Annotated in this window: 52 protein-coding genes and 4 pseudogenes; 27 read left to right on the forward strand and 29 right to left on the reverse strand. The window is 58.5% G+C overall.

Going from position 1 to position 55,966, the window contains the following annotated elements:
• Positions 1–631 precede the first annotated feature (631 nt).
• The 5 genes and pseudogenes from ACSQ2Z_RS26275 to ACSQ2Z_RS26295 form a co-directional block, all read left to right on the forward strand.
• On the forward strand, positions 632–1,381 hold the full coding sequence (locus ACSQ2Z_RS26275; RefSeq protein WP_436084170.1) for an electron transfer flavoprotein subunit beta/FixA family protein: 750 nt from the start codon (positions 632–634) through the stop codon (positions 1,379–1,381).
• Positions 1,382–1,406: 25 nt separating this feature from the next.
• The gene (locus ACSQ2Z_RS26280) at positions 1,407–2,357 is read left to right on the forward strand and encodes an electron transfer flavoprotein subunit alpha/FixB family protein (RefSeq protein ID WP_436084171.1); all 951 of its coding nucleotides are present in this window, start codon (positions 1,407–1,409) and stop codon (positions 2,355–2,357) included.
• Between the two features lie 192 nt (positions 2,358–2,549).
• Positions 2,550–3,071 (forward strand): dimethylsulfonioproprionate lyase family protein, encoded by a 522-nt coding sequence (locus ACSQ2Z_RS26285; RefSeq protein WP_436084172.1) that lies wholly within the window; start codon positions 2,550–2,552, stop codon positions 3,069–3,071.
• Positions 3,072–3,091: 20 nt separating this feature from the next.
• Entirely contained in the window at positions 3,092–4,756 is a 1,665-nt protein-coding gene (locus tag ACSQ2Z_RS26290; protein ID WP_436084173.1) for an electron transfer flavoprotein-ubiquinone oxidoreductase, read from the forward strand.
• A 506-nt stretch (positions 4,757–5,262) separates the two neighbouring features.
• Positions 5,263–5,355: pseudogene (locus ACSQ2Z_RS26295) on the forward strand (helix-turn-helix domain-containing protein); the annotation flags it as partial.
• 32 nt (positions 5,356–5,387) lie between these two features.
• On the opposite strand, the gene ACSQ2Z_RS26300 reads toward ACSQ2Z_RS26295, so the two are convergent.
• From ACSQ2Z_RS26300 to ACSQ2Z_RS26345, 10 genes are all read right to left on the reverse strand, one after another.
• The gene (locus ACSQ2Z_RS26300; protein ID WP_436084174.1) at positions 5,388–7,022 is read right to left on the reverse strand and encodes an NTP transferase domain-containing protein; all 1,635 of its coding nucleotides are present in this window, start codon (positions 7,020–7,022) and stop codon (positions 5,388–5,390) included.
• A 6-nt stretch (positions 7,023–7,028) separates the two neighbouring features.
• The gene (locus ACSQ2Z_RS26305; RefSeq protein ID WP_436084175.1) at positions 7,029–7,712 is read right to left on the reverse strand and encodes an XdhC family protein; all 684 of its coding nucleotides are present in this window, start codon (positions 7,710–7,712) and stop codon (positions 7,029–7,031) included.
• Positions 7,712–8,008 carry an XdhC family protein gene (locus ACSQ2Z_RS26310; protein ID WP_436084388.1) on the reverse strand — a complete coding sequence of 99 codons (297 nt, stop codon included), beginning with the start codon at positions 8,006–8,008 and terminating at the stop codon, positions 7,712–7,714. The genes ACSQ2Z_RS26305 and ACSQ2Z_RS26310 overlap by 1 nt, the downstream gene beginning before the upstream one ends.
• Positions 8,009–8,093: 85 nt before the next feature.
• Positions 8,094–8,717 carry an adenylate kinase gene (locus tag ACSQ2Z_RS26315; protein ID WP_436084176.1) on the reverse strand — a complete coding sequence of 208 codons (624 nt, stop codon included), beginning with the start codon at positions 8,715–8,717 and terminating at the stop codon, positions 8,094–8,096.
• A gap of 73 nt (positions 8,718–8,790) precedes the next feature.
• Entirely contained in the window at positions 8,791–9,234 is a 444-nt protein-coding gene (locus tag ACSQ2Z_RS26320; RefSeq protein WP_436084177.1) for an acyl-CoA thioesterase, read from the reverse strand.
• Positions 9,234–10,394, reverse strand: coding sequence for an iron-containing alcohol dehydrogenase (locus ACSQ2Z_RS26325; RefSeq protein ID WP_436084178.1), 1,161 nt, complete (start codon positions 10,392–10,394; stop codon positions 9,234–9,236). The genes ACSQ2Z_RS26320 and ACSQ2Z_RS26325 overlap by 1 nt, the downstream gene beginning before the upstream one ends.
• Positions 10,395–10,423: 29 nt before the next feature.
• Positions 10,424–11,962 carry a class I adenylate-forming enzyme family protein gene (locus ACSQ2Z_RS26330; protein WP_436084179.1) on the reverse strand — a complete coding sequence of 513 codons (1,539 nt, stop codon included), beginning with the start codon at positions 11,960–11,962 and terminating at the stop codon, positions 10,424–10,426.
• 25 nt (positions 11,963–11,987) lie between these two features.
• Positions 11,988–12,743, reverse strand: a complete 756-nt coding sequence (locus ACSQ2Z_RS26335; RefSeq protein WP_436084180.1) for an SDR family NAD(P)-dependent oxidoreductase — start codon at positions 12,741–12,743, stop codon at positions 11,988–11,990.
• Positions 12,744–12,816: 73 nt separating this feature from the next.
• Positions 12,817–13,584, reverse strand: a complete 768-nt coding sequence (locus tag ACSQ2Z_RS26340; RefSeq protein ID WP_436084181.1) for an enoyl-CoA hydratase-related protein — start codon at positions 13,582–13,584, stop codon at positions 12,817–12,819.
• Positions 13,585–13,646: 62 nt separating this feature from the next.
• On the reverse strand, positions 13,647–14,855 hold the full coding sequence (locus ACSQ2Z_RS26345; protein ID WP_436084182.1) for an ABC transporter substrate-binding protein: 1,209 nt from the start codon (positions 14,853–14,855) through the stop codon (positions 13,647–13,649).
• Positions 14,856–15,123: 268 nt separating this feature from the next.
• Here ACSQ2Z_RS26345 and ACSQ2Z_RS26350 point away from each other — a divergent pair, with 268 nt between their 5' ends.
• Genes ACSQ2Z_RS26350 through ACSQ2Z_RS26365 form a run of 4 tightly spaced genes read left to right on the forward strand, consistent with a single transcriptional unit; the run spans position 15,124 to position 18,478 of the window.
• Positions 15,124–15,882, forward strand: coding sequence for an ABC transporter ATP-binding protein (locus ACSQ2Z_RS26350; protein ID WP_436084183.1), 759 nt, complete (start codon positions 15,124–15,126; stop codon positions 15,880–15,882).
• Positions 15,875–16,582: an ABC transporter ATP-binding protein gene (locus ACSQ2Z_RS26355; RefSeq protein WP_436084184.1), complete on the forward strand. Its 708-nt coding sequence runs from the start codon at positions 15,875–15,877 to the stop codon at positions 16,580–16,582. The genes ACSQ2Z_RS26350 and ACSQ2Z_RS26355 overlap by 8 nt, the downstream gene beginning before the upstream one ends.
• Positions 16,583–16,616: 34 nt before the next feature.
• On the forward strand, positions 16,617–17,504 hold the full coding sequence (locus ACSQ2Z_RS26360) for a branched-chain amino acid ABC transporter permease (protein ID WP_436084185.1): 888 nt from the start codon (positions 16,617–16,619) through the stop codon (positions 17,502–17,504).
• Positions 17,505–17,506: 2 nt separating this feature from the next.
• On the forward strand, positions 17,507–18,478 hold the full coding sequence (locus tag ACSQ2Z_RS26365) for a branched-chain amino acid ABC transporter permease (protein ID WP_436084186.1): 972 nt from the start codon (positions 17,507–17,509) through the stop codon (positions 18,476–18,478).
• Positions 18,479–18,558: 80 nt separating this feature from the next.
• Here ACSQ2Z_RS26365 and ACSQ2Z_RS26370 read toward each other — a convergent pair whose 3' ends face one another.
• On the reverse strand, positions 18,559–19,365 hold the full coding sequence (locus ACSQ2Z_RS26370; protein WP_436084187.1) for a CoxG family protein: 807 nt from the start codon (positions 19,363–19,365) through the stop codon (positions 18,559–18,561).
• 252 nt (positions 19,366–19,617) lie between these two features.
• On the opposite strand from ACSQ2Z_RS26370, the gene ACSQ2Z_RS26375 reads away from it, so the two are divergent.
• The 4 genes from ACSQ2Z_RS26375 to ACSQ2Z_RS26390 are packed head-to-tail and all read left to right on the forward strand — an operon-like array spanning position 19,618 to position 24,188.
• Complete coding sequence (locus ACSQ2Z_RS26375; protein ID WP_436084188.1) at positions 19,618–20,505, forward strand: FAD binding domain-containing protein; 888 nt, start codon at positions 19,618–19,620, stop codon at positions 20,503–20,505.
• Positions 20,498–20,977, forward strand: coding sequence for a (2Fe-2S)-binding protein (locus ACSQ2Z_RS26380; RefSeq protein WP_436084189.1), 480 nt, complete (start codon positions 20,498–20,500; stop codon positions 20,975–20,977). Before ACSQ2Z_RS26375 ends, ACSQ2Z_RS26380 begins: the two co-directional genes overlap by 8 nt.
• Positions 20,974–21,735 (forward strand): N-acyl homoserine lactonase family protein, encoded by a 762-nt coding sequence (locus tag ACSQ2Z_RS26385; protein ID WP_436084190.1) that lies wholly within the window; start codon positions 20,974–20,976, stop codon positions 21,733–21,735. Before ACSQ2Z_RS26380 ends, ACSQ2Z_RS26385 begins: the two co-directional genes overlap by 4 nt.
• Positions 21,732–24,188 (forward strand): xanthine dehydrogenase family protein molybdopterin-binding subunit, encoded by a 2,457-nt coding sequence (locus ACSQ2Z_RS26390; protein ID WP_436084191.1) that lies wholly within the window; start codon positions 21,732–21,734, stop codon positions 24,186–24,188. Before ACSQ2Z_RS26385 ends, ACSQ2Z_RS26390 begins: the two co-directional genes overlap by 4 nt.
• 171 nt (positions 24,189–24,359) lie before the next feature.
• Here the strand turns inward: ACSQ2Z_RS26390 and ACSQ2Z_RS26395 are convergent, their stop codons facing one another.
• Positions 24,360–25,352, reverse strand: coding sequence for a winged helix-turn-helix transcriptional regulator (locus ACSQ2Z_RS26395; protein ID WP_436084192.1), 993 nt, complete (start codon positions 25,350–25,352; stop codon positions 24,360–24,362).
• A 122-nt stretch (positions 25,353–25,474) separates the two neighbouring features.
• On the opposite strand from ACSQ2Z_RS26395, the gene ACSQ2Z_RS26400 reads away from it, so the two are divergent.
• Positions 25,475–25,627 (forward strand): hypothetical protein, encoded by a 153-nt coding sequence (locus ACSQ2Z_RS26400; RefSeq protein WP_436084193.1) that lies wholly within the window; start codon positions 25,475–25,477, stop codon positions 25,625–25,627.
• A gap of 237 nt (positions 25,628–25,864) precedes the next feature.
• Here ACSQ2Z_RS26400 and ACSQ2Z_RS26405 read toward each other — a convergent pair whose 3' ends face one another.
• The 11 genes from ACSQ2Z_RS26405 to ACSQ2Z_RS26455 form a co-directional block, all read right to left on the reverse strand.
• Positions 25,865–26,173 (reverse strand): HAD-IA family hydrolase, encoded by a 309-nt coding sequence (locus ACSQ2Z_RS26405; protein ID WP_436084389.1) that lies wholly within the window; start codon positions 26,171–26,173, stop codon positions 25,865–25,867.
• 172 nt (positions 26,174–26,345) lie between these two features.
• On the reverse strand, positions 26,346–28,079 hold the full coding sequence (locus tag ACSQ2Z_RS26410) for a phytoene desaturase family protein (RefSeq protein ID WP_436084194.1): 1,734 nt from the start codon (positions 28,077–28,079) through the stop codon (positions 26,346–26,348).
• A gap of 106 nt (positions 28,080–28,185) precedes the next feature.
• Complete coding sequence (locus ACSQ2Z_RS26415) at positions 28,186–28,620, reverse strand: hypothetical protein (RefSeq protein WP_436084195.1); 435 nt, start codon at positions 28,618–28,620, stop codon at positions 28,186–28,188.
• Positions 28,621–28,674: 54 nt separating this feature from the next.
• Positions 28,675–29,637 carry a carbohydrate ABC transporter permease gene (locus ACSQ2Z_RS26420; protein ID WP_436084196.1) on the reverse strand — a complete coding sequence of 321 codons (963 nt, stop codon included), beginning with the start codon at positions 29,635–29,637 and terminating at the stop codon, positions 28,675–28,677.
• Positions 29,634–30,494: a carbohydrate ABC transporter permease gene (locus ACSQ2Z_RS26425; protein WP_436084197.1), complete on the reverse strand. Its 861-nt coding sequence runs from the start codon at positions 30,492–30,494 to the stop codon at positions 29,634–29,636. The genes ACSQ2Z_RS26420 and ACSQ2Z_RS26425 overlap by 4 nt, the downstream gene beginning before the upstream one ends.
• A 58-nt stretch (positions 30,495–30,552) precedes the next feature.
• Complete coding sequence (locus tag ACSQ2Z_RS26430) at positions 30,553–31,905, reverse strand: ABC transporter substrate-binding protein (protein WP_436084198.1); 1,353 nt, start codon at positions 31,903–31,905, stop codon at positions 30,553–30,555.
• A gap of 166 nt (positions 31,906–32,071) precedes the next feature.
• Positions 32,072–33,109, reverse strand: a complete 1,038-nt coding sequence (locus ACSQ2Z_RS26435) for an ABC transporter ATP-binding protein (protein ID WP_436084199.1) — start codon at positions 33,107–33,109, stop codon at positions 32,072–32,074.
• A gap of 53 nt (positions 33,110–33,162) precedes the next feature.
• Entirely contained in the window at positions 33,163–34,512 is a 1,350-nt protein-coding gene (locus ACSQ2Z_RS26440) for an aspartate aminotransferase family protein (protein WP_436084200.1), read from the reverse strand.
• Positions 34,509–35,573, reverse strand: coding sequence for a phosphotransferase (locus tag ACSQ2Z_RS26445; protein WP_436084201.1), 1,065 nt, complete (start codon positions 35,571–35,573; stop codon positions 34,509–34,511). The genes ACSQ2Z_RS26440 and ACSQ2Z_RS26445 overlap by 4 nt, the downstream gene beginning before the upstream one ends.
• Positions 35,574–35,821: 248 nt before the next feature.
• Complete coding sequence (locus ACSQ2Z_RS26450; RefSeq protein WP_436084202.1) at positions 35,822–37,273, reverse strand: gamma-aminobutyraldehyde dehydrogenase; 1,452 nt, start codon at positions 37,271–37,273, stop codon at positions 35,822–35,824.
• Positions 37,274–37,419: 146 nt separating this feature from the next.
• Positions 37,420–38,322, reverse strand: coding sequence for a LysR family transcriptional regulator (locus tag ACSQ2Z_RS26455; protein WP_436084203.1), 903 nt, complete (start codon positions 38,320–38,322; stop codon positions 37,420–37,422).
• 543 nt (positions 38,323–38,865) lie between these two features.
• Between ACSQ2Z_RS26455 and ACSQ2Z_RS26460 the strand changes: the two genes are divergently transcribed.
• From ACSQ2Z_RS26460 to ACSQ2Z_RS26480, 5 genes and pseudogenes are all read left to right on the forward strand, one after another.
• The gene (locus tag ACSQ2Z_RS26460; protein ID WP_436084204.1) at positions 38,866–39,918 is read left to right on the forward strand and encodes a tartrate dehydrogenase; all 1,053 of its coding nucleotides are present in this window, start codon (positions 38,866–38,868) and stop codon (positions 39,916–39,918) included.
• 33 nt (positions 39,919–39,951) lie between these two features.
• Positions 39,952–41,400 (forward strand): NADP-dependent succinate-semialdehyde dehydrogenase, encoded by a 1,449-nt coding sequence (gabD, locus tag ACSQ2Z_RS26465; RefSeq protein ID WP_436084205.1) that lies wholly within the window; start codon positions 39,952–39,954, stop codon positions 41,398–41,400.
• Positions 41,401–41,695: 295 nt separating this feature from the next.
• Positions 41,696–42,094, forward strand: a pseudogene (locus ACSQ2Z_RS26470) (DUF433 domain-containing protein); the annotation flags it as partial.
• A 259-nt stretch (positions 42,095–42,353) separates the two neighbouring features.
• Positions 42,354–42,971 carry a type IV toxin-antitoxin system AbiEi family antitoxin domain-containing protein gene (locus ACSQ2Z_RS26475; RefSeq protein ID WP_436084390.1) on the forward strand — a complete coding sequence of 206 codons (618 nt, stop codon included), beginning with the start codon at positions 42,354–42,356 and terminating at the stop codon, positions 42,969–42,971.
• Entirely contained in the window at positions 42,964–43,833 is an 870-nt protein-coding gene (locus ACSQ2Z_RS26480; protein WP_436084206.1) for a nucleotidyl transferase AbiEii/AbiGii toxin family protein, read from the forward strand. The genes ACSQ2Z_RS26475 and ACSQ2Z_RS26480 overlap by 8 nt, the downstream gene beginning before the upstream one ends.
• 103 nt (positions 43,834–43,936) lie before the next feature.
• On the opposite strand, the gene ACSQ2Z_RS26485 is transcribed toward ACSQ2Z_RS26480, so the two are convergent.
• From ACSQ2Z_RS26485 to traA, 4 genes are read right to left on the reverse strand one after another with little or no spacing between them, the layout of a single operon-like run.
• Positions 43,937–44,554: a TraH family protein gene (locus ACSQ2Z_RS26485; RefSeq protein ID WP_436084207.1), complete on the reverse strand. Its 618-nt coding sequence runs from the start codon at positions 44,552–44,554 to the stop codon at positions 43,937–43,939.
• A 16-nt stretch (positions 44,555–44,570) separates the two neighbouring features.
• Positions 44,571–45,734: a conjugal transfer protein TraB gene (locus ACSQ2Z_RS26490; RefSeq protein ID WP_436084208.1), complete on the reverse strand. Its 1,164-nt coding sequence runs from the start codon at positions 45,732–45,734 to the stop codon at positions 44,571–44,573.
• On the reverse strand, positions 45,724–46,287 hold the full coding sequence (traF, locus tag ACSQ2Z_RS26495) for a conjugative transfer signal peptidase TraF (RefSeq protein WP_436084209.1): 564 nt from the start codon (positions 46,285–46,287) through the stop codon (positions 45,724–45,726). Before traF ends, ACSQ2Z_RS26490 begins: the two co-directional genes overlap by 11 nt.
• Positions 46,284–49,607: a Ti-type conjugative transfer relaxase TraA gene (gene traA, locus ACSQ2Z_RS26500; RefSeq protein ID WP_436084210.1), complete on the reverse strand. Its 3,324-nt coding sequence runs from the start codon at positions 49,605–49,607 to the stop codon at positions 46,284–46,286. The genes traF and traA overlap by 4 nt, the downstream gene beginning before the upstream one ends.
• A 252-nt stretch (positions 49,608–49,859) precedes the next feature.
• Between traA and traC the strand changes: the two genes are divergently transcribed.
• The 6 genes from traC to ACSQ2Z_RS26530 all read left to right on the forward strand — a co-directional run bounded on the left by traC (position 49,860) and on the right by ACSQ2Z_RS26530 (position 53,458).
• Complete coding sequence (gene traC, locus ACSQ2Z_RS26505; protein ID WP_436084211.1) at positions 49,860–50,120, forward strand: conjugal transfer protein TraC; 261 nt, start codon at positions 49,860–49,862, stop codon at positions 50,118–50,120.
• 4 nt (positions 50,121–50,124) lie between these two features.
• Complete coding sequence (gene traD, locus ACSQ2Z_RS26510; protein ID WP_436084212.1) at positions 50,125–50,340, forward strand: type IV conjugative transfer system coupling protein TraD; 216 nt, start codon at positions 50,125–50,127, stop codon at positions 50,338–50,340.
• A complete protein-coding gene (traG, locus tag ACSQ2Z_RS26515) occupies positions 50,327–52,288 on the forward strand; it encodes a Ti-type conjugative transfer system protein TraG (protein ID WP_436084213.1) in 1,962 nt (653 codons plus the stop codon). The genes traD and traG overlap by 14 nt, the downstream gene beginning before the upstream one ends.
• A gap of 6 nt (positions 52,289–52,294) precedes the next feature.
• Positions 52,295–52,741 (forward strand): thermonuclease family protein, encoded by a 447-nt coding sequence (locus tag ACSQ2Z_RS26520; RefSeq protein ID WP_436084214.1) that lies wholly within the window; start codon positions 52,295–52,297, stop codon positions 52,739–52,741.
• 88 nt (positions 52,742–52,829) lie between these two features.
• Positions 52,830–53,141, forward strand: a complete 312-nt coding sequence (locus ACSQ2Z_RS26525) for a WGR domain-containing protein (protein ID WP_436084215.1) — start codon at positions 52,830–52,832, stop codon at positions 53,139–53,141.
• Positions 53,142–53,179: 38 nt separating this feature from the next.
• Positions 53,180–53,458 (forward strand): HU family DNA-binding protein, encoded by a 279-nt coding sequence (locus ACSQ2Z_RS26530; RefSeq protein WP_436084216.1) that lies wholly within the window; start codon positions 53,180–53,182, stop codon positions 53,456–53,458.
• A gap of 45 nt (positions 53,459–53,503) precedes the next feature.
• Here the strand turns inward: ACSQ2Z_RS26530 and ACSQ2Z_RS26535 are convergent, their stop codons facing one another.
• Positions 53,504–53,812 (reverse strand): DUF736 domain-containing protein, encoded by a 309-nt coding sequence (locus ACSQ2Z_RS26535; protein ID WP_436084217.1) that lies wholly within the window; start codon positions 53,810–53,812, stop codon positions 53,504–53,506.
• 373 nt (positions 53,813–54,185) lie between these two features.
• Between ACSQ2Z_RS26535 and ACSQ2Z_RS26540 the strand changes: the two are divergent.
• Together ACSQ2Z_RS26540 and ACSQ2Z_RS26545 are read left to right on the forward strand one after the other, a co-directional pair.
• Positions 54,186–54,308 (forward strand): annotated as a pseudogene (locus tag ACSQ2Z_RS26540) (SDR family oxidoreductase); the annotation flags it as partial.
• A gap of 38 nt (positions 54,309–54,346) precedes the next feature.
• Positions 54,347–54,879 (forward strand): annotated as a pseudogene (locus ACSQ2Z_RS26545) (NADPH-dependent F420 reductase).
• Between the two features lie 57 nt (positions 54,880–54,936).
• Here ACSQ2Z_RS26545 and ACSQ2Z_RS26550 read toward each other — a convergent pair.
• A complete protein-coding gene (locus tag ACSQ2Z_RS26550) occupies positions 54,937–55,839 on the reverse strand; it encodes an ArdC family protein (protein ID WP_436084218.1) in 903 nt (300 codons plus the stop codon).
• Positions 55,840–55,966: the final 127 nt, after the last annotated feature.

The following is a 55,966-nucleotide window of genomic DNA, read 5'->3' on the forward strand; positions in this document are numbered from 1 at the left end:
CCACAGAATTCGCGACAACGAGCACTTCTTGGTGGACTCCGGCGAATATCTCCTCCCGGGCAGTACCAAGATCTCCCGCCACGAAAAAAAGTAGCTGAAACCCGTTGCTTCGGGGGGCTTGCGCCTTTGAGGCTAACCTTTGGAAGAAAGTGGTGGCTCTCCGCTCGGACCATGCAACGAGGCGCCCGTGTCGGATCATGGACTCGATTGGGACGCACCTTGGCGCATGACTGCACAGGCCAGATTAGGGATAGGCTTGACCAAAATTACAAAAAATACAAGCGGATCATATGATCCCCTTGACTTTATAAAGGATCATATGTTCAATCTTCACGTAAGAAAGCGGATCGAGTGCCTGGAAAGCTTGGACTTCGCGCCGCTCCCGAAACCATGTTCGTTTGCAAGTAAATAATGGCTGATTTGCATGGCCCGATGAGCCGGCGGCCGAAGCTTGAGTGATCAAGGACAAGAGACACTCAAACGGTGAAAATGGCAGTGATAGCTAACGAACCCCCCGGGGTGAGCACGAACCGAGTGCATCCGTCAAGCGGTCTGACCCGACCAACTGGCCTCGGGATTTCAAAGCTATCGAACGAGACGGTGGTTCTGGCGTGGTAGAGAGGAAGGGCGCATGAAAGTTCTGGTCACCGTCAAACGGGTCGTCGACTACAACGTGAAGATCCGGGTCAAGCCGGATGGATCCGGTGTCGAGCTTGCCAATGTGAAGATGTCGATGAACCCGTTCGACGAGATTTCGGTCGAGGAGGCTTTGCGGCTGAAGGAAGCCGGCAAGGCGTCGGAAGTGGTGGTCGTCTCCGTCGGCCCGGCCAAGGCCGAAGAGACGCTCAGGACGGCGCTTGCCATGGGCGCCGACCGGGCGATCCTGGTCGAGACCGACGATGCGGTTGAACCTTTGGCCGTCGCCAAGATCATCAAGGGCGTGGCGCAAGCCGAGCAACCCGGCCTGATCATCGTCGGCAAGCAGGCGATCGACGACGACAGTAACCAGACCGGCCAGATGCTGTCGGCGCTGCTCGGTTGGGCGCAGGGCACCTTTGCCTCCAAGGTCGAGATCGGCGACGGAAGCGCGCAGGTCACCCGCGAAGTCGACGGCGGCCTGCAGACCATCGAGATTAAGCTGCCGGCGGTGGTGACCACCGACCTGCGCCTCAACGAGCCGCGCTACGCCTCGCTGCCGAACATCATGAAGGCGAAGAAGAAGCCGCTCGACAAGAAGAGCCCGGCCGATTTCGGCGTCGACACGACCGCCCGCCTCAAGGTCCTGAAGACCGAAGAGCCATCGGGCCGCAAGGCCGGCATCAAGGTCAAGTCCGTCGCCGAGCTGGTCGACAAGCTGAAAAACGAAGCCGGCGTGCTTTAAGGTCCAGGAAAAGGAGACTAACATCATGGCCATTCTTCTTCTGGCAGATCACGACAATACAAGCCTGTCGGACCAGACAGCCAAGGCGCTGACGGCTGCCGCCGAGATTGCCAAGGAAACGGGGAGCGACATTCATGTGCTGGTCGCAGGCTCCGGCGCTAAGGCTGCAGCCGACCAGGCGGCAAAACTCTCCGGCGTCTCCAGGGTGCTGCTGGCCGACGACGCAAGCCTTGCCAACAACCTCGCCGAGCCGCTGGCGGCGCTGATCGTGTCGCTGGCCGGCAGCTACGACACCATCCTCTCGGCCGCGACCTCGGTCGGCAAGAATGTGCTACCGCGTGTCGCAGCCCTGCTTGACGTTGCCCAGATCTCGGAAATCACCGAGGTCGTCTCTGCCGATACCTTCAAGCGGCCAATCTATGCCGGCAACGCCATCCAGACGGTGCAGTCGAGCGATGCGAAAAAGGTGATCACTGTTCGCACAGCTTCCTTTTCCCAGGCCTCCCAAGGCCCACTTGCTGCCGTTGAAGAAATTTCAACGGCAGCTCTTTCTTCCGCGCTGTCCTCCTTCGTTGGCGACGCGCTGTCGACCTCCGATCGTCCGGAACTGACGTCGGCGAAGATCATTATCTCCGGCGGCCGTGCGCTCGGTTCCGCGGAGAAATTCCAGGAAGTAATCCTGCCGGTTGCCGACAAGCTCGGTGCTGCCGTCGGCGCTTCGCGCGCGGCCGTCGATGCCGGCTATGCCCCGAACGACTGGCAGGTCGGCCAGACCGGCAAGGTGGTGGCGCCGCAGCTCTACATCGCCGTCGGCATCTCCGGCGCCATCCAGCACCTCGCCGGCATGAAGGACAGCAAGGTCATCGTCGCCATCAACAAGGACGAGGAAGCGCCGATCTTCCAGGTCACCGACTACGGCCTCGTCGGCGACCTCTTCGATATCCTGCCGGCGCTCGAAAAGGCGCTGGGAGCGTAAGCGACGATATCAGGCATCCAAAGGAAACGGATCGTGATTGTACCTCACGCTCACACTGTGGGCCCTAGCGTTAGTTGTGACACCACTCCTGAAGGACGGATGCCAATATCCGTTTGGGGTCATCGTCCCTCTGCGCTCCAAAGTCTGATCACTGCCGCAGGCAACCTGCTTCTCGCGCACGATGTACCGACGATGGCAAAGTATACGGCCGGAAAAATCCATCATACTTTGTCAAAACCAAGCTCTCTGTACAGCGCGGGCGGCAACACGCTGCCTGCGTCCAGATATCTGTCAGAGGCTCTTAAGCAGGCCAGCCCGCTCGGTAGCCCGCTTTCGGCACTGGCAGAAGCAATCGAGGTTATCGCTCCTGACCTTCGCTGGTATCGGTCAAAAACCGGACCATTCGCAAGCGTGAACTTTGTCCTTGGACACGCCCATGCTCTAGTCGCAGGGCCGGGCGGGATTGAGGAACGCGACGACGTACACATGGGCGTCACCGTGATGGCACCCTATAGCCGCTTTCCCGATCACCGCAGAAAGCATCCGACCGTCTTCCTGGCGTTATCGCGCGTCGAGGTGTGGTCAGGCGAAAATGACTGGGTAGTCCTACCACCAGGCGGCATCTTCTTCAGCGATGCAGGAACCGAGATCGCAATTCGCTGCACAGGTAACCCGCTTCTCCTGCTTTGGTGCCACCGGGTGCCATTCGCCTAAATGCAAAGAGGACTAGCGGAATGACCGAGGCGATGGAACTGCCCGAGCGCGAAAGCATGGAATTCGACGTGGTGATCGTCGGCGCCGGTCCGGCCGGGCTGACCGCGGCCATTCGTCTGAAGCAGGTCAATCCGGAGCTGTCGGTCGTCGTCCTGGAAAAGGGCGCCGAAGTCGGCGCGCATATCCTGTCGGGCGCGGTCGTCGATCCAATCGGCATCGACCGGCTGTTGCCGGGCTGGCGCGAGGAGGAGGGTCATCCGTTCAAGACGGAGGTGAAAGACGACCAGTTTCTGCTGCTCGGCCCCGCCGGGTCGCTACGCCTGCCGAACTTCGCCATGCCGCCCTTGATGAACAATCACGGCAATTACATCGTCTCGCTTGGTCTCGTCTGTCGGTGGCTGGCCGAAAAGGCCGAGGCGCTGGGCGTCGAGATCTATCCGGGTTTTGCCGCGACGGAAGTGCTCTACAACGACGAGGGCGCCGTCATCGGTGTCGCCACCGGCGACATGGGCATCGAGAAGAACGGCGAGCCGGGGCCGAACTTCGCCCGCGGCATGGAACTCATCGGCAAATACGTGCTGATCGGCGAAGGCGTGCGCGGTTCGCTCGCCAAGGAGCTGATCGCCAGATTCGACCTGCAGAAAGGCCGCGAGCCGCAAAAGTTCGGCATCGGCATCAAGGAGCTCTGGCAAGTCAGGCCGGAGAACCACAAACAGGGCCTGGTGCAGCATTCCTTCGGTTGGCCGCTCGGCATGAAGACCGGCGGCGGTTCGTTCCTCTATCATCTCGAGGACAACCTGGTCGCCGTCGGCTTCGTGGTGCACCTGAACTACAAGAACCCCTACCTCCACCCGTTCGAGGAATTCCAGCGCTTCAAGACGCATCCGGCGATCCGCGGCACCTTCGAGGGCGGCAAGCGCCTGTCCTATGGCGCCCGCGCCATCACCGAGGGCGGTTACCAGTCGGTGCCGAAGCTTTCCTTCCCGGGCGGGGCGCTGATCGGCTGTTCGGCCGGTTTCGTCAACGTGCCGCGCATCAAGGGCAGCCACAACGCGGTATTGTCCGGCATTCTCGCCGCCGAGAAGCTCGCCGATGCGATTGCGGCAGGCCGGGCCAATGACGAGGTCATCGAGATCGAGAACGGCTGGCGCGACAGCGCCATCGGCCAAGACCTGAAGAAAGTGAGGAACGTCAAGCCCCTGTGGTCGAAACTCGGCACGGCGGCGGGCGTGGCGCTCGGCGGTCTCGACATGTGGACGAATACGCTGTTCGGCTTCTCCTTCTTCGGAACGCTGAAACACGGCAAGACCGATGCCCAGTCGCTGGAACCGGCGTCAATGCACAAGCCCATCGCTTATCCGAAGCCGGACGGCGTCCTGACCTTCGACCGTCTCTCCTCGGTGTTTTTGTCGAACACCAACCACGAGGAAGACCAGCCGGTGCACCTCAAGGTCAAGGACATGGAGCTGCAGAAGCGCTCCGAGCACGACGTCTATGCCGGCCCCTCGACCCGCTACTGTCCGGCCGGCGTCTACGAATGGGTGGAGAAGGATGGCCAGCCCACCTTCGTCATCAACGCCCAGAACTGCGTCCACTGCAAGACCTGCGACATCAAGGACCCCAACCAGAACATCAACTGGGTGCCGCCGCAGGGCGGCGAAGGCCCGGTCTATCCGAATATGTGACAAACGAGATCGTCGTCGCGAGACCTTGAGCATTGATGGAAATCCGCCGGTGTGGTCCCTGATCAAGCTGGCGTCGGAAAATTGGCTGCCGAAGCGCTCACCCGGTGAAAAGCCGCAAGCTCATCTGATCATGCCAATTACTATGAGAAAAGACTATCGGAAGGTCATGTCTGCCAAGAGGGTATGCGTGCCGGTGGATTGCGTCGGCGTCTAGCGTAGAAAGTTTGTATAACGGAGTGCCAAAGGCCAGAAGTTCCATAATAAGTCTTATCCCATCGGATATGTTATATCATCACACCGTCATGTCGAGACCTTTGCCTTCGCCGATCGTCGGCCGGACGTGCGCTGGAAGGGCATTCCCTGCCCTACAGGACGTTCCCAGCGTGTGATGCATGCGGCGAGCACCCAGAACAAGGTTACGATGTGCCGGCCTTATCAAAGAAGCGTCAGGATCAGCAACCAACGTCGAAGGTGACGAGCAACAGCGAGAAGATCGGCTACACGCAGAGGTGATTGCCGAGAAACTCGGACGGCATCGATCGACGATTTTGCGCGAGCTCAGACGCAATACGTTCGAGGATCAGCAGATACCGGACCTTACGGTGTGAAAGGCTCGGTCTTGTCAACTCTCCTATACAGTTAACTTCCCGCCTGCGGCAACGATTTGTTCGATCGTGTCCACGTCGAGATGTGCCGCGTCGCCGATGTCGACATCGACAACTGGTAGCCCTCCCATCTCGATGATATGCCGCGCGCCGACATCGCCTTCGAGACCCAGCACGGTATGATAAAGCGATCGCGGCAGAATGACCGGATTTCCACGCTTTCCCCCGGAAACCGCTCGGATGATCGCCCGGCCGGCCGCCTCCTTGAATGCGTCGATCAAAGCGTTCAGGTTGGCCGTCGAAACGCCCGGCATATCCGCGAGCATAACAAGAATACCATCAGCGCCGCACGCAAGGGCGTGCACGAATCCGGCTGCCAGAGAGCTTGCCATACCGGACGCGTAGTCGGCGTTGAAGATCGGCGTCACGCTCAAGCCTTCAAGCGCGGCTTCAATTTCGCCACGGCGATGACCCGTCACGACTCTGACTGAAGCAGCCCTGCTGGCAACAGCAATGGATGTCGAGCGGCGAACCAGCGGCATCCCGTCGAATTCCGCCAGCAGCTTGTGCTGGCCGCCCTCGCCCATGCGGCGCGCCCTCCCGGCGGCAAGCAGGACGATTGCAACGGAAGCATCCGCGCGTTTTCTGGCAGGTAGGTCACGCGACTGCGGCCGCGATTGTATCTCCATCAGCAGACCTCCGACGCCCATTCCGGTCACGTCGTGCACGCCCGGCTCCTCGCCAGCCAGAATGCGGTCGAGAATCCAATCGAAGCCGTTCTGCTTCGGGCTGCGGGCGCAGCCCGGAGCCCCAACGACATAAGTTTCCCCGATGCGGCCGAGGACCATCAGATTCCCTGGATCGACCGGCATGCCGACGCTCAAGACATGCCCGCCCGCCTCGCGGATCGCCTGTGGAATGACATCCGCCGCGTCGATGACCGCCGAGGCGCCGAAGATGATGACAAGCTTCGGTGTTTCCTGCGGAATCGCGATGACATTCTGGATCGAAGCCGCAAGCGCCTTGATCTCATGCGGCACGCGCTGTTCCCGGGAGAGCCGGTTATCGGATGCGGCCAGCCGCCGCTCCAGGATGCGCGCAGTTTTGTCCATTACCGGCACTTTCAGCGAACTCAGTTCCGTGGCGATCAAGGAAATGGCATGTTTGGCAAACAGCTTCACTTGAAATGGGGCAGTCGCGCGGAGTTCCGCACAAGCGGCCTCGATCTTCGCGATTGGAACCGCCAGCGGAATGATCTTGAAGGTCGCCACCATATCGCCGGAGCTGACATGCGTATGGTCTGCAAGACAGGCAAGCGTGATCGCCGGATCAATGCGGTTCAGCCGATCAACAGCCTCCTGGTTAGCCACGAAAAGCCCGTCAGCCCCGGCATAGATGTCAACGCGGCCTGTGGCGGCCTCCGAGAAGCGGAGGTGATCGGGCGCTATCGCCTCCCCGAGTTGCGCCGCGGCTTCGTTTTCGCCGAGATCACCGTCCTCGAGGCGTGCCGCGACAATCCTCTCGATGCCTGCGCTTTTCAGCCGGTCAATGTCCCTGACATCAACCACATGCCCTTTCTGCAGCGCCCCGCCCGGAATCTTGATCGAATGGGCGAGCAGAAGCCCTTCTGCACCCTGCACATCGAATTCGCCAAAGATCATGGTTTGTCACCTTTTGGAGGAGCGCAGGGCCTGGATGATCTGCGCCACAATTGCCACGGCGATCTCCGCCGGGCTTGACGCACCAATATCAAGTCCGATCGGCCCATGGATCCTCGCCAACTCCTCGTCGGAAAAGCCTTCCTTCTTCAGCCTTTCAAGACGCGAGCCATGGGTCTTGCGGCTGCCAAGCGCCCCGACATAGAAACAGCCGCTTCGCAGGGCCTTACCAATCGGGAAGTCGTCAATCTTGGGGTCATGCGTGACCGCGACAACGGCCGTATAGGCGTCGAGCGGACGGTCCTCGAGGACATCAACCGGCCAGCCAGCGGTCAGATCTATCCCTGCGAAACGCTCCGGCGTTGCGAACGCAGTTCGCGGATCGATGATGCGCACGTCGAAACCGGCAAGAGCCGCTATCTGCGCTAGGAACTGGCTGATATGCACCGCGCCAATAATGACGAGGTGCGGTGGCGGCACATGCACGTTCAGGAAGCATGTGCCGCCAGCAATCACAAAAGTCCCCGACGTTCCGGAACGAAATGTCGTCACGACGGCCTTGCGAAGCGCGCCATCAACGGGCTCGCCTTCGAGGATCACCTGATCGGTTCCACGTTCCATATCCGTGACCAGCATCACCGCTCGACGCGCCCTCCGGGCGGCATTGAGCCGTTTCAAATTCGCAGTGTCCATCATTCGAGCCTTTCAACAAGGACACGGATGCGGCCGCCGCAGGATAGCCCGACGCGCCAGGCAGTTTCGTCAGCAACCCCGAACTCCAGCATCCTTGCTTTACCGTCGCCGATGACATCCACCGCCTCCGCGATAACCGCGCCTTCAACACAGCCGCCGGACACTGACCCTTCGAAATTGCCGTCGCCATCGATCACCAGAGAGCTGCCGACAGGACGCGGCGCTGAACCCCAGGTTTCGATGACGGTCGCGACGGCCACGTCACGCCCGCTCTGTTTCCATTTCTCCGCCGTCATCAAAGGATCGGGCTTTGCCACGTTACGAATTTCGCTGCCTCCTTATCGGATTGACCGATTTCTTTCCGAACGACCTCTTGGGAAGTTATTCTTTTGATTCAGCCTCTCGGTCATGAGATGGGCGATGGGAGGTGGCTATGATAGCGCGGATACGAGTGGACACTTCGTCCACAGCAGTATTCGCATCGACACGTGTCACCAGACCGCGCTTCTCATAGAAGGGGATCATGCGAGTTGTTGCCCCGTACTCCTGAAGCCTTTTTCGTAGCACGTCGGCATTATCATCCGAACGCACGGCATGGCCGGCGGCTTTGGACTGCATTGCTCGATGCTCAACCCGGCTCAAGAGAACGTCCGCTGGAATCTCGAATATGATCACATGATCCAGAGGTTGTCCCAGGCGCTCGAGAAAGACCTCCAAGGCCGCGGCTTGCTCTTGCGTGCGAGGGAAGCCGTCCAGAATGAAGCCTTGATCGACATGTTTCTGCTCGAGACGGGTTTCGACCAGACCGATCACGACGTCGTCGGGAACGAGGTCACCCGCCTCGACCGCCTGTTTTGCCTTTCTGCCGAGAGTTGTGTCGTTTTGAATTGCGTTGCGCAGGAGGTCACCCGTGGAAAGATGCAGCACGCCAAGGTCCCTTACCAGTCGTTCCGCCTGGGTTCCCTTGCCGGCTCCGGGCGGGCCAATAAGCATTAGATTAACCATGCTTAGACCCTCGCAGGGGAGAGGGGTGTTTGGGGGTGAGAACTGTCATGGGAGGTACCTCCAATCGATAGCGTTATGCCTGCACGAGCAGCGTTTCAAGCAGACGGCGGGCAACATCGCCGAAATGGACCGGTCGCCGCGACAAGCGATCGATATTGACGTGCACGAAGAAACCTTCTGCCGTTGCAACTTCCTCTTCGTTGCGGAAGAGACCGATCTCATATGTAACTGACGAGTTGCCGAGCTTCGCCACCCGGATGCCGGCGGTGACCACGTCTGGAAACGCCATTTCCGCATGATAGCGGCAGCCCGTTTCGACCACCAGGAAGACTTCCGAGCCTCCCTTCATGTCCAGCGCGCCGTTCTCGATCAGGAAGCCGTTCACCGCCGTATCGAACAAGCTGTAATGAACGACATTGTTCATGTGGCCATATATGTCGTTGTCCGACCAACGGGTCGTGACTGTGCGGAAAATCCTGTAGGCGGACCGCCCGCTCGGACGAGGACGTTCCGCCATCACCAGGCCGCCTTGTAGATGGAAAGGGCGTCCGCTTCGTTCACGTCACGCGGGTTGTTGATCAGCAGCCTCGTTTGCTTCATCGCATCGCGCGCCATACCGGAGAGATGTTCCTCGCTAATGCCGACATCGCGCAGGCGCGGTTGAAGCCCAAGACTAGCCGAAAGAGCGGCGAGCCGGTCGATGAATGCGGCGCAGCGCTCTTGGCTGCTTTGCTCGGGCGCGAGATCCGGAAAGGCATCGGCGGCAATCTCCGCGTAGGCAGCGACCGCAGCGGGCGCGTTGAAGCGCAGGACATGTGGCAGTACGAGCGCGTTGGAAAGGCCGTGTGGAATGTGGAACGTCCCGCCGATGGGGTAGGCAAGCGCATGCACAGCCGCGACAGGCGAGTTTGCAAAGGCTTGGCCCGCCAGCATGGAACCGAGAAGCATCGCTCCCCTCGCCTCTCGGTCCTTGCCGTCAAAGACCGCCTTTTCGATGTTGGCGCCGAGCAGTTGCAGCGCCTGCCGAGCAAGCATTTTAGACAAGGGATTGTTGTTTGCGCTTCTGGATGTATAGGCTTCGATCGCATGCACCATCGCATCGATGCCGGTCGCTGCGGTGATGTGAGCCGGAAGCGCAAGCGTGAGGTCTGGATCGAGGACTGCGATATCGGGCAGGATGATCGGCGATGAGACACCACGCTTTTCATCGCCGCCGACGGTGATGATCGAGACGGGCGTCATCTCCGATCCCGTTCCCGCTGTGGTCGGCACGAGCACGAGTGGCAATCGCGGCCCTTTGGCGTTGCCGACACCCCAGGCTCCGTCGATGTCCTCTCCCGAACCGCACAGCAGGGCAACCAACTTGGCGACGTCGAGCGAGGAACCACCGCCGAACCCAATTACGCCGGTGGCGCCGCCGGCCTTGGCGGCATCGGTCGCGGACTGAACTGTCGCAAGCGAAGGGTCGGCTTCGACCTTGTCGAAGACCGTCGCCTCGATGCCCGCCGCGGCCAACGAAGAGAGCGCCGGGTCGCAAAGACCGAGTTTGCGCAATCCCGGATCGGTGACGAAAAGGACGCGCTCACCGAGCTTCCTCCTGACGAGACCGCCGATTTCAGAAGAGGCTCCCGCTCGGAACACAATCTGGGCGGTGGTACTGAATACAAAGGGTTTCATCCATTTCTCCTTGATGTTTTCCGCCCGTATCACGCAGCCGGGAGGCTCTCCCGAAGCTTGACGCGCAGAATTTTGCCGGAGCCCGTTCGTGGGATTTCACTGACAATGAGGAACCTGTCCGGCACCTTGTAGACTGACAGGCGATCCCTACAGTGACGGATCAAAGCCTCTTCATCGAAATTTACCGCGGACTTGAGGACGATGCATGCCACAGGCACTTCTCCCAGCATTGCGTGCGGAACGCCGATGACGGCGCAGTCGATAATCGCGTGGTGGAGGAGGATCGTCTCCTCGACCTCGGCGGGCGCAATGTTCTGGCCACCACGAATGATCAGTTCCTTCAAGCGGCCGGTGATGGTCAGGAATCCGTTGGCGTCGCTGCGTGCCAGATCCCCGGTGTGGTACCATCCCTCGACAATTGCTTTTTGCGTCTCCTGAGGTTTGTTGTGGTACGCCTGCATCAGATTGGGGCCTTTGCAAATCAGTTCGCCTTCCGTGCCGAAGGGCACATCCGCGCCCGTTTTCGGATCGACCAGCCGAACCGTCAGACCCGGGAGGGGCAAGCCGCATGAACCCGGAACGCGCCATTTGCCGGGCCAGTTCATGGTAACCATTGTCGATGTTTCGGTAATCCCGTAGCCATCGAGCAAGGGAACGTCAAAAAACTCTTCGAAATCCGTGTTCAGCGAACCCGGCAGGATTGCTCCCGCCGAAACGCAGAGCCGAACGGAAGACAACAACTTCTCGCCGCTCGTCTGGCATGCCGACAGGAAATAATGAAAGACCGTCGGGACGCCAGGCATGAATGTGAAGCGCCCCGTCCGTAGAAGCTCCGTCGCATGAGACGTTGAGAACTTCTCCATGATGTATTCGCTCGCGGCGGTCGCGATGATCGAGAGAACGGCGACGTTCAGCGCATAGGAGTGGTAGAGGGGAAGTGTATTGAGAACGACATCCTTGTGGCTCAGTCCGGCAATGGGCGCCCAACATGCGGCCGTGACCCAAAGCATGGAGCGGGTCGAAAGCAACACGCCTTTTGGCTGGCCCGTCGTGCCGGATGTGTAAACGATGTAGGCGGGGCGATCGATGTCGCTATCGTCGTCAAAATCGGATGCGCGTGTCTGGGTGAGCGTTGTGAAATCAGGCAGATTTCTCTCGAAACCGTCCGTAATCAGCACTGTCGAGCGCCCGAGATTTTGCAGCAGCGCTTCGATCGACTGGCGTCTGGCCGACTGCGCGAATACGAACGCGCAATCCGCATCTGTTACGCGATAGCTTAGTTCGGCGTCGGTCGAGTCAATACTGACCGGAACGGCGACGCCGCCGGCACGGACCGTCGCAAGACATGCGACGACCCAGTTGACAGTATTCGGCAATAAGATCGCTACCTTCTGTCCTTTTTGAAGGCCCAAGGCCACCAGTTGAGATGCCAGGTTTTCGGTTTCCACGTTCAATTGCTCGTAGGAAACAGCCCTGCTCTTGTCCTCGAACGCAAGTTTTTCAGGATAGAGGCGGGCATTCCGTCGGAGAATCTCTCCGACTGGCGCAATAAGCTCGAAGTGTATCATGTTGTCTCCTCCCTGCTCCTCCGGGTCACACCATGCAGAAACCGCCGTTGACGCTGATCACTTGCCCGGTCACCCAGGATGACGCATCCGATGCCAGGAACGTTACCATCGGCGCGACATCATCGGGTTTACCGATGCGGCGCAATGGATAGGCCTTGACGATCTTCTCTCGGTTCTTGGCCAGGAATTCCGGATCCGAATGCGAAGTCTCGATCAGACCAAGCGAGACCGTGTTGACCGTAATGTTGTTGCGGCCGAATTCGCGCGCTAGAGACTTGCCGAGCGCGATGGTCCCACCGCGCGCTGCTGCGGCAAGCGCCAGATTGGCTTCTCCGATGCGTGAGCTGTCGCCGACGAGATTGACGATACGACCGGAATTTTGCTCGATCATCAGCGGCGCAATTGCATGGCAGCAATTGATTGTGCCATAGAGACACACGTCGATCTGCTTTTTCCATTCTTCAGGGGTGGAATCAACGAACCGCTGGTATTTGACGTAACCGGCATTGTTGACCAGCACATCGATCGTGCCCAAGTCAGCCTTGACGGCAGCGACCATGGCCCTGACCTGCTCGTTGTCGCTGATATCGGCTCGATAGGCCCTCGCCTTTCCGCCGGCTGCCTCAATGGACCTGACGACAGCTTGCGCCTCATCCTGTGAACGGCTGTAATTCACCGCGACGATGGCGCCTTCGGCCGCGAGTGAGCGGGCAATGTCTCCGCCTACGTCTCGGCCGCCGCCTGTCACAAGCGCGATCTTGCCGTTCAGATTGGTCTTCATTTGATTATCTCCTTGATGTGACGGCTGCCGGAGCAGCGCAAATTGCCGTGGCATTCATGGAATGAGCACCGTATTATTTTCCCAGGAACAGTGGTGGACGCTTCTCCTTGAAGGCCCGTCGCCCTTCGAGATAGTCACCGCTGTCACTCGCCAGATCGATCAACTTCTCTGCCGAGGCTCGGTCGAGTTCACCGCGCGCACAACCATTTAAGATGAATTTGGCACCTTTGATCGTAAGAGGAGCGTTCTCGGCCATCTCTGCAGCCCGACTGCGAGCAGCGGAAAGTGCATCGTCCTCGACCTGGTCGACGAAGCCGTTGATGAGGGCATCGTCGGCACTGAACCGCTTTCCCGTGTAGAGAATGCGCTTTGCCTCGGTGACACCAACAAGCGAGAAGAGCTTGCGTGTCGCGGAGACGCCATAAACGATAGAAAGACGCGCGGCCGGGATACCAAAAATCGCACCTTTCTGCGCAACTCGGAAATCGCACGACATGGCAAGATGAGCAGCTCCGCCGAGGCAATAGCCTCGCAGGGCCGCAATCGTCGGCTTGGAAACCCGGTAGATCGCGTCGCCCGCAGCATCGACCGCGATCTCGTAACGCTTGCTTTCCTCGAGCCCACTGCGGACGGCTTCGAACTCGCTGATGTCCGCGCCCGCCGAAAAGTCGTTGCCAGAGCCTGTCAGAATGATCGAACGCACAGCAGGATTATCGTTGAATCCCTCAAACAGTTCAGCCAGATGCTGCCACATCTGATAGGTGACGGCATTTCGTTGGTGAGGCCGGTTCAACGTGACAACGGCAACCCTATCCTTGGTCTCCACGACGATACCGCTCATCTGCCTGCCCTATCGAACGTTCATTGGAAGCCCGACCCCACAAGGGACCGGGCAACGTATGGTCAGTGCTTGACAAGCGGGCACTTACTGTCGGAAAGCGGCCGGAAAGCCTTGTCCCCAGGGATTGTTGTGACAAGCTTGAGAAGGTCCCACTCGCCCTTGGATTCGTCAGGCGTTTTCACGTGGTAGACGTACATGTCGTGAACCATCCGGCCATCCTCACGAATCTTCCCGTTCTTGGCAAAGAAGTCGTTGACGGGAGTTTCCCGCATCTTCTCCATAACCTTCTTGGTATCGGTCGTACCGACGGCCTGTACCGCCCTGAGGTAGTGCATTGTCGACGAGTAGTCGCCGGCATCTCCCATATGCGGCGGACGTCCGACGCGCTCTTCGAACTTTTTGGCGAACGCCCTCGTCTCGTCATCGCGATCCCAATAGAATGCACTGGTCAGGATCATCCCCTGGGCCGTTTCCAGGCCGAGCGAGTGCACGTCGGTGTCCCACACCAGCAGGCCCGCCACAGTCTTTCCGGACGCAGCGAGACCGAACTCCGCAGCAGACTTGACCGCATTCACGAAGGTTGTGCCGGAACCGGCCATCGCGACGACTTGAGCCGGCGATGCCTGTGCCTGCAGCATAAAGGCACTATGGTCCGAGGTTTCGATGGGATAGCGAACCGTACCCGAAACTTCTCCGCCATTTGCCTTCACAATTTGCGTCGCGTCAGCCTCGAGCGCGTGACCGAAGGCATAGTCAGCGGTCAAAAAGAACCAGTTCTTCAAGCCCTGCCGGATAAGCTCGTTGGCAGTGCCGTTGGCTAGGGCGTAGGTGTCGTAGGAATAATGGATGCTGTTTGGGGTGCAGCTGTCATTCGTCAGGCGTGACGAGCCAGACCCGTTGACGATCGCGATCTTGTCCTCGTCCTTCGCAACCTGCGTGACAGCAAGGGCAATACCGGAATTGATCAGGTTGTTGATCATCGTGACGCCCTGCGATTCATACCACTCGCGAGCAGTTGAAACCGCGACCTCCGGTTTGTTCTGATGATCTGCGACGACGACCTCCAGCGGACGGTCTAGAACTTTGCCGCCGAAATCCTCGACGGCCATCTTCACTGCCGCAATCGCGCCCTCGCCGGCCTCGTGAGAAAACTGGCCGCTGACATCGGTCAGCACGCCAATGCGAACGGGGTCTGCGGTCTGCCCGAAAACAGGCAACGGCAAGACGCCAACGGCGATGCCACAGGACAGTAACACCTTCAAAGCTCTCATAATTCACCCTCCCAAGTGCCGCGCCAAACTCCTCCGGCACGTTTAATGAAACTTGCGCTATCATACCTTGCATGTTCTTTTCCAAGGAACATGTGCGCTGCAATAGGTAACAGATGTAAGGTAAACAGAATTTCTAACGATATGCAAGCTTGCATTATTAGACTTTGTATGTTTTTCTGCTTTCACCGTCGGCGAAGCGTTGGGTGATACGGACTAGCTGTCCGCCACCCGTTGAAGGAGAGAGTTCGCGGCGGTAAGGGAGGATACATTGTTGAATGCCGCACCCATTCTAGAGGCGCGTGAACTGACACGCTCATTCGGCGGCTTCGTTGCCGTGCAGAATGTGAACCTGAAGATCAAGCCGGGCACGATTCACGCGTTGATCGGGCCCAACGGTGCGGGGAAAAGCACGCTCTTCAATCTCTTGACGAAGTTTCTCCCACCCAGCAGCGGCCGGATCTTCTTCAAGGATCAGGACATCACGTCAATGGCGCCCGCCGACATTGCCCGTCTCAGGCTTGTCAGATCGTTTCAGATATCATCGGTCTTCCCGCATCTCAGCGCACGGGAGAATGTCCGCGTAGCCCTGCAGGCCCGCGAGCGAGAGACATTTGCCTTCTGGAAATCCAACGCGACGCTTCGCCGCTTCAACGAGGAAGCGACTGCGCTTCTGGAAAGCGTTGGACTTGCCGATCGGGCACAGGCGAAAGCCAGCGAATTGTCCTATGGGCGAAAACGCGCACTGGAACTTGCCACGACGCTTGCGCTGGATCCGGAGGTGCTCCTCCTGGACGAGCCGATGGCAGGAATGGGAACCGAAGACATCGGCCGGACCGCCGCCTTGATCCGCAGTGTTGGAAAAGGCCGCACGGTCCTCATGGTCGAACATAATCTGGGCGTTGTCGCCGATTTGTCCGATAGGATCACCGTTTTACGACGCGGAGAAATCATCGCCGAAGGAACCTATTCCGATGTCTCTTCCGACAGCGAGGTCCGCAAGGCCTATATGGGAGGAGCTCATGGCTGAATCCGCACTCCTGCGCGTCAATAATCTCGAGGCATGGTACGGCGAAAGTCATGTTTTGCATGGCGTCAATTTCAACGTGCATAAAGGCGAAGTTGTCACCCTGATCGGGCGCAACGGTGCAGGAAAGACAACGACGCTCCGCAGTTTGGTCGGAGTGGTCGGGAAGCGACGAGGCTCGAGCATTTACAAGGGCATCGAACTATTGTCGCTCGCACCACACAAGGTGGCGCGTCTGGGCATTGGCTATGTGCCGGAAGAGCGTGGCATATTCTCTTCTCTGAATGTGATCGAAAACCTAATGTTGCCGCCGGCGTGGCAGGCTGGCGGCATGGAAGTCGACGAGATCTTCAGCCTTTTTCCAAACCTCAAGGGTCGTGACAATACGTCCGGTACACGATTGTCGGGCGGTGAGCAGCAAATGCTGGCAATTGGAAGGATCCTGCGCACTGGTGCCGATTTCATTCTTCTGGATGAGCCAACCGAGGGCATCGCGCCGGTTATCATCGAAGAAATAGGTGCTGCCCTGCGCGTTTTGAAGGACCGGGGCATGACAATCATCCTGGTCGAACAAAACCTCCGATTCGCCGCCTCGGTTGCCGACCGCCATTTCGTCCTCGATCAAGGAAAGGTCATCGACGAAATTTCCAACAACACACTCGATGCCAACATGGACCGACTGAACCGCTATCTCGGAGTCTGATCCATGGCGCGCGATTACAAATAGGTATTGTCTGATGGCTGATATCTTCGGCGTTCCGATCACCGTGCTGCTCGGCCAACTGTTGCTTGGTCTGATCAACGGGTCATTTTATGCTCTTTTGAGCCTAGGGTTAGCGATCATTTTCGGCATGCTGAACGTGGTTAACTTCGCTCATGGCGCTTTCTACATGCTGGGCGGCTTTGTCGCCTGGTTTTTGCTTTCAAAACTGGGGCTGGGATACTGGCCGACGCTGATTGCGGCACCTATCGCAGTCGGCATTCTCGGAATCGTAGTAGAGCGCCTGCTCCTCAGGCGGCTTTACCGGATGGACCACCTTTACAGCCTCCTCCTTACCTTCGGCATAGCCCTCATGCTCGAGGGACTGTTCCGCCATATCTTTGGTGCGGCAGGCAAGCCCTATCCGGTTCCGCCTTCGCTGATGGGAGGCATCAATCTTGGATTCATGTTCCTCCCGATGTACCGCGCTTGGGTGATCGGGGTCTCGCTTGTGATCTGCATTCTGACGTGGTTGGCGATCGAGCGCACCAAGCTCGGTGCGTATCTGCGGGCGGCGACAGAAAACCCGGCGTTGGTTCAAGCATTCGGCATCAACGTGCCGCTGATGCTGACGTTGACCTATGCTTTCTGTGTCGGGCTTTCCGGCTTTGCGGGAGCGCTGGCCGCACCCCTCTACCAGGTCAGCCCCGGAATGGGATCGAGCATAATCATCGTTGTCTTCGCCGTGGTCGTCATCGGCGGAATGGGATCGATCGGAGGCGCAATCGTTACCGCTCTCGCCCTAGGTATCATCGAAGGACTGACCAAGACCTTCTACCCTGCGGCCTCATCGATCGCGGTGTTCATCGTGATGGTGCTGGTCATTCTCATCCGGCCGTCCGGCCTGTTTAGTCGCGAGGCCTGATCATGAATAGCTCGAACATTTCCTCGTCTTTTCTGGTGACCGGCAGGGTTCAACGAGCCGGAACGTATCTGCTGGTCGCGATCGGCGTGCTGATGCTGGTTGCACCCCAAGTCGTTTATCCTCTCTTCCTCATCAAAATCCTCTGTTTTGTGCTGTTCGCCGCGGCATTCAATCTCGTGCTGGGTTATGCCGGCCTGCTCTCCTTCGGACATGCGGCCTTCTTCGGCGGGGCCGCGTATATCGCCGCACATGCCGCCAAAGTCTGGCATTTTCCGTTTGAGCTTGCCGTGCTCTCGGGAACCGTCTTTGCCGCCTGCCTCGGTTTCGTATTCGGCGCGCTGGCCATTCGGCGTCACGGCATCTACTTCGCAATGATCACATTGGCGCTCGCCCAAATGGTCTACTTCCTGGCGGTGCAGATGCCCTTTACAGGCGGCGAAGATGGCATCCAGGCCGTACCACGCGGGTACCTTCTCGGCGTAATCGATCTCCGCAGCATCACGTCAATGTACTACACCGTGCTTGGTGGGACGGTTATTGGCCTTGTGATCATATGGCGCGCCGTCAATTCGCCTTTCGGCCACATCCTGTCGGCCATCCGTGAAAATGAAACCCGCGTCACGTCCCTCGGACTCAAGCCGGAGCGCTACAAGCTGATCGCATTTACGCTATCGGCCGCGTTGTCTGGTTTTGCCGGGTCCATGAAGGCAATCGCCTTTCAGCTGGCGTCTCTCGTCGACGTTACGTGGCATATGTCTGGAGAGGTCATCCTGATGACGCTGCTTGGTGGCATGGGAACGCTGATTGGTCCGATCGTCGGGGCAAGTCTTGTCGTCGGGCTGGAGCATTTCCTGTCGACAAGCGGCCTGCCGATCACCTTTATTATTGGTCTGTTTTTCGTCGTTTGCGTCATGATGTTCAGACGGGGGGTGTTCGGTGAGGTAAAGCTTCTGCTCGAACGCCGACGCGGCTGACCAACAAAAGTCTTCTTATGCAAGTAAATAAAACCGGGGCAGATCTCAGCCCCGGTTTTTCTATGCGGAACAAAGATGTATCAGCCGCGGGACGTGGCGCGGGTGCCGAAGAGATAACCGACGGCTGCGGCCATGATGATCTGCACGACGGTCGAAAGATCTTCCGACACCCAAGCCTGGCCATCGCGAGCCATATTGCCCGGCGCCGAACCAAGGCCTGGTACTAAACCACCTTGGGCGACCCACATAGCAGCCAGGACTGACACAAACACAACGGCTGCAATCATTGGCAGACCGACAAGCATGCCGGTGGATGATGAATTGGATGTAGGTTGGGCCGACGTTCTGCTGCTGCTTGACACGGTCTGCGACGGGGACCTCTCCTGTGCCGACGCTGACTTGCCACTAGCCTGCTCGATGCCGCTTTCAACCTGCACCGGGTTCTGGCGGCGCTCAATTTCTTCGGCGAAGCGCTTGAAAAACTGACCGGATAGCTGTTTTGCCGTCATATCTATCAGCCGTGCGCCCAACTGGGAAAGCTTCCCGCCAATCTGGGCATCGACGTTGTAGTGCAAAATGGTACCGTCGTCGGTAGCTTCAAGGCGGACGGTTGCAAGCCCTTTCGCAAAGCCGGCAACGCCGCCCTGCCCTTCGCCGGTGATTTTGTAGCCGTTAGGCGGGTCCAGTTCAGACAGCGTCACCGCACCCTGGAATTGGGCTTTCACCGGGCCAACCTTTATCACCGCGACGGCCGACATCTCGGTATCGGACGACTTGGTCAACTCCTGGCACCCGGGGATGCAAATCTTCAAGACTTCGGGATCGTTCAGCGCGTTCCACACATCCTCCTTGCTTGCCGGAATGTGCTGTTGACCTGACATATCCATTGGATGCCCTCCTCGCATATTATTAGCGTTCGCCTCTACGGATCCTGAGCGAACCAGATTACTTGACATTCTTCCATTAAGTCTAATAATGCAAGTAAAAATCACAGACCGATGCCTCATGGCGCGGCGTGATGGAGGAGCCAAGATGGTAAGCTTTCCAGCAATCACCCTCAACGGGATGGCAAGACCGGTGCAGCGCCGGAAAACTTGTCACGCTTTTATTGGCTGGAACGGCCGAACAAGGGTGACGACATGAAGCCGGCGCCGTTCGATTATCTCGCCGCGACTTCGATTTCTGATGTGACGGAGGCACTGGCAGCGTCCGGCGGGGACGGCAAGATCATTGCCGGTGGCCAGAGCCTGATGCCCATGATCAATTTCCGGCTGGTGAAGCCCACCATCCTCATCGACATCAACGGCATCGACGGGCTTGATCGTATCGAAAAACGTGGCGACCGGATACGGATCGGCGCAACCGTCCGCCACTATATGACGGCAACGGATAGCCTGATCCAGCAACATATTCCCGTTCTGCACGATGCCATGCACCACGTTGCTCATCTGACCGTTCGCAATCGTGGGACCTTCTGCGGCAGCATTTGTCACGCGGACCCCGCTGCTGAAATGCCAATGATGGTGCTTCTTTTGAACGGGATAATCACCGCCTGTTCTGTCAGAGGCGAAAGGCTGATCTCCGCAGCCGATTTTTTTGTCAGCTCTCTTGTGAGTACGCTGGAGCCTGACGAGTTCGTGACATCGGTCGAAATCGATACCCTCCCGCAGAATACCGGCTGGGGTTTTCACGAATTCTCGAAACGCCATGGAGATTTTGCCCTGGCCTGTGCAGCAACGACAATGCGCATCGAAGACGGCGCGGCGCGCGATGTGCGTTTCGCCATGATGGGCGTCGGGGAGACCCCACTGCGCCTATCGCAAATCGAAGCAATGATAGACGGTCAGGCGGTGGCTGATGCGCTGCTTGATGAGGTCTCGGCTGCGCTAAAGGATATCCTGCAACCGAACACTGACCTCCACGCCTCGGCCGACTACCGCCGGCATCTCGCCGCAGCGCTCGCCAGGCGCGCGCTGCGCGATTCATGGAGACGAGCGAATATTCGGAAAGGCGAGACCGATGAGTGAGAAAGAGATCACTGTTTGCGTCAACGGTCTGACCTACACCAGAACGATTGAGCCGCGCCTGCTTCTTAGCGATTTTCTGCGCCATGAGCTTGGTCTGACCGGAACGCATGTTGGCTGCGAGCATGGCGTCTGCGGTGCTTGTACCGTCCTCCTTGACGGTCGCAGTGCGAGGTCATGCCTGACGCTGGCGATACAGGTCGAGGGCATGGCGATCGAGACCATCGAAGGACAGGGCAGCATGGACCAGCTGGGTCCCATTCAAGAGGCCTTCCGGCAGCATCACGGATTGCAATGTGGGTTCTGCACGGCGGGCTTCATCATGGCGATCACCGACATGCTTCGCTACCATCCGCTCGAGACCGATGAGCAGATCCGCGAGGCCCTGTCAGGCAACATCTGTCGATGCACGGGCTACGAGCACATCGTCAATGCTGTGCGCGAACTGGCAAGAGAAAGAGGACCATTGGAATGAAGATGCACTTCCTTCAAGGCGGTCGGCTGCGCATGCGCCGCTCAATCTTCATTTCCGGAGCGTCAAAGGAGGAGGTGATCGAACTGCCCGTGCATGCAACATTGATGCGGCATTCGCAGGGCAACGTCCTTTTTGACAGCGGTTGCAGCCCGCAGGCAGCAGCCGATCCCCAGACCCGGTGGGGCGGGCTCAGCAAGGTGATGACCCCCATATTCACACCGGAGCAGACAGTGGTCCGGGAGTTGGATCTGCTTGGACTGAAACCGGATGACATTGATGTCGTCATCTGCTCACACCTTCACCCCGACCATTGCGGATGCAACGAATACTTCCGAGGCGCGACCATCCTCTGCCATGAGGCGGAGGTAAATGCCGCGAGGGCTGAGGGCGCTGAAAACCAGGGCTATCTGAAGCAGGAATGGGACCAGCCGAAAGGTTTCCAAACGTTCGACGCAGAACTCGACGTCTTCGGTGATGGCCGCATCGTGCTCCTTCCAATGCCGGGGCACACGCCTGGGATGACAACGGCGCGGGTGTCGTTGCAACGGGACGGAACGTTCATCCTTGCCTCCGATGCAGCTCCCCTGCAGATGAACATCGATGAAGGCGTGGCGCCCAAAAACACCTGGAATATGGATCTTGCTGTAGGAGCGCTTGCTCAACTGAAGGCATTCCGGGACAAGGGTGAAACGGTTATTTCCGGGCACGATGACAGACAATGGAAGATGTTGCGGAAAGGCTTGGAGTACTATGAATGAACCAGCGTGACCATTCCGTTGAGCTTCGTCCGAAACTCGTCGGCAAGAGAGTAATGCGCACGGAAGATCCGCGCTTTCTCACGGGGGTGGGGCGATATGTTGACGACATGACACCGGCAGGCACGCTCCACGTGGCTTTGCGACGGTCGGACCAGCCGCATGCCTGGATCACTAGCATCGAGGTTGGTGAGGCATTTTCCGTTCCAGGCGTCGTGGCTATCTACGATGCGACCGATCTCGATGATGAGATCAACCCAGCCATCCCCACGTCCCGCATGCCGGGCTACTACGCGACACCTATCTGGCCCCTTGCAAGGGAGAAGGTTCGTTACGTTGGTGAGCCGGTCATCGCGGTCGTTGCTGAAAGCCGTTACGCGGCTGAAGATGCACTTGAGCACATCATCATCAACTATGAGCCTTTGCCGTTCGCCATTAGGCAGGTTGACGCCGTCAAAGACGACGCACCTCTCCTTCACGAAGAGGCTGGCACGAACACGATCATCAAGCGCGAATTCAAGCGGGGCGATGTCGACGCGGCATTCGAAGGGGCTGCCGTCACGGTCAAAGGACGGTTCCGGATGACACGCAAGACAGCCGTTGCGATGGAGAACCGCTCTTACCTCGCCGAGTGGGACGCACGAAACCAGTCGCTGACGCTTTACACATCTTCAAATATTCCGGGAGTCATCCGCGACGTTCTTTCCGGTTGCCTTAATTTGCCCGGAAATCGTCTTAGGGTCGTCGCGCCGGACGTCGGCGGGAGTTTCGGCGGCAAGGGATCACTGTATAGCGAAGAAATTCTCGTTTGCGCCTTGGCTCGCAAGCTCAGGCGGCCAGTGAAATTCATCAGCGACCGTCTTGAGGATCTTTCCGCTACAAGCCAGGCTTTCGACGAACTGATCGAAGCCGAACTTGCTGTGACGAAGGACGGACTATTGATCGGACTGCGTGCCGATGTCATCGGCGATGTCGGCGCCTATTCGATATACCCATGGACGGCGGCGCTGGAAACTGTGCAGGTGGTGAGCTTTCTTCCCGGTCCGTATAGGATGGAGCACTACAGCGGTCGGATCAGGGGCGTTCTCACGCCAAAGCCACCCACCGGGCCATATCGCGGGGTCGGCCGCCCCTCCTCGACTTTTGCGATGGAGCGCCTGATAGACATGGCCGCGCGGAAGCTTGGCATGGACCCGGTTGAGTTTCGCCGCAAGAACCTGGTGACGGCCGAGGAATTTCCGTATCGAACCGCCTCCGGGATCATCTGGGACAAGTCGGCTTTTCACGAATGCCTGGAAGGTGCTTGCGCACACGTTGATTATCCCAGTCTTGTCCAGCAAAGGGATGCTGCCAGAAAAGCCGGCCGCTGGGTGGGGATCGGTCTGGCGAGCTATGCGGAACTAACCGGCATCGGATCACGCATCTCCGTCGCCCCCGGCATGCCAATCAACACGGGCACCGAGACGTCCAAAATCGAGATCGACGCCACAGGTGCGATCACGGCAGCGTTCGGAATTTCGTCGCATGGTCAAGGCCTCGAAACAACCCTCGCCCAGGTGATCGCAGACGAGCTTGGGTGTAAGTTCGAAGACATCGAAGTCAAGCACGGCGACAGCTCGCTTGTGCCCATGGCCAGTGGCACCTATGCCAGTCGCTCAGCGGTTCTGGGCGGAGGTGCGGCGACGCTGGCCGCGCGCGTGGTTAAGGACAAGGTTCTGCGGGCCGCAGCCAATTTAATGGGGCAGAGCGTTGAAGACCTCGACATTCACGATGGCATCGTTACCAGTCGCAATTCGAACCTCACGATGACACTCAAGGAAGTCGCGTTCGCGGTCTATACACAGATGGGGCGAATTCCTCGCGACAAGCGTGAGGACCTCACCGCCTCTGAGACCTATGACCCCTATCTTGGCACCGCGTGCTCGTCCACTCATCTCGCAATGGTCGAAGTCGATCCGGAGACCTACGGCGTCAAGGTACTCCGCTACGTCGTCGCTGAGGATTGCGGCAAGATCATCAATCCGATGATCGTCGACGGCCAGGTCCATGGCGCAGTAGCGCAAGGCATAGGTGCTGCTCTCCTAGAAGAGATCGTTCATGACGATCAAGGACAGGCGATTACCGCGAGCCTTGCCGACTACCTCGTCCCCGTGGCAAGCAGTGTCCCGGATATCGGAATTGTACATATCGAAGCGGAGCTCCCCAACAATATTGGCGGCTTCCGGGGAATGGGCGAAGGCGGCACGATTGGTGCACCGGCAACAATCGCAAATGCCGTGTCTGATGCGTTGTGGCATCTTGGCGCGTCGGTGGAGACGCTTCCTGTGACACCGGAACGAATATTCCAGATGCTTCGAGATCGCACCGCTTCTAGTCCAGCCCCGGCGATTGGAACGCCGGCTGAGAGCCGACTGCGCAGCAACCGGAATCCGTCAGTCACGGGGCAGAATGAGTAGTCGGCATCTTTTGATGCGATCGTTTTGTTGCACGAGCAAACGACGCCAAAAATCCTGTAAATCTTCGAACCGCATGATTGGTTGCAGAAAGAGGGCCGCTTTGCGACTTTTGACCGTGCCGCGGATCCCGGATGCTTTCAACCGTTGGAATTCCTCAAACGCAGGGCCGTATCAGAGAGCGAACGGATATCGAAGAATGTAGTCGGTATCCTTTGCCGCGATCGCTCGCTTACACTCTGAGCAAACGACGATTGCCGAAAAATCCTGCCCGCACCGCTTGTGACGAAGTCGCATCGGTGGCTTGCCATCGGCAAGCCACCGATCACCCCAAGCCATCATCACCAGCATTGGCTTGTAAAGATCAAGCCCCATCTCAGTGAAGCGATATTCAAACCGTTCTCCGGAGTTATAGGGAACCTTGCGATACACTTCTGCCTGAACGAGGCGTGCAAGGCGATCGGCCAAGATGTTCGTCGCGATGCCAAGGTTCTCCCGCATCTCCTCGAACCGTCTGACACCATACCAGCCTTCTCGCAGGACCAGAAAGCTCCATCGGTCTCCGATGATGCCGAGGGTTCTGGCGACCGAACAAGGCCTCACCCGTTCTAGAAGGGTGGAATCAGAACTGCGTCTGGATGTCGGGCGAGATTCCACCGGAACATATCCTGCTCCCGGACCGTCGCGAGGAGCGACCTCACGGGCACTAAAAGGCTCCAAGCATTCGCAGCACACCGTCACTGGGTGGCACTCGCAACCGCAACTCTTGTGTATAAGCTGCAGGGGAGGCTCCTTGCCGCCGCAGAGCCACTTGTCGCCAAACTCCATCAACGACAGCATCGTCGGGAACAAATCCTTTCCTCGTGCTGTCAAGAAGTATTGCTGACCGGGCTCATTAGGCCTCTTCCCCAGACTTAGGATCTCATTTGCAACGAGAGCTGACAAACGTGATGACAACGTCTGACGGGGAATCCCCAGCCTTTGCTGGAACTTGTCAAACCGGCGCACCCCAAAATAGGCTTCGCGAAGGATGAGGAAGTTCCAAGTATCAAGAACAATCTCCATCGTACGCCGGACGGAGGACCGTCGCTGCAATAGAGGGCGCCGCGCCTGCTCGGATTTCACCGCCGCGACGTCACTTGGCTGGATCTTCTTCAGTGTATCCAAGGTTCACACTCAGCTGTTGATCAAGTTTTCGAGCTATATATAAGGTACCCAGTCTAACAATGAAAGCGACATCACCCGTTAACTGGTGTCCACTCGGCATATCGCCGATGGGAACTGGGCATATGATCCGGGTCGGTTCCATGCCGAGTGCCGCCATACCGCCGCTGATGAACGGCGACGCGCTTGCCGCGGTGGAAGATCTCGATGCTGCGTGCCGTCGAATGAATTCAACCAGGCAGGCGGAAATCGGCCACACCATGCTGTCCCGGAATTAGTGAAACCACTGTCCGCGATTAGTGAAACGACTGTCCCGTTCTTCCGAAATACGCATAGAGCCCGAGGACGGCTGCTGGTTCCCGTGAGATGACAGTAATTTATGGAACTATTTTGGCAGATCGCCTCGCGGAAGTGCCAAACTGTGGCTGCTAAATAGGCTTGATCGACAGTAGGCCCTCCGCCGAACCACCGGGACGATATTGCTGTAATCATCTATTGTTTGAATGTTCGGCAAATCAAGACCGTGACCAGTGGCCGGAACGACTATCCCGTCGGGCGCCTGCCGCGCGTCCGGCTTTGACACCCGCCTCAACATCCTCAGAAACAAGACAATTCGCAGCCCGAAATCCCAGCCGCTTTGCCCCGAGAGGAAAACACTGAAGGTCCGGTTTACCTACTGCGACATCTTCTCCGGTCACAATAACGCGCGGTTTGGCTAGCGCAGCGGCTTCAAGGCGGCTCTGAGCGAGCTTCTTTGAAGCAAATGTAACAATCGCCCAACGATCAGCAGGAAGTGCAGCTAAGAACTCTGCGGCTCCCGCAATCGGGACGCCCCGTGGACGTCCTCGATCTCTGCCCGGGTGATCTTTGCAGCCTCAATCTCCGGGTCCACTCCGAGAAGTTTCAGCCGACGAATAGTGTCGATTGCTCTTGATGCAGAGGACGATGAACACCGCATGCGTGATCCAAGCTGGAGGCATGTTGACGCCATCATAGCTACTTCGTCTTGTTCATACGCTCTGTTAGCTTCCGGAATATAGAACTTCGGGCAACCGAATAACCGAGCTTGCGGCCGACGCTCGTGCTCATCACCAAATTTGCCAGTGACGAACTGCGCATAACGGCATCTTCACGAATAAGACGCTCGTCTTGGCGCCCCTGACGGTCGGCGATGATACGTTTCGCCGAGTTATGACCTGGGGCGCCGGATACACCGCCACCAGGATGGCTTCCCGAACCGCACAGATAATATCCTTGTACAGGGGTGCGATAATGTGCAGCCTCTGCCATCGGACGTTTGTCGAAGTTATTTTCCGTGCCTACCATCGACGAATGGAAGATATTGCCGCCGGTGATGTTGTAGACGCGCTCAAGATCGCGCGGCGTAATGATGTGACGTCCAAGAATTCTGCCACGGAGGTTGGGAGCGTAGCGGAAGTAGACTTCGAGAACCTTGTCGGCCCATTCGTCCTTCCGGCTGTCCCAGTCGCCGTCTGCGAGATCAAACGGCAGTTGCTGCACACCAAGCGATATCGTGTGATGTCCGGGCTTTTCGGCCAAACCGGGATGTGTAACGGAAGGTATCAGAGCTTCGATCACGAAATCATCCGGGAAATCGCCCTTTTTCTGTGCCTCCCAGGCTTTTTCGTAAAGGGCCGGGCTTGCTCCCATGATGACTAGGCCCTGATGTTGCGGCCCCACCTTCCCTGGGGCAAAGCCCACATAGTCGGGCAGGGTTTCGACGAGAAGATGAATACGGGCCATCGAACCACGAACATCGATCTCTGATGCCTTCTTCTCAATCGCCGGAGACAAGACGCCAGCATCAAGAAATCCTTTTAGCGAACGCTTTGGGTCGGCGTTGGAAATGATCAGGTCTGCCTCGATCACTTCGCCCGACATCAGTTCCACACCAGCTGCCTTGCCGTCTCGAACGAGAACCTTGCGGACGGGGGAGCCGGTTCTGATGGAACCGCCATACACTTCGAGTCCTTTGGCGAGTGCACTGGAAATCATGCCCATTCCACCTTGCGGAAGGCCGTATTGACCATAGTTGCCTTCGAATTCCCCCTGGGCGTGATAGCCGTAGACATAGGCCGTCCCGGGTGTCCGGGGGCCTCCCCAGGTCGAAACCATCCCCATGAACATCATAAAGCCGCGAAGACGGTCGCTTTCGAAATATCGGGAGAGTAGATCCTCTGCGGAAATCAGAACGAACTCGTTAAATAGTTCGGCTTCGCCGGCCTGCTCGAAAACCTCGCGGAGTTCGTCGACAGAAGGCGGATCACTCATCAAAAGCGCACCGGTCAACTCACCAAAACGCCTGAGTCTCGTTCCAAATCGCATGAAATTTGCGCCGTCACGAGCGTTGTGCTTCTCCATCGACTTGAGCGTGCGATCAATATCGCGCCAAAGCATAACATGGTCACCATCTTCCCACAGGCCCATTTCAAGCATATCAGGCGCGACCGAGACCAGACCAAATTTCTTCAGTTCCAAGTCTTCGACCACTTCGCGCCGCAGCATCATTTGGATGTAGGAGCAAGAAGAAAATGTCCCGCCTGGAACGAGCCTCTCACTGACACAGGCGCCGCCGATCACGTCCCTCGCCTCGAGAACAAGAACGCGAAGGCCTTCTCTTGCCAGATAATTCGCACAAACAAGACCATTGTGACCCGCTCCAATCACAATGGCGTCCGTCTTCACCCTAGTCGTGGACACGGTGTTCATATTAAGCGGTTCCTTCCATAAAGGCACTCAAGCCGATGAGGTTCATCCATTTCCTGGTCACTGCCGTGCGCGCGCTTTGGTCCAGCGAAGCGCGGTTTTCCAACTTTTAGGGCAGAAGTACCCGGTAGACTTGGTGGTCGACGAACGTGCCGTCGGGGTAACCCACGAAGTTACCGGTCACGACGCCGGTCGCGCCGTCGAACTCACCGCCGCCTTCTTTGATGTGCCAGGTGATCGAGCCGATTTCCTTTCCCTCGTCCGCTGGGAGCACTATGCCGGCTTCGGGAGTGAATACGTCGAGGTAGCTATCGATCTCAGGGAAAAGCACCCGACCAGCCTCTACGGTTCGACCATTTCTTGCCATCACGACGGTCTCGAAGTGGGCCTTCCCGCATGGGTCTGAGAGCTGGCCATCCTGACCCATGCCCGCGAGATCGGACTTTATGATAACGCCGTCGGCGGCTGACGATACAAAGCCCTGTGCGTGACCTATCTGCTCTCCCTTACCGGAAAAAACGATCAGCATCGTTTTCATGCGCATGTGATACTTCCTTTCATCGTCAGAAATGTCTTGGGAGCGAAGTGAAGCGTTCCCTTAGCTCGCGTGCGGTGCAGCTGTTTGGCGCCCAGAGAGATTTTCAACATATCGGTAAGCGACCAGGTAAAGCCCCGTGAGAACGGCCATCATCAGAAGAATGAGACCACCAACCGCTGCTGCTCGATCGAAGCGATATTCCTGGAATGCCAGCTTGTAGAGATAAGTGGCGAGCACTTCCGAAGACCGGCCGGGACCACCCTTTGTCATGATCCACGTCATGTCGAAGAATCTGAACGTCCAGAAGAAATCGAGCAGGCAGGCAGTCAACATCACCGGGGCGAGATGGGGAAGCGTGACGAGCCGGAACTTGTCCCACGCGCTACCTCCATCGACGTCCATCGCCTCATAAAGATCGTCAGGTACGTTCTGCAGGGCAGCCAACAATACCAGCGTCAGGAAGGGATACCAGTTCCAGATGCTGGCGATCGTTACAGCTGCCAATGCGGAAGACGGCTGCCCAAGCCAGTCGATTGCCCAGCTGCCGAGACCGATGTCGCGAAGCAGGGAATTCAAAAGCCCGAATTGGCCCTGATAGATCAAGATCCAAAGGATCGACACCGCCGCAGGCGGGAATAGCCAGGGAATGAACTGCAGTCCTCGCCAAAAGGACTGCATGCTTTTTGCGGAATTCAATAGAAGCGCAAAGGTCAAGCCAATCAGCAAATGCCCTATGACCGTGCCACCGGTAAAGATGAAACTGTTCAGCGTCGAGGTCCAGAAGACGTCATTATTTAGCGCCCATTTGTAGTGGGTAAAGCCGACGAAATGCTGCTCTCCACGACGTGTTTGAAAGAACCCCGTGTAGATGCTCGCTATAAGCGGAAATATGCCGGTGATAATCAGAAACAGGAATGTCGGACCGACAAAGAAGACCCACTCCCGCCGGTAGGTCCGCGCGAGCTTGACACGGTTTGCGTTGACGGGGACCAGAGGTGCTTGAGACTGTTGTCCGATGATCATTTCACGCCTCCCGCAACCATTCCCTTGATGAAGACACCTTGGAACAATGCAAAAACGACAAGCAAGGGAAATGCCGACAGGAAGCTTGCAGCCATAAGAACTTCCCAGCTTATCGTGTAGTGACCAATGAGGAGATTCAGCGCGACGGTGATTGGGCGTGCCTCAAGCGAAGCGGTGAATGTCAGCCCGTAAAGGAATTCCTGCCAAGCCATCAAGAAGGCAAAGATGAAGGCTGCCAGAATACCGCCCCAGCTAAGTGGAAGTGTAATTCGGAAAAAGCACTCCAGCGACGTGCATCCGTCGATGCGGGCGGCCTGTTCGATGTCCTCGGGCACCCCGTCGAACATCGATTTTAAGATAAGGGTGCAGAATGGCACGGTCAGCGTGGTGTCCAGCAAGATCAATCCGGTCCAGGTGTCGATCAGACCGCTGGACTTTAGGAACGGGAAGTAACTCAGGACCAGAATCTCGACCGGAATGACCTGGGTGAACAGCAGCAGGACGATCAGGGTTCCGGATAGGCCCACTCTATATCGTGACATGCCGTATGCAGCTGGCGCCGCCAAAGCGATCGTAAAAAACGCCGTTAGAGCGGAGATCCCGACAGAGTTTCGAAACGGCAATACCAGTTCCTCGGTCGAGAAAACCTTCAGGAAGTTCTGAAAGGTCACCCGGTCGGGAATAACCTGCTTGAACAGCAGGTCGGCGGGCGTGATCGCGATGACGAGCATGTAGGCGATCGGCAGCAGCATCACACCAAGCAAAAGCCCAAGTATAATGTAAGTGTGATGGGTACTGCGTATCAGGCGGCGAACGGCGGAAGGTCTTTCTCGCGGTGCAAGGCTATCGAAGGTCACGGCGCACTCCTTTCAAATTGGCGCGCGGCCGTTGGCCGCGCACTGCCTTCGCGCTTGCCTATCGGGTGTAGCGGTCTCCGAGTTCGCCGTAGCTTTCGTCCCATTGCTGGTACAGGTCGGCCCATTGCTCGGCGACCTTGTCCATTCCTTCCTGAGCGGTCTGCTGGTTGGCGACGACGCCATGGAGCTCGGTTCGGAAGATGTCGACGGCCTGCAACAACTGAGGAGGCATCTCACTGTAGGTATCGTAGGCGTTCGGACGTCGCGACTGCTCCAAGGCGACCTTCAGGGAATCGGATGTGCCCACGGTGCCACTCTGGACCTCGTCCCAGATTTCTTTCCGGGTGATAAGGAAAGGCCACTTATCAGCGATCGCCTGCTGGGTGTCATGGCCCGCGAGGACCTTGACGAACTCCCACGCGGCTTTCTTGTCTTTCGAGTTGGCGCTGATCGCGTAGGTGCTGTCACCGCCCATCAGCATCGCCCCGGTGGTCTTGCCCTTCGGCAGCGGCGAGATTGCCCATTCAAACGTGGGCTTCAATCCGTCAATCACCGCCGGGACGCCATTCCAGTCCGGCATCATTGCGACACGCCCGGATGCAAACGAACTCCGCAGCTTCTCAAAGTCAGTTGTCGTGAATGAAGGCACGACACCATGCTTGTTCACGAGATCCACGATGAACTGAACAGTTTCGACCGCTTTTGGTTTGTTGATCTGGAAGTCTCCACCGACACGGCCAATGCGGGTTTCGTTCGCGTAGAACATCCAGGCGAGAGCAAGCCAAAGTTCAGGGCCGTTGCCATCGAGACCGAGGCCATACATTTCCGGTGGCTTGTTCAGTTTCTTTGCGAATTCAAGCATCTCGTCGATGGTCTCTGGAGCGCGGTCCGGAAGGCCGGCTTCCTTGAACGCCGTCCTGTTCCAGAGGAGGACGTTGGTGAGACCGAGCGAGGGAAGGACGTAGGTCGAACCCTTATAACCCGTGTCTGCCCACGGCTCGTAGGCGCCAAGGATATCGTTGCCGGCCGCCTTGTCTGCGTCAATCAGTTCGTCCAGCGGAGCGATCCAGCCTTCCTCGGCAAAGCGAGCGAGCTGTGTGGGGACCCAGAGCTCGAGCGTGTCCGGCAATGCGCCGGCCTGGCCTGAAAGCTCCATTTTCTTGATGTACTCGATGAAGCCAATTTCCTCGATTTGCAGATCGACATTTGGGTTGGCTTTGCGATAGTCGTCGAAAACCTTCGAGAAGATCTCCGGCAGTTCGGTTGATCGCCAGTTTGAATGGCTGACAACCGTTTTGCTTTGCGCGAACAAATCCGAGGGCAAAGCCGCGGCGCCAAGGGCAATGGCGCTCGACTGCAGGAGGAAACGACGCGATATATGCGGGACTGTGAAACGAGGTCTATCTGTCATAATTCATTCCCCTATCGTTTTTCGATTCTGATTGATCGGTCCGTTCTAACTTTCAGATGAGATGCCGTTTACGGGGACCGAATGCGTGCCCAACACCACCAAAAAGGCCGCACCCCCAGCAGCGCGACTGATTAACCCGTTCAAAAAAGGACCGTTCCCCGGTTCATCAGGCTGCAGCAGCAGCGCTCGGCTCCAGGCGTTTTCCGGTCGACTTGTCGAACGAGTGAATTTCCCGGAGCGGCACCCGAAATGTCTGCCGCTCCCCAAGCGTGAACTTGCCGCCAGCCATGGCGGGGACGTCGGCAACAATCTGCACCTCGTCGGCGCCATCCAGCGTGCCGTAGACGAGTTGAGTTGAGCCGAGTTTCTCTACCCGCCGTACGATGATACTGACTTCCCTGGTCGCAGCCTTTTCGCCAACGAGTCCATCGCGAAGAAGTTGCTCGGGACGGAAGCCTTCGAGGAGATTGCCGCGCGGCACGAGGTTCATGGCAGGTGAGCCGACGAATGTTGCGACAAACGTGTCGGCAGGACGATTGTAAATTTCGTCCGGTGTTCCCACTTGGCGCACAACACCGTCCGACAGGACTGCGATTCTATGTCCAAGCGACATGGCTTCGACCTGGTCGTGTGTCACGTAGATCGTGGTCGCCTTGGTTTCCGCCTGGAATCGCTGGATCTCCTGCCGAGCCGTCGCTCGCAGCTTCGCATCGAGGTTGGACAACGGTTCATCCATCATGAACACGGACGGACTGCGCACCAGGGCTCGGGCCAAGGCAACGCGCTGACGCTCGCCGCCCGAAAGTTGCTTCGGTTTGCGATCCAGGTGCTGTTCTATCCTGAACATGCGAGCGGCCCAAAGTGTGCGCTCCACGATCCGCTTGCGGTCGAGTTTCATCTTTCGTAATGGAAACTCGATGTTGGCGCGAACGGTGAGATGCGGGTAAAGCGCGTAAGTTTGGAAAACCATCGCGACATTTCTGTCCTTCGGCGACAAATCCGTGACATCCCTGTCATCGATCCTGATGGCTCCCGACGTCACGGTTTCGATGCCGGCAATCATCCGCATCAACGTAGATTTGCCGCAACCAGATGGGCCCAGCAAAACAAGAAACTCGCCGTCGGCCACATCGAGACTGATCCCCTTCACAGCCGCATAATGACCGAAGGACTTTGTGACGTTGCTGATTTGAACGAAGCTCATGCCATGTCCTCAGGTATATGTTGAACGATGGTCACCTCCCGAAAGGTGACCGGCTATTGCACCGCCGCCTTCCGCTGGAACTCGGTGCTGCGAATGACGTTCTGGAATGCGTCCAAGAAGATGTCAGCATGTTCGGTCGAGAACGGAAGAGGCGGCCGGATCTTCAAAACATTGCCTTCAACGCCGCTCGCGCTGATCAGGACGTTCCTGTCGCGCAGCGCGTTTACAACGAACAGGCCGAGATCGCCGTCGGGCTCCTTGGTCCGGGAATCCCTGACAAAGTCCAGGCCCACAAAGAGGCCTGCGCCGCGGATATCTCCAGCCGCCGCCAAGCCGGCAGTCAACTCGCGAAGACCCTGTTGCAGGTAGTTGCCGACCTTCAGGGAGTTCTCGGCAAGTCCCTCGTCTTCGATCACGCAAAGCGTGGCGTGAGCGGCGGCGCAGCACACGGGATTTCCTCCAAACGTATTGAAGTAGCGAGCGGTTGTTGCGAACTCGCCAAGAATTTCGGGACGAGCCACCACGCCTCCGATCGGCAGTCCGTTACCCATCGGTTTTCCCATGAGGACCAGATCGGGCACAATGCCATGGCGCGCAAATCCCCACATCGGGCCAGTCCGTCCAAATCCCGGCTGAACTTCGTCTGCAATGAACAGAGCACCTGCGGCGTGCACAACGTCGAGAGCAGGTTTTAGGAAGCCCGGCGGATCTGCGAAGATGCCGTCAGAGGAAAAAACCATATCCGCGACAAACGCGGCCGGCTTGAACCCATGGCGAGACAGATCTTCAAACGCTTCCTCGATGGACGCGGCAAACACTTCGGCAACGTTCTCATGCCCGAGGCGGTATGCATCCGGCGCCGGTACGGCCCTGACATTGGGCCAGAGAGGAACGCCGGCACCTAGCGAGGGGGACATTCGCGCAATCTGCTCGGTGATGCCATGGTACGCGTTTTCGGTCACGACAATGCCCACGCCACCGGTGTGGGTTTTGGCAATACGCAGGGCAAGATCCGCAGATTCACTGCCTGTGCAGGTAAACATCACATTCGAAAGTTCAGACGGGAAATGTCCGAGCAGTTTTTCCGCGTAACTCAAGACGACATCGTTCAGATAGCGCGTGTGGGTATTGAGCACCGCCATCTGCCGGGAGACGGCTTCGACCACTCTTGGATGGCTATGACCGACAGAGGGCACATTGTTGTAGACGTCCAGGTAGCGTTGCCCCCGGCCGTCGGTGATCCATACCCCCTCAGCCGAAACGGCGTGCACCGGCGTTTCGTAAAAGAGCTTATAGGACGGTCCGAGAACCTTCTTACGCCGCTCGATGAGTTGGATCGTCTCATTGTCTAGCCCGTCAACCGCATTGGCGTCGAACGCATTGATCATCAACGGCTTAGTCATGAGGAAGTCTCCTTGTCGCAGGCAGCGAAAAACCGATCGACTGCGCGGTTTTTGTCGAGGTCCGTTAAATGCGATAGCGCGCGCCAAGCGTAGTCAGTGTTCTTGAGGATCTGGCTTGCACGCTCCGGAAGACGGATTGCACGGAATTCGGTAATGGCGACCGCCATCGCGAGTCTGGTAAGTATGAGGTCAGGGAGGACCGCTATCTCGGACGGATCCAAGGTAATGACGGAATTGTAGCCTTGCGCCACGTCGAGTGCGCCGGAAAAGCCCGGTTCATCAAAACGCAACTGATAACTGGCTGCGATGGCGACATCGTTGATCCGCTGGCTTCTCGTCACATCTCCGAAGTCGATGATCCCGGTGATTCTTGTCACGTCGTGCGGGTCCATGAGTAGATTGTGCCCGTTGAAGTCATTATGGATCACTTGCGAAGGAAGATCTTGCAGCATCCCGAGGGTGCGATCCTCAAAATGCTGCAAGATCCGGTGGGGCATCTGCCAGCGGCCGGAGTTGATCTCTGGGAGCAGCGATCGGACGCTCGCTGCATTTGCGAGATCCCAGACGAGGTTTCTGCGATCGGCAGGGTGTTCGAAGTCCGCGAGCGCGCTCGCCGTTCTTGCGAGTGCCTTCCCGATCTCAAATGCCTGCTGGCTGCTTCTCGGAGTGTGGACCTGCGATATGCCGTCAAGAAAGGTCATCAGCTGGACGACACGACCCTCGCCGCTTTCCATCATTGCGATCGCCTGCAGACCGCCGTTGGTGCGGATAATCTCCGGCACCGGCAGAGCCAGGTCACTTTCGGCGACGTGGACGCAAGCCCGAGCCCGCAAATCGGCCAAGGAAGACGATTCCGATGCACTGTAGATCTTCAATACATAATGGCGGTTGTCGGCAGTGGTAACTTCCAGGATCTCATCACGCTCTGCTACCAGGCTTCTGACGCGTCCGCGCACCCCCCAACACTGCTCAAGTATCCGCGCGACCTCGTGCGCCTCCACGTGAGAGCGCGCACCATCTCCACCTCCGTCAAACCTTTGGAGGAGGTCAACTTCAGACATCTTTAACCTCCTCTGTGTGTTCTTGCTGCGGAGACGGGGTGGCTTGAGGCCGAAAGCCAATTTCCACCTCCGCCCGACAATTGAGATCACATGCTGGCCTGTTTGGTAGGGACCACGGTGACCTGCAGCGAGCATCGGAGACGGTTTCCACGTTCCAGCCAGCCTCTTCGGGCTGGGTGATGGTCTCCGCCTGCCACTCAATTTGAACTAGACCGGTGCAGCCCATCGCCGTGACCCCGTCCGCTTCGCTACGAGAAGTTGAACATCACATGGCGGATCGAGGTGTAGTCCTCGAGGCTATAGATGGACTGGTCTTTGCCGTAACCGGAATGTCTCAGACCACCGTGCGGCATTTCACTCAAGAGCGTGAAGTGCTGGTTTACCCAGACCGTACCGTAGCGCAGACGAGCAGCAACCTTGAGCGCCGTAGCGGTGCTCGACGACCACACGGAAGATGCCAGGCCGTAATGGCTCTCGTTCGACCAATCGACTACTTCCTCGGCGGTTTCGAAGCGGGCTACCGCCACAACCGGGCCAAAGACCTCGCGACGGACGATTTCGTCTTGAACATTTGCGCCAACGACGAGAGTGGGCTCGTAGTAGAAGCCGTCTCCCGTGGCCGGCTTCCCGCCGGTCAGAACTTCAATGTGCCTCGAGGTGCGTGCGCGCTGAACGAAGCTTTCGACGCGGTCCCGCTGACGCTGGCTGATGAGCGGGCCGAGTTCAGTCTGTTCGTTCTCAGGCGCGCCGCTGCGAATGCTCTTGATCGCTACGTTGAGTTTCTCCACGACCTTTTCGTAGACACCCGACTGGGCGTACACGAGGCAAGCCGCGCAGCAATCCTGGCCCGCATTTTCGAAACCCGCCATGCGCACCGTTTCGACGACAGCGTCCAGATCGGCATCGTTGAAAACGATGACAGGCGCTTTCCCGCCAAGCTCAAGATGCGTGCGCTTCAGTGTCGTAACAGCGGACTGCAAAACCTTTTGTCCGGTCGTGACGTCGCCCGTCAAGGAGACCATCGCGACGCCGGGATGGGAAACGAGAGTCGAGCCCACAGACTCTCCACGGCCGGTAACCACGTTGACGACACCCTTCGGCAAAAGGGTCGCTAGGAATTCGCAAAGACGAAGAATCGTGAGGGGGGTTTGCTCGGACGGCTTTACGACAACAGTGTTGCCGACCGAAATCGGCGCGAAGACCTTCCAAGCGGCCATCATCAGCGGGAAGTTCCATGGCGCAACAGAGCCCACGACGCCGACCGGATCGCGGCGGATGATGGAAGTATGGTTTTCGACATATTCGCCGGCGGCGCTGCCATTCAGCACTCGGCAAGCACCGGCGAAGAAACGAATTGCATCGATGATGGCCGGCATTTCGCCATTGAGCATGCCGAGATACGGCTTGCCGCAATTGAGGGACTCGAGACGCGCGTAAGTTTCGATGTTCTTCTTGAGGTGCTCACCGACTTCCAACAGAAGTTCGGAGCGCTGCCGTGGCGTCGTAAGAGACCAGGTCTTGAAAGCGGACTGCGCAGCGGCCACCGCGGCATTGACCTGATCCCGGCTCGCCTCCTTGACGGCAACAAGTGTCGAACCTGTCGCCGGATTCAAGATTTTCTCGTCGCCGCCAGTTCCTTCGACGAGCTCGCCGTTGATAAGCAGCTTCGTCGAAAACGCCGGAGTGGTAACCATGTCCATTAAGTGTCTCCCTGACCGATGGGCGATCTGCGGACACCACGCCTTGGTGCCGCGATCTGTTCTTCAGCAGTGTGTCGCGGAAGTAAGGGAAGGGAAAATCCGAAATGCTTGCGATGACATATCGGTTTTTTTGATACCTCGCTCGACTATCGCTTCGCGTGGTAGTCACGGGCGACGGTCTTGAAAATCTCGGCTTGGTCAGTATCCGGCGACCCTTGCCGCCATACCAGTCCGACGTCCAACGTGACCGAGAGGCCCTCGACTGGGCGGGCTTCAAGACGATCACCCTCGAGGGTGTAGGGGCGAAAGGCGAGGTCGGGCATGATGGCGACACCCGTATTAGTGCCGACCAGGCTTCGGACCGCTTCCACCGAAGTTGTTCTCAAAAAAACCTGGTCAATCAGTTCCTCGCCCTGTAGCCAACCGGAGATCGACTCCAGCAAGTCGTCATTTGCCAGCAAGATAAGCTTTTGATCGCGGAGATCGGATGATTTGACGCGGCTCTTGTCGGCGAGGCCATTCTTTGGGGACACCCAGACTCTGAATCTCGATCGCATGAGTGGATCGACCGACAGGGCGAATTGTTCTTCAATGTTGGATATCACCATAAGCGCGAGTTGCAGCTCGCCACTGATGAGGAGATGTTCAATATATCTCCGGTGATCCTCGACCACCTCTACCGATACTTCAGGGAACACGCGCCGGAACCGGGCCAGGATGTCAGAGAGAAAATAGCCAGCGACCAGGTTAGTCACCCCCAGGCGAAGGGTTCCGGAGACGTTGTCGATTTTAGTGGTGAAGGCGTCTTCGGCATCTTTGACCGTGGAAATAATGAGTTTGGCGTGCCGCAGGAACCGGTGCCCCTCATATGTCAATGCGATCCCCCGGGCGTGGCGGGAAAATAGCGCGCTTCCGACCTGCTCTTCGAGTTGTCGAATGCTCTCGGTAATCGCGGACTGCGAGATTCGCGCGGCCGTTGCCGCGCCAGATATGGTGCCTAGTTCGGCCGTCAGTACGAAGTACTGGACCTGTCTGAACGTAAAATACATACTTGTTCCCATTCATCCGGGCGCTTTCTGTGTGCCATTTGCGGCTGGAACAACGTATCGGCATAACCGATATCTAGGCAACGGCAAAAAATACTTCTCCCGAAGTCGAACTGGATTTTACATTCATCCCCGTCCATCCCTCATACTGAGTTACTGTTCGAGGGTTCCACTTCATTTAATCGAGCCCGGCTTGCGAATAGCGTCGGATCGGGAGAGCGAGACAGCGAAGTGGAGAATACTTGTTTCAGATAGTCGTATTGCGCGCTTGGGAATTGGGATGGATCCCGGGCACTTAGCCGTGAATTGAGGTCGCATCAGTGGAAGGTCGGTATATCGGTGGCAGCTACGTCGCAATCGGCGCACGGATGCAAATGCAACAGCTTCTACGTTCTTGTTGGACGGGCCGGGAGCCAATTGAATCGCAGCGTTTTCAGCTTGAATGGCGGCATGACATCCTGAACAAGCCTGTCCACAACGAACCGAAGCCCGTGCAATGGGGCTGCATGGGCTATTCGAAACTCCTGAAAGCACGGACTGAAGATCATGGTGGACCTAAAGATTGCAATTATTCCCGGAGACGGAATAGGCGTCGAAGTGACCGCGGCAGCCTGGGAGATTTCAGTTGCCGCCGCGGCGGCCTGCGGTGTCAAACTCTCGGCCACGACATTTCCTTGGTCCTGCGATCACTATCTTGAAACCGGAACTATGATGCCGGCGGACGGCATTGAAACGCTCCGGAAATATGATGCGATCTTGCTTGGTGCGATTGGATGGCCGGCTAGAGTCTCGGACGACGTTTCGCTACATGAATTGCTGCTTCGCATCAGGAAAGAATTCGACCTTTATGCGAATGTCCGTCCGCACAAACTGCTTCCTGGCGTGACAGGGCCCCTTCGTGCCGACAATATCGATATCCTTTGCATTCGTGAAAATACGGAAGGAGAATATTCTGGTGCAGGTGGCAGAGTGCACCGCGGTACTGCAGAAGAGGTCGCGGTCGAGACCAGTGTTTTCACGCGCAATGGGGTAGAGCGGATCCTTCGATACGGCTTTGAAATGGCGCGAAAGCGGAGGAAGCTGCTTGCTTCAGTAACAAAGTCCAACGCGCAACGCTACTCGATGGTTTTCTGGGACGACGTAACAAGGAAACTTTCTACGGAGTATCCGGACGTCGAGGTGCGCAGCTATCACGTTGATGCAATTGCCGCTCGCATGATCATGTTCCCCGAAACATTGGATGTAATTGTTGCGTCCAATTTGTTCGGTGACATCTTGTCCGATATCGGCGCGGCGATTCAGGGAGGACTTGGATTTGCGGCATCTGCAAACATCGACCCGACCGGGCGCTCGCCGTCCATGTTCGAACCGGTCCATGGTTCAGCACCGGACATCGCAGGCAAGGACGCGGCAAATCCGATCGCCGCGATATGGTCGGCCGCGATGATGTTCGAGCACCTGGGGCAGATGGAACTCGCGACCACAATTTTTGACGCCATCGGTCGCGCTTGTGCGCGTGGAATTGGCGTCGGGTCTTCGGGTTCCAGCTACGGCACTCGTCATATCACAAATGAAATTCTTCTCGAAATCGCGCGCTAGCCGCACAGACACCTTCCGTAAAGGATAGAGGCCATGGCTCTCAAAGATAATACCCTGTTCAGACAAGCCGCCCCCATCGCCGGGCAATGGATCGAAGCCGGCGATGGTCCCTCCGTAGACGTGGTCAATCCGGCGGACGGTCGTCTTCTCGGCCGCGTTCCGAAACTGGGAGCGGTCGAAACACGCAAAGCAATCGAAGCCGCGCAATTGGCGATGCCGGCATGGGCCGCCCGCACGGCCAAAGAACGTTCTGGCCTCCTGCGGCGCTGGTTCGAACTCATGATTGAGAACAAAGACGATCTCGCCGAAATTCTCACGCTCGAACAGGGCAAACCCCTGAGCGAGGCAAAGGGCGAAATCGTCTACGGCGCCAGTTTCGTGGAGTGGTTCGCTGAAGAGACACGTCGCGTATATGGAGACATCATTCCGGGGCATCAGCCGGACAAGCGCATACTGGTGATGAAGCAACCGATCGGCGTTGTCGCGGCCATCACCCCATGGAATTTCCCAAACGCGATGATCACTCGAAAGGCCGGTCCGGCCTTGGGAGCAGGATGTGGAGTTGTTTTGAAACCTGCGTCGCAGACGCCGTTCTCCGCGATTGCGCTCGCCGTCCTCGCTCAGCGCGCGGGTATCCCTCCAGAGCTTTTCAGTGTTGTGACTGGCGCGCCACGGGAGATTGGGGCCGAACTCACTTCGAATCCAATCGTTCGAAAGGTGACCTTCACCGGTTCGACGGACATTGGTGCCGAGCTGATGCGCCAAAGCGCCTCGACGATCAAAAAGATGGGGCTTGAGCTTGGAGGCAATGCGCCTTTCATCGTGTTCGATGACGCTGACCTTGATGCAGCGGTCGAGGGTACAATAGTGTCAAAATTTCGCAACAACGGCCAGACGTGCGTCTGCGCCAACCGCATCTATGTGCAGGACGGAGTTTTCGAGGCCTACGCAGAACGGCTTTGCAAGGCGATATCGAAGTTGCGGGTTGGTAACGGTATGGAGCCTGACGTGGCGCTTGGCCCACTGATCGATAGCGCTGCCGTTGAGAAGGTCGAAGAACATATCTCGGACGCCCGGTCGAAAGGCGCTCAGGTCATGTTGGGCGGCGGCCGGCACGAGAGCGGCGGGAACTTCTTCCAACCGACCGTGCTTACGGATGTAACCAGTGATATGCTGCTAGCAAACGAAGAAACGTTCGGGCCGATTGCGCCGCTTTTCCGATTTACTGATGAGGACGATGTCATTCGCCAGGCAAATGACACGGAATTTGGTTTGGCTTCTTACTTCTATGCGCGTGATCTTTCACGCGTCTTTCGTGTTGCCGAAGCGCTTGAGTATGGCATGGTCGGTGTAAACACGGGACTTATCTCTACGGCCGAAGCACCCTTTGGCGGCGTAAAGTCATCTGGCCTTGGTCGCGAAGGTTCGCGATATGGGATGGAAGATTTTCTGGAGCTCAAGTACGTATGCTTGTCGGTTTGAGATAATGGCTGCCGCCTTCTAGACAGGTGATAGCAGATTAACACGGACAGAACTAAGCCAACAATTTGGCGGTGCAAGACATGCCGTGAACAGAATATATGGGCACCCGGGCTTTGGTGGATCGCGCCGGCTCGTAAGTGAATGGTCCAAATGATCCGTATTCCCTCTGCCTGGGCGATCGCCCGCCCGGGCGGCAGAATGCGTCACGAGGCAGACTGCGGCTCCCGTTCGAGCCGATGCGATAACGAAACGGGCAACTCGAGGCGCGCATGCTGCACAGGAGTGGTATCGGCCCCCTGATGCGGATACCATCCGAGCAGACGATTATCTCATCGTCGACGTTGCGAGAGCGAGAGAGCACCTGGCCGCGCGCGGCGCGGCGCTTAGGGAAGCGAACAAGGTCATCCACAGCGTGAAAGGCGTGATTGGCGGCGAGCCGGTCTTCAAAGGCACGCGGGTTCCGGTGCGAATGGTTGCTACTATGAAGGAGCATGGCGCCAGTACCACAGAGATCGTTGAAGGCTGTCCAGCTCTTACGGCGCGCATGGTGGATCTCGCCGAAATCTGGGTCGCGGCTCACCCTGCCCGTGGACGGCCTCGAAAGTTGTCGGAGCAGGGGCTGAAGGTGAAGTCGATAAAGCGCTTGCCTCTCGACAAGGCCGATACCGGAAAACCTTCAAGCAAGGCTTCGTGAAGCGCCAGGTCGATGAATGCCTGCACTATCCCTCGTGGCCGTGGCTCAAGATCATGGCCACGATTGCTTTCACGTCAATTGGCTAGGTCCGTCGGCAAGGCTACATCTTTACTCTTGGCAACCACTGGATTTGTCAGTTCTCATCCAATCGAGGCAACTACTCGTGGTGAAGAATTCACGAAGCGAGGGCTTTCTCGACTTTAGGGATTGTGATACAAATCCTAGGACAATAAGTCACATTCTCCGAGCTTTTATATCAATGCCCAGTTCCGTCACTCAACGCCAAATCGCCCGGGCCGTGCTAACTGAGCGCGGAATAGCACGTTTGACGGAACTGCGTAATGCAGGTGTGACGGGGGCCACCATGAGCCGAATGGAACGGGATGGCGAGGTGCTGCGGCTTGCCCGCGGTCTCTATCAACTTCCCGATGCGGAGCTTGATGTCAACCACAGTATGGCAGAGGCCGCCAAACGGGCCCCGAAAGCCGTTATCTGCCTCGTTTCGGCCTTGGCATTCCACGGCCTGACGGATCAGCTTCCGAGACAAATCTGGCTTGCCATAGGCCGTAAGGACTGGGCCCCGAAACCGGACGGCCCCGCTATGCGCATCGTGCGTTTCACGGAAAGCCTTCTCAACGAAAGCGTCGAAACCCATGTCATTGAAGGCGTTCCCGTGAAGGTCTTTGGAATAGCCAAGACAATTGCTGATTGCTTTCGCTATCGCAACAAGATCGGCCTTTCGATAGCGATAGAGGGGCTGCAGGAGGCACTGCGGCAACGAAGGGCTACTCCTGGTGAAATCGCTCACCAGGCCGAGCGCGGTGGCGTCGGCACGGTGATCCGGCCGTATCTCGAGGCGCTGACCGCGAATGGCTAAAGAAATCAAAAACGTCGGCGCCTCTGTTCGCGCCCGCCTGTTGCAACTTGCCAAGGCAAGCGGGCAAAACTTCGATCTGGTTCTGACGCGCTTCGCACTTGAACGGCTATTGTTCCGGCTGAGCCAGTCGCCCCACGCCGGTCGCTTCGTTCTAAAAGGGGCGATGTTGATGATGAGTTGGTTCGACGATCCGCACCGAGGCACGCGCGACCTCGATCTTTTGGGTTTCGGTGATCCGAGTCCGGACCCGATGCTTAAGACATTTCGGGAAATTCTGGCGCAAGAGGCCGACGATGGCGTCACGTTCGACTCCGATACGCTGCATGTGGATCGCATTCGCGAGGCACTGGAATATGGTGGGCTCAGGCTGCGGGTGATCGCTTCGATCAGCGGAGCCCGGATCAACCTGACGATCGACATCGGGTTTGGCGATGCGCTTGAGCCTGGGCTGGAGGTCCTGGATTATCCTTCTATGCTCGATTTTCCGATGCCGCGGCTCCGGGCCTATGCGCGGGAAACGGTCATTGCCGAGAAGTTCCAGGCAATGGTGATGCTAGGGCGAGTAAACAGCCGCATGAAGGATTTCTACGACATCTGGATCCTCAGCAGGTCTTTTGACTTCAGCGATGATCGGCTGGCGCGCGCAATCGCCGCTACCTTCGAGCGCCGCGAGACATCGATCCCCACCGACCTACCCGACGCCCTAACGGACGCCTTTGCCATGGACCAGCAAAAGCAGCGGCAATGGCGCGCTTTCGTTGAAGGCGTTGCACACAATCCTGGCGATCTCACAGACGTCATCGCGGAGATTGCCACATTCCTGATGCCGCACGCGGTTGCAGCTGGGAGGCTGGACCAATGAGCGTTTTGGTAGCAATCTGCCTCACACTAATTTCATGCCTTGGACTCGCCCTAAATTTTGGCTTGGCCGGAACATGCCGCGCGAATGCAAGATGAACTCAACGCTATTGCTGGCCATCAATGCGGGAAAGGTCGATCCGTATCCCCGCGCGCCCAACATCCTGCACCGTCTCAGGCTGTACGTCTTTCGGCGTCGCTTCCTCGCCATCCACTTCCTCGGCGGGACGCGTCTCATCGCTTTGCTGCGGCGCTTCGACGGGTATGCCCGGATCCTCTGTCTGAAACACGCTCACGCCCTCGAACTCACCGGTCTTCCATGCGTAAACCGCATCCTCGAAAATCTGCGGGAAGACGTCTTTGCTCGTGGGGTTGCCATACCATTTCGCAACGATCCTGAGGACCTTGGCGAACATCGCCGTGCCTTTGCGAAGGTTCTGGCAGGGGTCGACCAAATCGGGCTTCAAATCGGTCGCTTCCTTCACTCCAACCCCAGCGGGAAACTGCGTCAGGCCGACGCGGACGACGGCCTGACCAGCATATTGCCGCACGATCGCCATTGCCTCGTCGGCCGATGCCGCTTTCGGAACGAGTATCAATCGGCCGCCCGATTTGACGGTAACGGCAAGGGGATCATCCGAGCCCGCTGCCATCACGAACTGCTCGACGATCGCGGGCTTGAGAGAAGGGTCTGCGCATTCTTTTATCAGGGCGGCGTCGATCATGGTGTCTCCTGAGCACTCAGGTATTGAAGGAAAGGACAAGCGGTCTCGCGAATAGCTTCGCCCAAGCAGTGGTAGCGGCGCGCTGGATGGCGACGATCGACGTCCCCTCGGTCCACCAGCCATTTCCCACGGCGACGACAAAATCCGGATCGTGGAGCATGGACTGGAGGATCGGCCAAACGATCAGTTGCTCGTAGCAGATCAGCGGTGCTGCCCGGCTGGCACCGATCGGGACGACCGGATTTGCAAAGAAGTCCGCCCTGGCGCCACCGTTCTCCGCGAACCAGGATAGCCACGGTTGCCACATCGAACCGGGAACCGGCATGCGTTCGCGATAGAGGATGCGGCCGCCCTTCCCGTCGATCGCGACCAGGACATTATCGTAGCCCCCGGCGTCGAGCAGCGCGGCGCCAGCGATCACCGTCGCATCGGCGTTGTGGAGGACGCCTGTCCAAAGCCGCTCCACGGTCGGTGTCCAGAAGCCAAGCGCACTTTCCGGCAGCACCACATAGCGGGCGCCATCGCTGGCCGCGCCACGCACCGTTGCGATCATGTCACGGTGGCGTTGAAGACCGTTCTCCCGACCGAGCGAAGCCCCCATTTCCAGATCGACGCCGCGCCAGCCTTCCGGTAGTTTCGGGTCGGTCCAGATCGCGGCGGACCAAAGCCAAAAGCCTGCCAAGGCAATGGCGACAGCTGGCCACATGCGGGTTACGAGGCCCGCAAGGCCAGCTGTCATAAGCCAGAGTCCCCACCATCCCCATCCCGGAAACAGAACACCGGCAGCCGTGACTGGATGCGCCCAACCGGTGATGCCGAACGGCGGGACGGACATGACGGCCGCCGCGAGGAGATAGTGAAACGGACGAACGTTCGGGTTCCTCGTCCAGAGGACGGAATGCACGGTAACGAAACTCATAGACGCACCCAGCCAGAGCAACAGGCCGGGCCAGATATCCGACGAAAAGAAGGCGGCTACGCCCTGCGGCAAACCACGTGATGCGGCCAGGAAATATCCGGCGGAGACAAGTGCCGCCACTGATCTCGTTCGCGCGATCGACCAAAGAACCGGAAACCCCAGCGCGACGGGTAGAAGCAACACATGGCCGCTCCAGCCCACCACGCCGATCGCGATCGAAGCGAATATCAGCAGCGCCGGCTGAAGGTAATCACGGCACATAGGTGAACACCTCCTGCGCCAGCCCGAGAATGCCGGAGATTGGCACCGGGCCAAAATATCGGGAGTCATAGGAGCCGGGGAATGCGGAATGCAGGATGACATATCCTGGCGGTACGATGCCGGTCGGAAAGGGCGTCAACGGCCGGCCTTTTCCATCCCGTAGTGCGAGACTGGAAGAGGAAACCATCCGCCCATCCACGCTCACACTGGCGCCGATTTCGACATGCTGTCCTGCAACGGCGATCACTGTCTTGATCAACGGTGCGACGCCGCCTGGGCAGGAACCAGAACGGAGATAGCCTCGCGCCCTCGCTGCCCGCATCGCCGCCGTTTCCGGCGGGCAGATGAACAGGAGGTCGTCGACTGCTGCCGGTCGATGAAGGGGGATAATGCGCCAAAGGCCGAGCGGCTCGCTCGGTGTCAGATTGATGCGGTAGCCGCCGGCGACGGCAGTCGCCACCAGCAGGATGACCACTGTCGTCGCCATCGACAGAACCACAATGGCTCGTCGTTGCTGCGTGGTCGTCGACCGGCGGGTTGCAGCCTCGATCATTTCAGCGAGAGCCCTTGGCTCTTGGTTTGCCGCAGCGTCGCGGCCTGCTTGAGCGCTTCCGTTGTTCGTACATAAGCGGCAAGTTGCTGGACCGTACGCATAGAATTCCAAGCGGACTGGACCTCAGCCTTCTGGCCGGCCGTCATTCCTGCTGTGACGGTCTCGAAAGTCTTGCCATCAGTGTCTTTCGCAGCCAAAGGCAGGAAGATCCGTTCCCCGAAACGTTCGGAAACCGCCTTGGCGAAACCTTCGAGTTCTGCTTTCACCATCTTGTCGGCGAGCGCGTATTCGAGGCCTGCCGGAAGATCGTTGCGATCAATCGCATCGCGCACGCGTTCGAGCGTTCGCTTGGCGGCTGGAGAGAGCGCCGGGATGTCGACCGAAACCTTGAGCCGGACCGCGCGCTCCTCCGTCTCGTGTTTGAATTCGGCCTCGGCCCGCTCACGAAGGTAGCGTTCAAGATTTCGGGCGAGCGCCGGCACATTGGCGACCGCTTTTTCCCGGTCGCGCTTGTCGCCACGGCTCGCGAGAAGACCGGTCTTGCCCTTGAGCGCGCCAAAGCTCTCTGGCTCGCCGGCAATCCTTGCCAGGGTCGACTGCGCGACCGACTGGTCCTTCAACATGGTATCGACATTGATCGCCTTGAAGGCAGCTTCCGGCTGCGCGTAGACGAGCTGGAAGCGGGTCGAGACGTCCTCCCATTGCTTCTTGAGCCCGGGATCGGCGGCGAGCGTGTCTTCGACAGCCTGGTCGAGCGATTTCGGGAAGGTGGTGATGCCTGATACCATGGGCCTGGCCTCCTTGATTGTGTCCGGGATGGACTGTTTGTTGCTGCCGCGGACCAGTCCGAGTGCCGCACCGATGGCGGCTAGACGGGAGCCGAGGTCGGCGAGTTTCTGTTTTTGCCGGACGGCCCATTCGAGACGATCGCGAACGACCGTCCGGGCGACGTTGACAAGATGAAGGCCCCGGGCGTCCGCGAAGCGCAGCGCCTGGCGATAGAACGACGCCTTCTCGTAATCGAGGGTCGTCTCCTTGGCGTTTCGGCGCGACAGGATTGGGATGAGGCCGCCGGATTTCGCGAAGGAGCGTCTGCCGTAATACACAGTGAGATCCTCGCGGTGGCGGGTCATGGCGACATAGGTGAGATGACGATCCAACGAGAGGGAAGCAAGCACCTTCACCCGGTCGACGGTCGCGCCCTGGCTCTTGTGGATCGTCGTCGCATAGCCGTGATCGAGGTTGTTGTAGAAGCGCTGCTCGATCGTGACCTGCCCGCGATGTTCCCCTTCGCCGATCTCGGCGACGATCCGGCCGGGTGCGGCCTCAAGCACCTTTGCCAGCATACCGTTCTTGACGCCAAGGCTACCCTCGTTCTTAAGAAACACGATCTGGTCGCCAGCGGCGAACATGCGGGTTCCGTCCTCGGTTTTGAACGCAAACCCGTCTGCGACGACGCCGCGCTCGACCAGCTTGGCGCGGGCCATCTCGTTCAACATCCGAACATCGCGGCGAAGGTGTGCGAGGATCAGACTGGTCTTCGAAGGGTCGTAGTCGTGGTTCCAATCGGCAATGAGGCTTTCGACCGCGTGCGCCTTGAGGCCCAACCCCCTGACGTGCCCATTTGCACGATAGGCATCGACCGCTTTGCCGACGTTGCCGCGCGCGAGATCGAGCGATGCGTCCCGCATCCATTGTTCGCGCTGGCGATAGATGGTTTCGAGTTCGGCATAGCCGATCCGATCGGCAATCGCCCGGAAGGCAGCACCCGCCTCGATCGGCTGCAGCTGTTCGGGGTCGCCGACCAGAACCAGTTTCGCTCCCGCCCTGGTGACGGTTTCGACGAACAGCGCCATCTGCCGCGACGAGACCATACCGGCCTCGTCCAGCACGAAGACCGCCTTGTCGTCGAGCTGATTGCGGCCCTGGTTCCAGCGAAGCTCCCAGGACGACAGCGTGCGCGATGGGATGCCCGCTTCCTTCTCCAGGCCCTCGGCCGCTTTGCCGGCAAGCGCACCACCGACGACACGATAGCCGGCCGCTTCCCAGGCTTCGCGCGCCGCCTTCATCATCGTCGTCTTGCCGGCGCCGGCGCGGCCGATGACGGCGGCGATCCGTTCGCCGCCAGCCACATGTTCGATCGCCGTCCGCTGCTCATCCGACAGACGGGCATGGCGCGCAAACGTCGCCTCAAGCACCGCCTCGCGCACGCCATGAGAGGCGCGGTCGGAAAGCCAGATAGCCCGGTTGACCATTGCGGCTTCAAGTCGGATCATCTCGCGCGTTGTGTACTTGGCCGGCGCCCGAACGCCGGTCACAAAATTGATCCGCTCGCGCTCTAGGCGGAGGGCTTCCGGACTCTGCAGGATCTTCACCACCAGGCTCTGGAACAGCCCGGCATCATCGATATAGCGATACAGGATTTTGGCCACATCGCGTTCGTCGAACACGCTCTTCTCCCGCGTGATCAGGTCGAGCACGATCTCCGGACGGCGCTGGATGCGCCGCGCATTCTCGGTGCGACGTTCCTCCTGAAGCTCGAGGCGCTCAAGTTTGTTCGCCGGGGTTTCCGGTTTCCGTTCGGATTGCTGCGCCTTGCGCTCGATAGCTTTGGTGCCGACGCCGAGGTGAATAGTCGGCTCCAGAGCAATACCTTGCTTTTCGAAGGAACGGCCATCAATGCGGATATCCAAGCCAGCAATCGCCAGATGTTTGTTCTGGCACGCAAACCAGCCGTCGCGAGACGCATTGAAATCCTTAGTCCTGCCGGCCCATAGCTCATAGACGATCTTGCCGTCATTGCGGATCGGCTTGCCGTCCGGGGCGAGAACCGCGACCTTCTTCGAGCCGAACCCATCTTCCGTGAGCGGTCGCAATGTCGTCATCAGATGCACATGCGGATTGCCCGGCGCATCATGATAGACCCAGTCCGCAACCATGCCCTTCGACGTGATGTGCCGCTCGACGAAATCCCGAACGAGAGCAATGTTTTGCTGAGCAGAAAGCTCGATCGGGAGCGCGATGGTCACGTCCTTGGCGAGTTGCGCGTCCGAGCGCTTCTCGAACGCCTCGACCGTATTCCAGAAAGCTTCCGACGCTGCGGATACCGTCCTGTCCGCGATCATGGCGCGCAGCCATTGCGGAGCATCGGCCGGGATGACGAATTCCTCATGCAGCAGTCGCTGCTTGCGGGTGTAGTCGATCGTCCGGGCTTCACGCTCGTAGTCCATTTTCGCGCAATGGCGATAGGCCGCCGACAGGACGGCGCTGCGGCCGGAGCCGCGGGCGACGATGCTGACTGAGAAATGGGGGACGGCCAAAGCGGAGTTCTTTCCCGGTCGCGAACGAAATCAATGGGTTCGTCGGGAGCGGCGGGCCTGCCGGGTCCGCAAAGCAAGACGTCGCGCCAGCGACGTATAATTGCGCCCTTGGATCCGCTCTCGTCGAACGGCGGGATCATCTCCAGGACCGTTGGCTTCGCCAACTGGCATTTCTACCAGTAGAATTCAGGTCCCATCCGGGAGAGTCCTAGTCCGTCGCATGGCGAACAGACCAAAAAAGGATCATCCGGAATGAAAAAGCCCTCGTCGAAAATCAGGGAAGAAATCACCAGACTTCAGGAACAATTAAAGCAAGCTGAATCGCGGGACGCTGAAAGGATCGGCCGTATCGCCTTGAAGACTGGCCTTGGCGACATGGAGATCGAAGAGAGCCAGCTTCAAACCGCGTTCGAAGAACTCGCCGCGCGATTTCGTAAGGGTGCATTCCAGAATCCGAAGTCGACGGCGCCGGTCTCGGCTGGTGGGCCTTCGGGCCAGCGTGGCGAGGGCTGAGCGCATGGTCCGTGCATCGACAGCCGACGCCCGCAAAAAGGACACGCGGGAGAAGATCGAACTCGGCGGTCTTGTCGTGAAAGCTGGCCTCCGCTACGAGAAGCGCGCTCTCCTGCTCGGCCTGCTGATTGATGCGGCAAGCCGCATCAAAGGCGACGAAAGCGAACGTCGGCGGCTGACGTCGATTGGTGCGAAGGCGTTCGGCAATGACCCCGCATAGAGCAGCATTGTTCCTTGCCCCGATCGTACTGGTCGCTGGCAGTTGCATCGCAACAAGCGGCCATGAGGCCTGGATCGCCGACTTCGGGAAGACTGATGCCGCGAGACTGTTTTTGGGCAGAGTTGGGATTGGCCTGCCCTATGTCGCTGCTGGTGCTGTTGCTGTCATCTTCCTGTTTGCCGCGGCGGGCGCCGTCTCCATCCGCACAACCGCCCTTGGGGTCGTGGTCGGAATTGGGATGGTTTTTACGATCGCAATCGTTCGCGAAGCCATGCGCCTCGCAGCACTCTCAGGCCAAATTGCACCAGGTCAATCGGTCTGGATTTATCTCGATCCGGCCACGATGGCTGGAACGGCAATCGCTATGCTGTCTGGCCTTTTTGGAATACGGGTCGCCCTGAAAGGCAACGCCGCTTTTGCATCGGCTGCACCGAAGCGCGTCAAGGGCAAGCGGGCGGTCCATGGCGATTCCGATTGGATGAGTTCTGCCGCTGCCACACGGTTGTTTCCAGCCATAGGCGGCATCGTCGTTGGTGAAGCTTATCGGGTTGACCGCGACAGCGTTTCGACGGTCGCCTTCCGGGTCAACGACGCAACGACCTGGGGCGCAGGAGGACGGGCACCGTTACTTTGCTTCAACGGTTCGTTCGGCTCATCGCATGGCATCGCATTCGCCGGGTCGGGCGGTTACAAGACGACGTCGGTCACGATCCCGACGGCGCTGAAATGGGGCAGCACCCTTGTCGCGCTCGATCCATCTAACGAGGTGGCTCCAATGGTGATGAAACATCGCATGAGCGCCGGACGCGACGTTCATGTCCTCGATCCCAAGTCACCGAACGTCGGTTTCAACGCTCTTGATTGGATCGGACGATTTGGTGCAACGAAGGAAGAAGATATCGCAGCGGTAGCATCATGGATCGTAAGCGACAGCCCGCGTCAGAACGCCGTTCGGGATGACTTTTTTCGCGCTTCGTCACTTCAACTTCTGACTGCCATCATCGCCGATGTCTGCCTGTCGGGAAACACGGAAGCGGAGAACCAGACCCTGCGTCAGGTTCGCGCCAATCTTTCCGAACCTGAGCCAAAGCTCCGCGCTCGGCTACAGGATATTTACGATGGGTCGAAATCGACATTCGTGAAGGAGAACGTCGCGCCATTTATCAACATGACGCCGGAGACATTCTCTGGCGTCTATGCCAACGCAGCAAAGGAAACACACTGGTTGTCCTACCCGAACTACGCCGCACTGGTGTCCGGTTCCAGCTTCAACACCGACGAACTGGCGGGCGGCACAGTCGATGTCTTTATCAATCTGGATTTGAAGACATTGGAAAATCACGCCGGAATCGCGCGGGTGATCATCGGCTCTTTCCTCAATGCGATTTACAATCGCAACGGCGACATTAGCGGACCCGCGCTGTTCCTGCTGGACGAGGTCGCAAGGCTCGGTTATCTGCGTATTCTCGAGACCGCCCGCGATGCCGGCCGAAAGTACGGGATCACGCTGACCATGCTCTATCAATCAATCGGCCAGATGCGTGAAGCGTACGGCGGCCGCGACGCCACGTCGAAATGGTTCGAAAGCGCGTCCTGGATCTCGTTCGCAGCGATCAACGACCCGGAGACCGCGGACTACATTTCGAAGAGATGCGGCATGACGACCGTCGAGGTCGATCAAATGTCCAGAAGCTCGAAAATGTCAGGATCGTCCCGCACCCGCTCAAAGCAGTTGTCGGCAAGACCGCTCATTCAACCCCATGAAGTGCTGCGCATGCGCACGGATGAACAGATCGTCTTCACCGCCGGTCATCCACCGCTCCGATGTGGGCGAGCGATCTGGTTCAGACGAAAAGATATGATCGCTTCAGTGGACGAAAACCGCTTTCACAAAACGGCAAGGACCTCTGTGGCGCTTGGCAAAACAGTCGGGCTGGGCGAGGATTGAGTAAGAATGAGTTTAAGAATTCGATCCGTCATCACTGTGCTATCCGTGTTTGCTGCGTGCCTAAGTCCGCCACCGACGCTCTTTGCCAAACAACCAAACGGAGCTTCTGGCTCATTCTCGATTTGCAGAAATGGGCCACGGATCAACTGCGTTGTCGACGGAGATACATTCTGGTTCCAGGGCGAAAAAATCAGGATCGCCGACATCGACACTCCGGAATTGAGCCCGCCGAGATGCAAGCGCGAACGAGAGCTCGGGCTTGCGGCAAAGCAACGTCTCCTCGATCTGCTTAACGAGGGATCGTTCTCACTGGCATCTGGGGCCAGAGACCAGGATCGCTACGGCCGCAAGCTTAGAAATGTCTACCGGGAAGGAACGTCGTTTGGCGACATGCTCGTCGCCGAGGGTCTTGCACGGCGGTGGGACGGATCGCGGCGAAGCTGGTGCGAATGATGCTCCCATCACGAACATGAATCGATGCTGTCTGTCCGATTCAAAACTCTGATTGGACGCCGAGATCTGAAAGCGCGATTCTGCGTGGATGATCGTTCAGCCCTACCACCTCTATGTCGAGCGTATCGAGCCAGACAAGAATATGGCACGGTTCTATGCGCTCGCCGTCCAGCCGACATTGTTTGGAGAAGTGTCCCTGGTGCGCAGGTGGGGAAGGATCGGCACACACGGTCAGCAGAAGGTGCATGTCTTCAATGAAGAGAAGCACGCCATCGGATTGTTCCTCGAACTTCTCCGTGAAAAGCGAAAACGAGGCTATAGGCCAAAACCAGCTGTGGAAATCCGCAAAATCCTGCATTCGTCATCGCAGCGCGTCAATGACAAAGCCCTCGCAAGCTGACACGGATTCCGTCTTCTTAACCGATGCGAGGAAATTCCATGACCACCACCAATGAAATCGCCGACAAGATTGCGGCCGACAACAGCCTGACGAAAGTTCAGGCTAAGGGCATCGTCGAGGCCGTCTTCCAGGCGATCACCAATGCCGCGAGCTCCAACGCTGAAACGTCCATCCCCGGCTTCGGGAAGTTCAAGGTGAAGGCATCGCCCGAACGCGAAGGCCGTAACCCGTCTACCGGCGAAAAGATGACAGTCGCGGCTTCGAAGAAGCTGACCTTTGTACCTGCGAAGGCGCTCAAGGATGCATTGAACAAGTGATCCCTGCAGAGGGAGAGCCCGCCTTTCGGCGGGCCCTCCTCGCCATCAGTCCCGGTTCGGGCGGGACCAGATGAGGGAGAGGCCTTCCTCGCCTTCGACCTCGATCAGGGTTGCGTAGATCGGGGCTGGGAAGCTCGGGTCATCGAGCTTGACCGAGAGGTAGTCGCGGCCCTCGTTCGAGGTCTTCTTCCAGGCTGCGCCGAATTCGACGTTGCCGGCGAGAATGCGGAAGTCGGGACCCTTTTCGGTGGCGCGCTCGACTGCTCGAATGGCTGCCTTGACGTTGAGGTTGAGGGTCTTGATGGTGCCGTTGAAACCGTTGCCGGAAGCGGTGAAAGAGCCGATGGTTGCCATTGTCGTATTCCCTTTTAAAGTTGTTCGGGCCGCGCCCATCGCGGCCTCGATGGCTGTCGACCAGACCGGGGACGATCGGCCTGCACCTGAAAGGCCGAAACGTGAGTGGAGGACGGCCAAGGGAGAGGCTTTCTTGTCTTCGCGAGGAATGGCGGCGATCCGGGGTCCCCGCGCGACCTGTCGCGTGGGGTGGTTGCAGACAGGGGAAGAAAACGAACCGGCCGTTGCGGATGCCGGTCGAGCCGAGCTCCAGCTCGGCGATCTTCGGTCAGACATGCCCCATCGAGACCGCAGTGGGCGAGCCAGCTGACAGATGGACAAGAATACGGCCAATGGCATCATCTAGCGGTGTCCGGTTGGAAACGCCGTGCCCATGGCGATCGGTCGCTACGGGCAGCCGGCCGAGATCGCCAGCGTCGTTGCCTTCCTCGCAAGTCCGGACGCAGCCTTCGTCACCAGCGCGGACATCGTCGCCGATGGCGGCCTGACTGCCTGATCCCCGACACCAATCCTAATCCGAAAAGGACAAATGCCATGAAGAGCATCGGCATCATCGGCGCCGGCAATATCGGCCGCGCCTTCACCACCGCTCTTGCCAACAACAATATCCGCGCCACGCTCGCCAACAGCCGTGGCCCGGAAAGCCTGAAGGAAGTCGTCGCCGTCAACTGGTCGAAGCTGCCGGCGGCACTTGCCGGTCTGCCGGACTTCGGTGGCCGCGTCGTCGTCGACGCCAACAACCCCATCGAAGCACCGCTGTTCAAACCTGCCGAATTGAACGGTAGGCTGTCCAGCGAGGTCTTCGCCGGCATGGTGTCGGGTGCCCGCGTGGTGAAAACCTTCAATCACCTGCAGCCGCACCTGCTCTCCGGCGATCCCCGAGCCGAAGGTGGCCGGCGTGTCCTGTTCTATTCCGGTGACGACTCCAGTCCAAGGCGCAGGTCGGCGCGCTGATCGACCGGCTCGGCTTCTTCGGCATCGACCTCGGACCGATCTCGGTCGGCGGACGCCTTGTCCAGTTTCCGGGCGGTCCTTTGCCGGCTCTCAATCTGGTGAAGTTCGGCTGAAGAGGCATCGGCCGAGCGGCGAGAGGGGCGCCCATGCAGCGCCCCGGACCTCGTGGTCTAGAGAGCGCCGGTCTGCTGCGCGTGCATCCAATCGGCAATCTGCTGCGCCTTGCTCGCGGCGGTGAAGATGGCGCGCGAGTCGGAACGCAGCACCTCGAGCCAGGAGGCGATGTAGCGGGCATGATCGGGGCGCGGCTCGACGCTGAGATTGAGATCGGCGCAGATCATCGCGCTCAAGAGCTCGACCGTGCATTCCTCCATGGCGTAGGCGGCCGAACCGAACCGTCCGGAAAGATCGCGGTCGAGGCGATGCTTGGCGCCGGAAGCGTGGCCGGATTCATGGAGCAACACGGCGTAGTAGGCGACCGCGTCGCGGAAGCAAGCAAACTCCGGCATCTGCACATGGTCGGTAGATGGGCGGTAGTAGGCCTGTGATCCGCCGTGGCGGATGTCGATGCCGAGGGCGGCGCAGAACCGTTCGGCCTGCTCGATCCGCTCGGCTTGGGGCATCGCCGGCATCGATGGCGGCGTGTAGCCATCGACCTGGGCGCAATTGAAGACGGTGTAGCCGCGGGCGAACATGCGCCGGGCGGGCTCGTCTCGATCCTCGTCCCCGTGTTGGGGGTCCGCTTCGCCCTGCCGGTCGGTGGTCTTCCAGAACACGACAAGGTGGCCGCGCTCGCCTTTGCGAGCCTGGGCACCGAGCGCCTGCCATTGGCGGTAGGTGCCCCAGATGCCGGCGGGATAGCCAGCAGCGTGCGCCGCGGCCCAGAGCGAGAGGATGTTGACGCCGCGATAAGCCTTGCTTGAGGCGACATTGACGGGCGTGGTGATGGCCGATCCGTCGTGATGCCAGGGCATCCGGTAGTCGCCGGCGCCGGCCTCGATGGCGGCGATAATCTGGCTGGTAACGCGCTCGTAGATATCGGTCGGTGTCTGGTGGTTGCGATCTATGGTCATGGGTGCCTCCTTCAGCTCGCCCTCTCCGTCGAGGGCGCGGCGGCAGGGGCAGACGCGGGAAGCCGGCCCGTCACACCCTGTTCTCGGTGCTGGTGCGGAACAGGGTTGATGGGCAGGCAGCGTCTGC

Origin of the sequence: Pararhizobium sp. LjRoot235, from assembly GCF_964254145.1 — a bacterium.
Classification (GTDB): domain Bacteria; phylum Pseudomonadota; class Alphaproteobacteria; order Rhizobiales; family Rhizobiaceae; genus Pararhizobium.

Bases quoted from the DNA above. Each gene is read 5' to 3' on its own strand.
- ACSQ2Z_RS26315 (WP_436084176.1), bottom strand. From the start codon at position 8,717: ATGGTTAATCTAATGCTTATTGGCCCGCCCGGAGCCGGCAAGGGAACC.
- traF (WP_436084209.1), bottom strand. From the start codon at position 46,287: ATGATCGAGGCTGCAACCCGCCGGTCGACGACCACGCAGCAACGACGA.
- ACSQ2Z_RS26365 (WP_436084186.1), top strand. From the start codon at position 17,507: ATGAATAGCTCGAACATTTCCTCGTCTTTTCTGGTGACCGGCAGGGTT.
- ACSQ2Z_RS26325 (WP_436084178.1), bottom strand. From the start codon at position 10,394: ATGAAACCCTTTGTATTCAGTACCACCGCCCAGATTGTGTTCCGAGCG.
- traC (WP_436084211.1), top strand. From the start codon at position 49,860: ATGAAAAAGCCCTCGTCGAAAATCAGGGAAGAAATCACCAGACTTCAG.
- ACSQ2Z_RS26535 (WP_436084217.1), bottom strand. From the start codon at position 53,812: ATGGCAACCATCGGCTCTTTCACCGCTTCCGGCAACGGTTTCAACGGC.
- ACSQ2Z_RS26480 (WP_436084206.1), top strand. From the start codon at position 42,964: ATGGCTAAAGAAATCAAAAACGTCGGCGCCTCTGTTCGCGCCCGCCTG.
- ACSQ2Z_RS26445 (WP_436084201.1), bottom strand. From the start codon at position 35,573: ATGTCTGAAGTTGACCTCCTCCAAAGGTTTGACGGAGGTGGAGATGGT.
- ACSQ2Z_RS26345 (WP_436084182.1), bottom strand. From the start codon at position 14,855: ATGAGAGCTTTGAAGGTGTTACTGTCCTGTGGCATCGCCGTTGGCGTC.
- ACSQ2Z_RS26490 (WP_436084208.1), bottom strand. From the start codon at position 45,734: ATGTGCCGTGATTACCTTCAGCCGGCGCTGCTGATATTCGCTTCGATC.
- ACSQ2Z_RS26370 (WP_436084187.1), bottom strand. From the start codon at position 19,365: ATGGATATGTCAGGTCAACAGCACATTCCGGCAAGCAAGGAGGATGTG.
- ACSQ2Z_RS26485 (WP_436084207.1), bottom strand. From the start codon at position 44,554: ATGATCGACGCCGCCCTGATAAAAGAATGCGCAGACCCTTCTCTCAAG.
- ACSQ2Z_RS26280 (WP_436084171.1), top strand. From the start codon at position 1,407: ATGGCCATTCTTCTTCTGGCAGATCACGACAATACAAGCCTGTCGGAC.
- ACSQ2Z_RS26520 (WP_436084214.1), top strand. From the start codon at position 52,295: ATGAGTTTAAGAATTCGATCCGTCATCACTGTGCTATCCGTGTTTGCT.
- ACSQ2Z_RS26300 (WP_436084174.1), bottom strand. From the start codon at position 7,022: ATGATCTTTGGCGAATTCGATGTGCAGGGTGCAGAAGGGCTTCTGCTC.
- ACSQ2Z_RS26290 (WP_436084173.1), top strand. From the start codon at position 3,092: ATGACCGAGGCGATGGAACTGCCCGAGCGCGAAAGCATGGAATTCGAC.
- ACSQ2Z_RS26380 (WP_436084189.1), top strand. From the start codon at position 20,498: ATGAGTGAGAAAGAGATCACTGTTTGCGTCAACGGTCTGACCTACACC.
- ACSQ2Z_RS26335 (WP_436084180.1), bottom strand. From the start codon at position 12,743: ATGAAGACCAATCTGAACGGCAAGATCGCGCTTGTGACAGGCGGCGGC.
- ACSQ2Z_RS26320 (WP_436084177.1), bottom strand. From the start codon at position 9,234: ATGGCGGAACGTCCTCGTCCGAGCGGGCGGTCCGCCTACAGGATTTTC.
- gabD (WP_436084205.1), top strand. From the start codon at position 39,952: ATGGCTCTCAAAGATAATACCCTGTTCAGACAAGCCGCCCCCATCGCC.
- ACSQ2Z_RS26385 (WP_436084190.1), top strand. From the start codon at position 20,974: ATGAAGATGCACTTCCTTCAAGGCGGTCGGCTGCGCATGCGCCGCTCA.
- ACSQ2Z_RS26435 (WP_436084199.1), bottom strand. From the start codon at position 33,109: ATGAGCTTCGTTCAAATCAGCAACGTCACAAAGTCCTTCGGTCATTAT.
- ACSQ2Z_RS26530 (WP_436084216.1), top strand. From the start codon at position 53,180: ATGACCACCACCAATGAAATCGCCGACAAGATTGCGGCCGACAACAGC.
- ACSQ2Z_RS26285 (WP_436084172.1), top strand. From the start codon at position 2,550: ATGGCAAAGTATACGGCCGGAAAAATCCATCATACTTTGTCAAAACCA.
- ACSQ2Z_RS26390 (WP_436084191.1), top strand. From the start codon at position 21,732: ATGAACCAGCGTGACCATTCCGTTGAGCTTCGTCCGAAACTCGTCGGC.
- ACSQ2Z_RS26440 (WP_436084200.1), bottom strand. From the start codon at position 34,512: ATGACTAAGCCGTTGATGATCAATGCGTTCGACGCCAATGCGGTTGAC.
- ACSQ2Z_RS26360 (WP_436084185.1), top strand. From the start codon at position 16,617: ATGGCTGATATCTTCGGCGTTCCGATCACCGTGCTGCTCGGCCAACTG.
- ACSQ2Z_RS26430 (WP_436084198.1), bottom strand. From the start codon at position 31,905: ATGACAGATAGACCTCGTTTCACAGTCCCGCATATATCGCGTCGTTTC.
- ACSQ2Z_RS26305 (WP_436084175.1), bottom strand. From the start codon at position 7,712: ATGGACACTGCGAATTTGAAACGGCTCAATGCCGCCCGGAGGGCGCGT.
- ACSQ2Z_RS26310 (WP_436084388.1), bottom strand. From the start codon at position 8,008: ATGACGGCGGAGAAATGGAAACAGAGCGGGCGTGACGTGGCCGTCGCG.
- ACSQ2Z_RS26475 (WP_436084390.1), top strand. From the start codon at position 42,354: ATGCCCAGTTCCGTCACTCAACGCCAAATCGCCCGGGCCGTGCTAACT.
- ACSQ2Z_RS26525 (WP_436084215.1), top strand. From the start codon at position 52,830: ATGATCGTTCAGCCCTACCACCTCTATGTCGAGCGTATCGAGCCAGAC.
- ACSQ2Z_RS26415 (WP_436084195.1), bottom strand. From the start codon at position 28,620: ATGCGCATGAAAACGATGCTGATCGTTTTTTCCGGTAAGGGAGAGCAG.
- ACSQ2Z_RS26340 (WP_436084181.1), bottom strand. From the start codon at position 13,584: ATGAGCGGTATCGTCGTGGAGACCAAGGATAGGGTTGCCGTTGTCACG.
- ACSQ2Z_RS26275 (WP_436084170.1), top strand. From the start codon at position 632: ATGAAAGTTCTGGTCACCGTCAAACGGGTCGTCGACTACAACGTGAAG.
- ACSQ2Z_RS26420 (WP_436084196.1), bottom strand. From the start codon at position 29,637: ATGATCATCGGACAACAGTCTCAAGCACCTCTGGTCCCCGTCAACGCA.
- traD (WP_436084212.1), top strand. From the start codon at position 50,125: ATGGTCCGTGCATCGACAGCCGACGCCCGCAAAAAGGACACGCGGGAG.
- ACSQ2Z_RS26460 (WP_436084204.1), top strand. From the start codon at position 38,866: ATGGTGGACCTAAAGATTGCAATTATTCCCGGAGACGGAATAGGCGTC.
- ACSQ2Z_RS26450 (WP_436084202.1), bottom strand. From the start codon at position 37,273: ATGGACATGGTTACCACTCCGGCGTTTTCGACGAAGCTGCTTATCAAC.
- ACSQ2Z_RS26355 (WP_436084184.1), top strand. From the start codon at position 15,875: ATGGCTGAATCCGCACTCCTGCGCGTCAATAATCTCGAGGCATGGTAC.
- ACSQ2Z_RS26410 (WP_436084194.1), bottom strand. From the start codon at position 28,079: ATGAACACCGTGTCCACGACTAGGGTGAAGACGGACGCCATTGTGATT.
- traG (WP_436084213.1), top strand. From the start codon at position 50,327: ATGACCCCGCATAGAGCAGCATTGTTCCTTGCCCCGATCGTACTGGTC.
- ACSQ2Z_RS26375 (WP_436084188.1), top strand. From the start codon at position 19,618: ATGAAGCCGGCGCCGTTCGATTATCTCGCCGCGACTTCGATTTCTGAT.
- ACSQ2Z_RS26400 (WP_436084193.1), top strand. From the start codon at position 25,475: ATGATCCGGGTCGGTTCCATGCCGAGTGCCGCCATACCGCCGCTGATG.
- ACSQ2Z_RS26550 (WP_436084218.1), bottom strand. From the start codon at position 55,839: ATGACCATAGATCGCAACCACCAGACACCGACCGATATCTACGAGCGC.
- ACSQ2Z_RS26330 (WP_436084179.1), bottom strand. From the start codon at position 11,962: ATGATACACTTCGAGCTTATTGCGCCAGTCGGAGAGATTCTCCGACGG.
- ACSQ2Z_RS26455 (WP_436084203.1), bottom strand. From the start codon at position 38,322: ATGTATTTTACGTTCAGACAGGTCCAGTACTTCGTACTGACGGCCGAA.